At 69.0% G+C, this 57,059-nt stretch carries 50 protein-coding genes, 1 tRNA gene and 2 pseudogenes (2 of these 53 only partly in view); 26 read left to right on the top strand and 27 right to left on the bottom strand.

The features are described from left to right. On the top strand, positions 1-18 hold the 3' end of the coding sequence (locus ACZ562_RS06465) for an HAD family hydrolase (RefSeq protein WP_471174495.1). It extends 786 nt beyond the left edge of the window; the window shows 18 of its 804 coding nt (coding positions 787-804); the start codon falls outside the window, past its left edge; it ends in the stop codon at positions 16-18. Positions 19-57: 39 nt separating this feature from the next. Here the strand turns inward: ACZ562_RS06465 and ACZ562_RS06460 are convergent. The 6 genes from ACZ562_RS06460 to ACZ562_RS06435 all read right to left on the bottom strand — a co-directional run bounded on the left by ACZ562_RS06460 (position 58) and on the right by ACZ562_RS06435 (position 4,271). Beyond that, a tRNA-Ser gene (locus ACZ562_RS06460) sits at positions 58-142 on the bottom strand. A gap of 264 nt (positions 143-406) precedes the next feature. Next, a complete protein-coding gene (locus tag ACZ562_RS06455) occupies positions 407-646 on the bottom strand; it encodes an SGM_3592 family protein (RefSeq protein WP_471174493.1) in 240 nt (79 codons plus the stop codon). 108 nt (positions 647-754) lie between these two features. After that, positions 755-1,474 carry an ABC transporter permease subunit gene (locus tag ACZ562_RS06450; protein WP_471174492.1) on the bottom strand — a complete coding sequence of 240 codons (720 nt, stop codon included), beginning with the start codon at positions 1,472-1,474 and terminating at the stop codon, positions 755-757. Between the two features lie 10 nt (positions 1,475-1,484). Next, positions 1,485-2,396 (bottom strand): ABC transporter ATP-binding protein, encoded by a 912-nt coding sequence (locus ACZ562_RS06445; RefSeq protein ID WP_471174491.1) that lies wholly within the window; start codon positions 2,394-2,396, stop codon positions 1,485-1,487. Further along, positions 2,393-3,310 carry an ABC transporter permease gene (locus ACZ562_RS06440; RefSeq protein ID WP_471174490.1) on the bottom strand — a complete coding sequence of 306 codons (918 nt, stop codon included), beginning with the start codon at positions 3,308-3,310 and terminating at the stop codon, positions 2,393-2,395. Before ACZ562_RS06440 ends, ACZ562_RS06445 begins: the two co-directional genes overlap by 4 nt. After that, positions 3,300-4,271 carry an ABC transporter ATP-binding protein gene (locus ACZ562_RS06435; protein WP_471174803.1) on the bottom strand — a complete coding sequence of 324 codons (972 nt, stop codon included), beginning with the start codon at positions 4,269-4,271 and terminating at the stop codon, positions 3,300-3,302. The genes ACZ562_RS06440 and ACZ562_RS06435 overlap by 11 nt, the downstream gene beginning before the upstream one ends. Positions 4,272-4,679: 408 nt before the next feature. On the opposite strand from ACZ562_RS06435, the pseudogene ACZ562_RS06430 reads away from it, so the two are divergent. From ACZ562_RS06430 to ACZ562_RS06410, 5 genes and pseudogenes are all read left to right on the top strand, one after another. Then, positions 4,680-5,077: pseudogene (locus ACZ562_RS06430) on the top strand (SDR family NAD(P)-dependent oxidoreductase); the annotation flags it as partial. A gap of 272 nt (positions 5,078-5,349) precedes the next feature. After that, positions 5,350-5,898, top strand: coding sequence for an RNA 2'-phosphotransferase (locus ACZ562_RS06425; RefSeq protein WP_471174489.1), 549 nt, complete (start codon positions 5,350-5,352; stop codon positions 5,896-5,898). Positions 5,899-5,923: 25 nt separating this feature from the next. Then, positions 5,924-6,368: pseudogene (locus tag ACZ562_RS06420) on the top strand (hypothetical protein). Between the two features lie 52 nt (positions 6,369-6,420). Continuing rightward, complete coding sequence (locus ACZ562_RS06415; RefSeq protein ID WP_471174488.1) at positions 6,421-7,323, top strand: LLM class flavin-dependent oxidoreductase; 903 nt, start codon at positions 6,421-6,423, stop codon at positions 7,321-7,323. Positions 7,324-7,399: 76 nt separating this feature from the next. After that, positions 7,400-8,287 (top strand): HAD hydrolase family protein, encoded by an 888-nt coding sequence (locus tag ACZ562_RS06410; protein ID WP_471174487.1) that lies wholly within the window; start codon positions 7,400-7,402, stop codon positions 8,285-8,287. Between the two features lie 17 nt (positions 8,288-8,304). Here ACZ562_RS06410 and ACZ562_RS06405 read toward each other — a convergent pair whose 3' ends face one another. From ACZ562_RS06405 to hisC, 5 genes are all read right to left on the bottom strand, one after another. Further along, positions 8,305-9,375, bottom strand: a complete 1,071-nt coding sequence (locus ACZ562_RS06405) for a M23 family metallopeptidase (RefSeq protein ID WP_471174486.1) — start codon at positions 9,373-9,375, stop codon at positions 8,305-8,307. A 158-nt stretch (positions 9,376-9,533) separates the two neighbouring features. Beyond that, positions 9,534-13,052: a thiol reductant ABC exporter subunit CydD gene (cydD, locus tag ACZ562_RS06400; protein WP_471174485.1), complete on the bottom strand. Its 3,519-nt coding sequence runs from the start codon at positions 13,050-13,052 to the stop codon at positions 9,534-9,536. 12 nt (positions 13,053-13,064) lie between these two features. Next, positions 13,065-14,069 carry a cytochrome d ubiquinol oxidase subunit II gene (cydB, locus tag ACZ562_RS06395; protein WP_471174484.1) on the bottom strand — a complete coding sequence of 335 codons (1,005 nt, stop codon included), beginning with the start codon at positions 14,067-14,069 and terminating at the stop codon, positions 13,065-13,067. Between the two features lie 20 nt (positions 14,070-14,089). Continuing rightward, positions 14,090-15,598, bottom strand: coding sequence for a cytochrome ubiquinol oxidase subunit I (locus tag ACZ562_RS06390; protein WP_471174483.1), 1,509 nt, complete (start codon positions 15,596-15,598; stop codon positions 14,090-14,092). A gap of 231 nt (positions 15,599-15,829) precedes the next feature. Then, a complete protein-coding gene (gene hisC, locus ACZ562_RS06385; RefSeq protein ID WP_471174482.1) occupies positions 15,830-16,909 on the bottom strand; it encodes a histidinol-phosphate transaminase in 1,080 nt (359 codons plus the stop codon). Between the two features lie 440 nt (positions 16,910-17,349). Here hisC and ACZ562_RS06380 point away from each other — a divergent pair, with 440 nt between their 5' ends. From ACZ562_RS06380 to ACZ562_RS06370, 3 genes are all read left to right on the top strand, one after another. Beyond that, positions 17,350-18,462 (top strand): LacI family DNA-binding transcriptional regulator, encoded by a 1,113-nt coding sequence (locus tag ACZ562_RS06380; protein WP_471174481.1) that lies wholly within the window; start codon positions 17,350-17,352, stop codon positions 18,460-18,462. Positions 18,463-18,647: 185 nt separating this feature from the next. Further along, complete coding sequence (locus tag ACZ562_RS06375) at positions 18,648-19,745, top strand: metallophosphoesterase (RefSeq protein WP_471174480.1); 1,098 nt, start codon at positions 18,648-18,650, stop codon at positions 19,743-19,745. A gap of 193 nt (positions 19,746-19,938) precedes the next feature. After that, the gene (locus ACZ562_RS06370) at positions 19,939-20,805 is read left to right on the top strand and encodes a hypothetical protein (protein WP_471174479.1); all 867 of its coding nucleotides are present in this window, start codon (positions 19,939-19,941) and stop codon (positions 20,803-20,805) included. Positions 20,806-21,013: 208 nt separating this feature from the next. Here ACZ562_RS06370 and thiC read toward each other — a convergent pair whose 3' ends face one another. Then, positions 21,014-22,828 (bottom strand): phosphomethylpyrimidine synthase ThiC, encoded by a 1,815-nt coding sequence (thiC, locus tag ACZ562_RS06365; protein ID WP_471174478.1) that lies wholly within the window; start codon positions 22,826-22,828, stop codon positions 21,014-21,016. Between the two features lie 254 nt (positions 22,829-23,082). Between thiC and ACZ562_RS06360 the strand changes: the two genes are divergently transcribed. Beyond that, complete coding sequence (locus ACZ562_RS06360; protein ID WP_471174477.1) at positions 23,083-24,567, top strand: YibE/F family protein; 1,485 nt, start codon at positions 23,083-23,085, stop codon at positions 24,565-24,567. A 179-nt stretch (positions 24,568-24,746) separates the two neighbouring features. Here ACZ562_RS06360 and ACZ562_RS06355 read toward each other — a convergent pair whose 3' ends face one another. From ACZ562_RS06355 to ACZ562_RS06340, 4 genes are all read right to left on the bottom strand, one after another. Next, entirely contained in the window at positions 24,747-25,184 is a 438-nt protein-coding gene (locus ACZ562_RS06355) for an SsgA family sporulation/cell division regulator (protein ID WP_471174476.1), read from the bottom strand. Between the two features lie 98 nt (positions 25,185-25,282). Further along, complete coding sequence (locus ACZ562_RS06350; protein ID WP_471174801.1) at positions 25,283-26,017, bottom strand: IclR family transcriptional regulator; 735 nt, start codon at positions 26,015-26,017, stop codon at positions 25,283-25,285. Positions 26,018-26,398: 381 nt separating this feature from the next. Continuing rightward, positions 26,399-26,611, bottom strand: a complete 213-nt coding sequence (locus ACZ562_RS06345; RefSeq protein WP_471174475.1) for a DUF5326 family protein — start codon at positions 26,609-26,611, stop codon at positions 26,399-26,401. A gap of 158 nt (positions 26,612-26,769) precedes the next feature. After that, positions 26,770-27,087, bottom strand: coding sequence for a cupin domain-containing protein (locus ACZ562_RS06340; protein ID WP_471174799.1), 318 nt, complete (start codon positions 27,085-27,087; stop codon positions 26,770-26,772). A 58-nt stretch (positions 27,088-27,145) separates the two neighbouring features. Here ACZ562_RS06340 and ACZ562_RS06335 point away from each other — a divergent pair, with 58 nt between their 5' ends. The 5 genes from ACZ562_RS06335 to ACZ562_RS06315 all read left to right on the top strand — a co-directional run bounded on the left by ACZ562_RS06335 (position 27,146) and on the right by ACZ562_RS06315 (position 30,907). Continuing rightward, positions 27,146-27,523: a phage holin family protein gene (locus ACZ562_RS06335; protein WP_471174474.1), complete on the top strand. Its 378-nt coding sequence runs from the start codon at positions 27,146-27,148 to the stop codon at positions 27,521-27,523. 7 nt (positions 27,524-27,530) lie between these two features. Continuing rightward, on the top strand, positions 27,531-28,022 hold the full coding sequence (locus ACZ562_RS06330; RefSeq protein WP_471174473.1) for a low molecular weight protein-tyrosine-phosphatase: 492 nt from the start codon (positions 27,531-27,533) through the stop codon (positions 28,020-28,022). Further along, positions 28,019-29,173 carry a cystathionine gamma-lyase gene (locus ACZ562_RS06325; protein WP_471174472.1) on the top strand — a complete coding sequence of 385 codons (1,155 nt, stop codon included), beginning with the start codon at positions 28,019-28,021 and terminating at the stop codon, positions 29,171-29,173. Before ACZ562_RS06330 ends, ACZ562_RS06325 begins: the two co-directional genes overlap by 4 nt. 233 nt (positions 29,174-29,406) lie before the next feature. After that, positions 29,407-30,312 carry a LysR family transcriptional regulator gene (locus ACZ562_RS06320; RefSeq protein ID WP_471174471.1) on the top strand — a complete coding sequence of 302 codons (906 nt, stop codon included), beginning with the start codon at positions 29,407-29,409 and terminating at the stop codon, positions 30,310-30,312. A 112-nt stretch (positions 30,313-30,424) separates the two neighbouring features. Continuing rightward, on the top strand, positions 30,425-30,907 hold the full coding sequence (locus ACZ562_RS06315) for an NUDIX domain-containing protein (protein WP_471174470.1): 483 nt from the start codon (positions 30,425-30,427) through the stop codon (positions 30,905-30,907). Between the two features lie 12 nt (positions 30,908-30,919). On the opposite strand, the gene ACZ562_RS06310 is transcribed toward ACZ562_RS06315, so the two are convergent. Further along, positions 30,920-32,365, bottom strand: coding sequence for a globin domain-containing protein (locus ACZ562_RS06310; RefSeq protein ID WP_471174469.1), 1,446 nt, complete (start codon positions 32,363-32,365; stop codon positions 30,920-30,922). Positions 32,366-32,748: 383 nt separating this feature from the next. Beyond that, complete coding sequence (locus ACZ562_RS06305) at positions 32,749-33,381, bottom strand: HAD family hydrolase (RefSeq protein WP_471174468.1); 633 nt, start codon at positions 33,379-33,381, stop codon at positions 32,749-32,751. 295 nt (positions 33,382-33,676) lie between these two features. On the opposite strand from ACZ562_RS06305, the gene ACZ562_RS06300 reads away from it, so the two are divergent. After that, the gene (locus ACZ562_RS06300; protein WP_471174467.1) at positions 33,677-34,543 is read left to right on the top strand and encodes a GNAT family N-acetyltransferase; all 867 of its coding nucleotides are present in this window, start codon (positions 33,677-33,679) and stop codon (positions 34,541-34,543) included. A 165-nt stretch (positions 34,544-34,708) separates the two neighbouring features. Here the strand turns inward: ACZ562_RS06300 and ACZ562_RS06295 are convergent, their stop codons facing one another. Beyond that, complete coding sequence (locus ACZ562_RS06295) at positions 34,709-36,094, bottom strand: serine hydrolase domain-containing protein (RefSeq protein ID WP_471174466.1); 1,386 nt, start codon at positions 36,092-36,094, stop codon at positions 34,709-34,711. Between the two features lie 61 nt (positions 36,095-36,155). After that, positions 36,156-37,634 (bottom strand): replicative DNA helicase, encoded by a 1,479-nt coding sequence (gene dnaB / locus ACZ562_RS06290; protein ID WP_471174465.1) that lies wholly within the window; start codon positions 37,632-37,634, stop codon positions 36,156-36,158. Between the two features lie 461 nt (positions 37,635-38,095). Between dnaB and ACZ562_RS06285 the strand changes: the two genes are divergently transcribed. Continuing rightward, positions 38,096-39,433 (top strand): MATE family efflux transporter, encoded by a 1,338-nt coding sequence (locus tag ACZ562_RS06285; RefSeq protein ID WP_471174464.1) that lies wholly within the window; start codon positions 38,096-38,098, stop codon positions 39,431-39,433. A 148-nt stretch (positions 39,434-39,581) separates the two neighbouring features. Here the strand turns inward: ACZ562_RS06285 and rplI are convergent, their stop codons facing one another. The 4 genes from rplI to rpsF all read right to left on the bottom strand — a co-directional run bounded on the left by rplI (position 39,582) and on the right by rpsF (position 41,285). Beyond that, positions 39,582-40,028, bottom strand: coding sequence for a 50S ribosomal protein L9 (rplI, locus tag ACZ562_RS06280; RefSeq protein WP_471174463.1), 447 nt, complete (start codon positions 40,026-40,028; stop codon positions 39,582-39,584). A gap of 18 nt (positions 40,029-40,046) precedes the next feature. Next, a complete protein-coding gene (gene rpsR / locus ACZ562_RS06275) occupies positions 40,047-40,283 on the bottom strand; it encodes a 30S ribosomal protein S18 (protein ID WP_003949403.1) in 237 nt (78 codons plus the stop codon). 46 nt (positions 40,284-40,329) lie between these two features. Beyond that, complete coding sequence (locus ACZ562_RS06270) at positions 40,330-40,917, bottom strand: single-stranded DNA-binding protein (RefSeq protein ID WP_471174462.1); 588 nt, start codon at positions 40,915-40,917, stop codon at positions 40,330-40,332. 77 nt (positions 40,918-40,994) lie between these two features. Then, positions 40,995-41,285: a 30S ribosomal protein S6 gene (rpsF, locus tag ACZ562_RS06265; RefSeq protein ID WP_004950685.1), complete on the bottom strand. Its 291-nt coding sequence runs from the start codon at positions 41,283-41,285 to the stop codon at positions 40,995-40,997. 264 nt (positions 41,286-41,549) lie between these two features. Here rpsF and ACZ562_RS06260 point away from each other — a divergent pair, with 264 nt between their 5' ends. The 3 genes from ACZ562_RS06260 (at position 41,550) to ACZ562_RS06250 (ending at position 44,289) form a co-directional block, all read left to right on the top strand. Then, entirely contained in the window at positions 41,550-41,864 is a 315-nt protein-coding gene (locus ACZ562_RS06260; RefSeq protein WP_471174461.1) for a hypothetical protein, read from the top strand. Between the two features lie 179 nt (positions 41,865-42,043). Further along, on the top strand, positions 42,044-43,165 hold the full coding sequence (gene femX / locus ACZ562_RS06255) for a peptidoglycan bridge formation glycyltransferase FemX (protein ID WP_471174460.1): 1,122 nt from the start codon (positions 42,044-42,046) through the stop codon (positions 43,163-43,165). Between the two features lie 92 nt (positions 43,166-43,257). Next, positions 43,258-44,289 (top strand): alanine racemase, encoded by a 1,032-nt coding sequence (locus ACZ562_RS06250; RefSeq protein WP_471174459.1) that lies wholly within the window; start codon positions 43,258-43,260, stop codon positions 44,287-44,289. Between the two features lie 129 nt (positions 44,290-44,418). On the opposite strand, the gene ACZ562_RS06245 is transcribed toward ACZ562_RS06250, so the two are convergent. Next, positions 44,419-45,918, bottom strand: a complete 1,500-nt coding sequence (locus ACZ562_RS06245; protein WP_471174458.1) for a glycosyltransferase family 87 protein — start codon at positions 45,916-45,918, stop codon at positions 44,419-44,421. A 108-nt stretch (positions 45,919-46,026) separates the two neighbouring features. Then, the gene (locus ACZ562_RS06240; protein ID WP_471174457.1) at positions 46,027-48,675 is read right to left on the bottom strand and encodes a transglycosylase domain-containing protein; all 2,649 of its coding nucleotides are present in this window, start codon (positions 48,673-48,675) and stop codon (positions 46,027-46,029) included. 373 nt (positions 48,676-49,048) lie between these two features. On the opposite strand from ACZ562_RS06240, the gene ACZ562_RS06235 reads away from it, so the two are divergent. The 4 genes from ACZ562_RS06235 to ACZ562_RS06220 all read left to right on the top strand — a co-directional run bounded on the left by ACZ562_RS06235 (position 49,049) and on the right by ACZ562_RS06220 (position 52,807). Beyond that, the gene (locus ACZ562_RS06235) at positions 49,049-49,729 is read left to right on the top strand and encodes a PadR family transcriptional regulator (protein ID WP_471174456.1); all 681 of its coding nucleotides are present in this window, start codon (positions 49,049-49,051) and stop codon (positions 49,727-49,729) included. 44 nt (positions 49,730-49,773) lie between these two features. Then, a complete protein-coding gene (locus ACZ562_RS06230) occupies positions 49,774-50,856 on the top strand; it encodes an inositol-3-phosphate synthase (RefSeq protein WP_471174455.1) in 1,083 nt (360 codons plus the stop codon). A gap of 84 nt (positions 50,857-50,940) precedes the next feature. Next, a complete protein-coding gene (locus ACZ562_RS06225) occupies positions 50,941-52,203 on the top strand; it encodes an MFS transporter (protein ID WP_471174454.1) in 1,263 nt (420 codons plus the stop codon). A 124-nt stretch (positions 52,204-52,327) separates the two neighbouring features. After that, a complete protein-coding gene (locus ACZ562_RS06220; protein WP_471174453.1) occupies positions 52,328-52,807 on the top strand; it encodes an LppU/SCO3897 family protein in 480 nt (159 codons plus the stop codon). 102 nt (positions 52,808-52,909) lie between these two features. On the opposite strand, the gene ACZ562_RS06215 is transcribed toward ACZ562_RS06220, so the two are convergent. Further along, positions 52,910-54,352: a CCA tRNA nucleotidyltransferase gene (locus ACZ562_RS06215; protein ID WP_471174452.1), complete on the bottom strand. Its 1,443-nt coding sequence runs from the start codon at positions 54,350-54,352 to the stop codon at positions 52,910-52,912. A gap of 266 nt (positions 54,353-54,618) precedes the next feature. Here ACZ562_RS06215 and ACZ562_RS06210 point away from each other — a divergent pair, with 266 nt between their 5' ends. Both ACZ562_RS06210 and murJ read left to right on the top strand, forming a co-directional pair. Next, complete coding sequence (locus ACZ562_RS06210) at positions 54,619-57,006, top strand: DUF6049 family protein (RefSeq protein WP_471174451.1); 2,388 nt, start codon at positions 54,619-54,621, stop codon at positions 57,004-57,006. Between the two features lie 44 nt (positions 57,007-57,050). Further along, positions 57,051-57,059 carry the beginning of a murein biosynthesis integral membrane protein MurJ gene (gene murJ / locus ACZ562_RS06205; RefSeq protein WP_471174450.1) on the top strand. Its footprint extends 2,235 nt past the window's final position, so only the first 9 of its 2,244 coding nucleotides appear in the window; its start codon is at positions 57,051-57,053; its stop codon lies beyond the right edge, outside the window.

Raw genomic sequence — 57,059 nt, 5'->3', positions numbered from 1 at the left:
GAGCGGTTGCTGGGCTGAGCGCCGAAGTTCCCGCTCGGCGGGGACGCTTCGGTCTTGCGGAGGATGCACGGATCGAACGTGCGCGGGGAGAACCCCGACCGCGGCTTAGCAAGCCGGTGCCTTACCACTCGGCCAATCCTCCGGGAAGGCGGCCCACGCGAACTGATTCGCGTGCTCGAAGCGGCCGCCCGGGCAGCTCCCCGTGCGGGGCGGGCTCGACGGAGGGGTAACTACTCCGGAGTCCGCCGCGGGCTGCCCTGAAGGGAGCTCGGCGTACTGTCGTGCAGGGACATCGCCCAGCTCCTCTCCCCGAACGTGGGCGCCGGTGCGATCCGGCGTCGTGGACACAACCACTGTGCCTGTACGACGAGTTGGCCGCCACTGATTTACGGGCGGCCGCACGTCGCTAACGGCGGCGCCACCTGCGCCGACGCGCCTTGCTGAAGAACCACCCGGCGGGCGGCTCGTCGGAACGCCACGGCTGCGGTACGGGCTCCTCGGCACGCCAGCGCGCGGCGAGCATCCGGGCCCGCGCGGACGGCTCGGCGGTCTCGGCGGACCGGACGAAGTCCTCGTCCAGGACGAGTTCGTCCCACACGTCCCCGGTCCGCCCGCGACCGTCGCTCTCCGGTATCTCGCCTGCCATCCCCGTTCCTCTCAGCCGTGTGTCCCCGTGCGTCCTCGTGCGTCCTCGTGCATCCCGACTGCCCAGTGTGGCCGGACAGAGGTGAAGCCCCCGTCAAGATCCGGCCGCTTACTCCTCGCCCGCCAGCGTCAGCGACCGCAGCTTCTGCCCGGCGTACCAGGTGGCCAGCACGGTGACCGCGGCCAGCAGGACCGTCGCGGTCGTCAGCCCGACGTCCGAGGTCACCAGGTCACCGCCCGCGACCTTGTGGGCGACGGCCAGCGACCACTGCTGGACGCTCAGCGTGCGCGCCCCCGGCACCAAGGAGCCGAACAGGGCTTCCCAGACGAGTGCGTAGACCAGCCCGAAGACCACCGCGTGCCGGGACACCGTGCCCAGCAGGAGGAAGAGCGCCGCGTACGCGATGGAGGAGACCAGCGCCGCCACCGTGTAGGCGACGGCGATCTGCTGGCCGTTGCCGTTGAGGATGAACCCGGCGATCAGCGTCGGCAACGCCGAGAACACCATCGTCACGCCGATCGCGACGATCAGTTTGGTGAAGATGATCGTCGGCCGCTTCAGCGGCTTGGAGAGCAGGTACACCACGGAGCCGTCGTCGATCTCCGGTCCGATCGCGCCCGTGCCTGCGATGACGCCGATGATCGGCACCATCGTGGCGAGCGCCAGCCCGCCCAGCAGGTCCGACGCCGTCTGGTCGTCGGCTCCGGCCAGGCCGCGCACCACCACGGCGATGGCGATCAGCAACAGGGGCAGCGCGCCCAGGATGAGGGCCCGGCGACGGCCGAGCAGGGCCCGGTAGGTGAGCCGGGCGACTGTGGGGTCGTACATCTTCGGCCTCCTACGCGGCGACGAGATACGAGAAGACGGACTCGAGGGACTCGTCGGACGGCGAGACCGTGAGCAGCCGGATGCCGTGGTCCTTGGCGACCCTCGGCAGCAGGGCCGTGAAACGGCCGAAGTCGACGGCCTGGATGCGCAGCGCGCCCTCCGCCAGGTCGACTTCGATGCCGGAGGTCGACGGGTCGGCGATCAGCGCGGCCGCGAGCGCGCGGTCGTCGCTGGAGCGCACCAGGTAGCGGTGCGGACGGTCGGTCATCAGGCGGCGGATTCTGCGGAAGTCGCCGCTGGCCGCGTGCCTGCCCGCGACAACGACCTCGATGTGCCGGGCGAGTTGCTCGACCTCTTCGAGGATGTGGGACGAGAACAGCACCGTGCGGCCCTCGTCTCCCATGCGTCGCAGCAGATCCATGAGCTGCATGCGCTGACGCGGGTCCATGCCGTTGAAGGGCTCGTCGAGCAGCAGCAGCGACGGGGCGTGGACCAGCGCGGACGCCATCTTCACACGCTGCCGCATACCCTTGGAGTAGGTGGCGATCTTCCGGTCCTGCGCGTACTCCATCTCGACCGTGGCCAGTGCCTTCTGGGCGGCCTTGGCGCCCAGACCGTGCAACTCGGCGTTGGCGACGACGAATTCGCGTCCGGTGAGGAAGTCGTACATCGCCTCACGCTCGGGGACGATGCCGATGTGTCTGTAGATGTTCTCGTTGCGCCACACCTGCTGCCCGTCGAGGGTGACGGTGCCGGTGGAGGGGGCGAGGAAGCCGCCCATCATGTTGATGAGGGTGGACTTTCCGGCGCCGTTGGGGCCGAGGAGGCCGGTGACGCCGGGGCCGATCGTCATGGTGATGTCGTTGACGGCGACCACGTTGCCGAACCAGCGCGATACGTGGTCGATGTTGAGCGTGGTCACAGTCCGACCTTTCGGTAGCGGCGCATCAGGAGTCCGTATGCGGCGGCGATGAGGCCCAGGGTGACGAGGACGTACACCGCTCCCTCACCGTTCGTGGGTCCGACGCCGCCGGGGAACGCCGAGCTCGCGCCGAGGAACGCGGACTGCACCCCGTCGATGAGCGTGACGGGCGAGAACAGGCCGATCCAGGCGATGGCTCCGGCGCTGCCCTGCGCATCGGCGATGGCCTGCAGCGTGGAGACCGCCCCGTAGGAGATGGTCAGTACGGCGATCACGGCCGCGATACCGAAGCCGCGGCGCGGCGTGACCGACGCTATGACCAGGCCGAGGCCGGCGAAGAGCAGTGAGAGCAGTGCCACGGAGACGAGTCCCTGCGCGAATCCCTCGGTCTGGCCGGCGAAGTCGAGCTTGGCCAGCAGTGCGCCCACATAGAGCACGAGCAGCGGAGCGGCCGTGAGGACGAACATCGCCGAGGCCAGCGCCGCGTACTTGGCGCGCACGTAGTCGGCGGTCTCGATGGGCCGCGAGAAGTACAGCGGTACGGTCTTGAAGCGCAGGTCCCGCGAGACGGACTGGGGGGCCTGCGAGGCGACGTACAGGCTGATGACGGCCTGCATGACGATCGCGTAGCGCGTGTAGTCGAGGGGGAGTTCCTTCGCCTTGGTGGCGACGGCGACGGCGACCATGATGGCGGCGGGCACGCACATCACCACGAACAGCAGCATCGGCAGCACCTTGGACTTCACCGAGCGGCCGAGGCCGTAGGCGCCGCGCAGGGACTGCGAGTACAGCGAGCGGGTGGCGTAGGAGCGGCCCAGGCGCGGGCCGTCGTAGCCGCGGTAGCCGATGTCGTGGATGCGGGTCTGATCGCCCGACGGTGAGACCGGTGTGTGCAGGGGCTGCTCAACCGCCATGGCCGACCGCCTCCTTCCGCTGCTGCTCGTCGCTGTCCTTGAAGACCTCCGAGATGTGGTGCCGGCGCTGCTCCATGCGGACCAGGCCCAGTCCGAGGTCGGCGACCACGTCACGTACGACGTCGTAGGTCTCCTCGCCCTGCGCGGTGAGCAGCAGGATGTGGCCGGCGCCGGGCAGGCCGCCGCCGTCGTGCACCTCGATCCCGCGCGCGTGGAGCGCGTCGCGCGCCGCGCGGGTGCCGTCCGGGTGCGCGTCGGTGTCGGTGACCTCGATCGCGAGGGTCGTGGTGGTTTGGGTGAAGTCGGTGGTGGAGCTGGAGCGCAGGAGCTTGCCGCCGTCGATGACGACGACGTGGTCGCAGGTGCGCTCCAGTTCGCCGAGCAGGTGCGAGGTGACGAGGACCGAGATGCCGAAGTCGGTGTGGATGCGGCGGATCAGGCCGAGCATCTCGTCGCGGCCGACCGGGTCGAGGCCGTTGGTCGGTTCGTCCAGGAAGACCAGCTGCGGGTCGTGGACGAGGGCCTGGGCGAGCTTCACGCGCTGCTTCATGCCGGTCGAGTAGCCGCCGATGGGGCGGTAGCGCTCCTCGTACAGGCCGACGTGGCGCAGCGTGTCCGCGGTGCGCTCGCGCGCGGCGGTCGGCGGGAGGCCGGACATGCGGGCCATGTGGACGACGAACTCGGTGGCCGAGACGTCGGGCGGCAGGCAGTCGTGTTCCGGCATGTAGCCGACCCGCTCGCGGATGGCGCGGCCCGACGACGGGGCGGCGACATCGAGTCCGAGCACTTCGGCGCGGCCCTCGGTGGCGGGGGACAGACCCAGCAGGATCTTGATCAGTGTGGACTTGCCGGCTCCGTTGGCTCCGACGAGTCCGGTCACACCGGGCCCGACGTCCACGGAGAGCCGGTCAAGCGCGGTCACCCGGGGGAACCGCTTGCTCAGGCTTTCGGTCGCGATCACAGTCACATCCACGACGGTAGTGACGCGGACCACTCCCGTCGTCAGACCGGAGAGCCGTCTCGGAGTCAGACTCCAGGCGTACGGGTCCCTAAGGGTCCCCCTGAGGTCGAACAAAGGCCCCTGATTTTCCACACCGGCATGGTTTTCCACAGCCGGGGCCGTCCTGTTGACGCATCCTCCAACAACTGCCACTTCGCCACTGTCAGGTTACGGACAAGTAGCTTGATCGTTGCGGACAGTGAGGGCGGTGGCATGAGGGAGCGCTGGGTGCGGACCGGCGGGGTCGAGCTGTGCGTGGCCGAGCCGGGAGACCCGGCACAGCCGACGGTCCTGCTCGTGCACGGTTACCCGGACAGCAAGGAGGTGTGGTCGGAGGTGGCCGCACGGCTGGTGGACCGCTTTCACGTCGGCGGACGGATGGCCGAGCGCGGGCAGGGGGGCCACATCGTCAACATCGCGGCGGCGGCGTACCAGCCGTCCAAGTCACTGTCCGCCTACAGCACTTCCAAGGCGGCCGACTGATGCTGAGCGAGTGCCTGCGCGCCGAACTCGCGGGCCGGGGAATCGGTATGAAGGCGATATGCCCCGGAATTGTCGACCCCGGAATCACCTCAGCCACACGCTTCGCGGGCGTCGACGCGGAGGAGGAGAAGCGGCGCCGGAAGCGGGCCACGCGGCTGAGCCCGCTGCGCAACTGCGGTCCGGAAAAGGTCGCTTACGTGATTCTGCGAGCCGTCGCACGGGACGAGACCGTCGCACCGGTCACACCCGAGACCCACGGCGCCCGCCTCCTGTCCCGTCTGGCGGGCATACGAGTTGGTAGTCGAGACCGCAAATTACCGCTGAACTTCCGGCGGTTCACGACTCGTCACCCAACTTGCGTCCTTGGCACGGACTTTGGACCGTACTGGCTCAAATGACCCTGCAACCAAGCGATGTTGGCGAACGGCCTTGCGCTGCAGGGTGGTTGTCCACAGAACCGCCAATTCCCCCTGTGGATAACAGCACTTGGTTGTGGACCAAACATCGGGAGCAAAATCATTCGCGTGATTCACGTCTCCCCAGGCAGGCTGAGAGGATGGATGAAAGACGCACCGTGAAGGTGTCGAAGTACCTCTCGAAGCATCTGCGTCACCAGCCGGAGCGGATCGGGCTGACGCTGGACGCGGGCGGCTGGGTCGAGATCGACGTACTGATCGCAGCGGCCGCCGCGCACGGATTCCGGTTCACGCGCTACGAGCTGAACCACGTGGTCGCCGCCAACGACAAGCGGCGTTTCGCCGTCGAGGGCACCCGGATCCGCGCCAGCCAGGGCCACACCGTCGAGGTCGACCTCGGGCTCCCCCCGGCGACCCCGCCGCCGTACCTCTACCACGGGACCGTGGCCCGCTCCCTGGACGCGATCCGCGCCGAGGGCCTGCGGCCCATGAACAGACACGACGTGCACCTCTCGGCCGACCGCACCACCGCGACCCGCGTCGGAGCCCGCCGGGGCCGTCCCGTCGTGCTGTCAGTGGACGCGGGCGCCATGCACCGCGACGGGCACGTCTTCCACGTGAGCGCGAACGGCGTGTGGCTGACGAAGGCCGTACCGCCGCAGTACCTGCGGTTTCCCGGGCAGCATTGAGCCTCCGTCCGCCACGATCGGCGGTATGGACCACCTCCCCACCACCGAGGCCGCCGTCACCGCTCTCCGCACGATCGCCGCCGAGTACGCGCGTGAGATCGAGGTCACCCACGACATCGTCGCCGACCGGACGTTCCGCCGCAGCGCCGCGGGCGCCGGCGTCACCACGGACCCGGACGGTTGCCTGCCCCACGAGGCGTACGTCGGGTTCGGCGGCCTGCCCCGGGTGAGCGTGCGGCTCTGCCCGGAGGACGACGCTCTGATCACCGTCGAGGGCATCGAGTGCCCCTACAGCCCGCGGCGACGTGCCGGCCTTCCTGCGCTCCGTCTTCGGCGGCCTCGCACACGTCAGGGCCCGCCGCTTCCCGCCCGGCTACTTCCTGATGGTGCCGCTGCCCGGCGACCGTCTGCACAAGGAGTCCATGGCGATGGTCGGCCTCGGCCCGTGGCTGAGCGGCCGCGTGCGATGACCGCCGGTGACCGTTTCACGTGAAACCCGTTCGGCCGCATACGCTCGAACCCATGAGTCTGCGTCTGAGCACCGTGATCCTCCCCCACCGCCGCTGGCACGAGGGAGGTCGTGCGGCATGGCAGCGTGCGGAGCAGCTCGGCTTCCACGCCGCCTTCACGTACGACCACCTGTCCTGGCGCAGCTTCCGGGACGGTCCGTGGTTCGGTGCCGTGCCGACGCTGACCGCCGCGGCGGCCGTCACCGACCGGCTGCGCCTGGGCACCCTGGTGACTTCGCCGAACTTCCGCCACCCGGTGACCCTCGCCAAGGAACTCATCTCCCTCGACGACATCTCCGGGGGCCGGGTCACGCTCGGCGTCGGCGCGGGCGGCACCGGCTTCGACGCCACCGCGCTCGGCCAGGAGCCGTGGACCCCCCGCGAGCGTGCCGACCGGTTCGGGGAGTTCGTCCCGCTGCTGGACCGGTTGCTGACCGAGGATTCCGTGTCATACGAGGGCGACTACTACTCGGCGCACGAGGCGCGCAACATCCCGGGCTGTGTGCAGCGCCCCCGGCTGCCCTTCGCGGTGGCCGCGACCGGGCCGCGCGGGCTTGGGATCGCCGCGCGGTACGGACAGGCATGGGTGACCACGGGCGACCCCAAGCTGTACGAGAAGGGCACTCCTGAACAGTCGATTCAAGCCATTCGCGGACAGGCCGACAGGCTGGCCGACGCGTGCGCCGAGATCGGCCGGGACGTGACCGGGCTCGACAAGATCCTGCTCACCGGTTTCACCCCGGACCGCGGCCGGCCGCTGCAGTCACTCGACGCGTTCGTGGACTTCGCGGGACGGCACCGGGAACTGGGCTTCACCGAGATCGTGGTCCACTGGCCCGTCCCCGACTCCGACTTCGCCGCGGACGAGAAGGTCTTCGAGCAGATCGCCATGGAGGTACCCGCGCAACTGGGCTGAGTCGGCGAAGCTCGAGGCTGCCGGTGAGGGCGGTAACCACTCACCTGTGCGGACTCCTGCACGGTCGTGCGGGCATATGCGGGAGAATGGCCGGGTGACCTCAGCGACTCGACAGCCCGAGACCCCGGCCGCCACCGTCCCGCCCCGGCTGATCGCCACCGATCTCGACGGCACTCTGCTGCGCGACGACAAGTCGGTCTCCCCGCGCACGGTCGCCGCCCTCGCCGCCGCCGAGGAGGCGGGTATCGAGGTCTTCTTCGTCACCGGCCGCCCGGCCCGCTGGATGGACGTCGTCAGCGAACACGTCCACGGTCACGGCCTGGCGATCTGCGGCAACGGCGCCGCCGTGGTCGACCTGCACGGTGGCCCCGGCACCCACCGGTTCGTGAAAGTGCGGGAGCTCGCGCGGGAGAACGCGCTGGACGCCGTACGGCTGCTGCGCGAGGCCGCGCCGGGCACGGTGTACGCGGTCGAGCAGACGTACGGCTTCTACCAGGAGCCGGACTACCCGAAGCTCCACATGGAGATCCCCGACAGCCTCGCGCCCGCCGAGCGGCTTCTCGCGCCGGACGCGCCCGGCGCCGACGAGCCGGTCCTCAAAATCCTGGCGTACCACCCCCGGATCGACCCGGACGCCTTCCTCACCCTCGCCCGCCTCGCCATCGGCGACCGCGCCAACGTCACCCGCTCCAGCCCCAGCGCCCTGCTGGAGATCAGCGGCCCGGGCGTCTCCAAGGCCAGCACGCTCGCCCTGTCCTGTGCCGAGCGCGGCATCTCCCACGAGGAGGTCGTCGCCTTCGGGGACATGCCGAACGACGTCGAGATGCTGACCTGGGCGGGCCGGTCGTACGCGATGGGCAACGCGCACCCGGATGTGCTCGCCGCCGCGTCGGGGAGGACGGTCGCCAACAACGAGGACGGCGTGGCGGTCGTGATCGAGCGGATGCTGGCGGAGCGGGCGTAGGACCTGTCCGGGGCGCCCTATCCGACCCGCACACCTCGTGCCGTCAGCCAGGGCACCGGGTCGATCGCCGAACCCGATTGTGGCGTGACCCGCACCTCGAAGTGCAGATGCGGGCCGGTGGAGTTGCCGCTCGTGCCCGACTGCCCGATCCACTGTCCGGTGGCGACACGCTCCCCCTGGTCGACGGTGACCGCGGCGAGATGGGCGTACTGGGTGTAGTAGCCGCCTCCGTGCTCGATCACGATCTCGATGCCGAACGGGCCTCCGCAGGACACCTTCACCACCCGGCCCGCCCCCACCGCCCGCACGGGCGTGCCGATCGGCACCGCGAAGTCCTGTCCGGTGTGCCGGTTCGCCCACCGCGAGCCGCCGCTGCCGAACCCCGCGGACAGCTCGTACCCCTCCACCGGCGCGACCCACGCGCGCGTGAGGTCCGACGGCGGCTGGTCCAGCCGGACGGCGCCGCGGCAGGAACCTGCCGCGACGGAGGCGTTCGCCTGGTCCTGCAACTGCCACCGTGCCTCTTCGAGCTTCTGCTCGATCCCCTGCTTCAGCTCGGCGAGTTCGGTGTTCCGCTTGTCCAGCGCCTGCCAGGCCGCCGCGGCCTTCGCCTCGTCGGCGGCGAGCCGTGCCTCGGCCCGGCGGCTCTTGCCGATGGCGTTGTTGACGGCGAGATCCGCCTGCCACACGGCGTGCTGACCGCGCATCAGCTCTTCCGGGTCGTCCGCCAGGATCATCTGCGCGGCGAGCGGCAGACCGCCGCCGTCACGGTACTGGGCGCGCGCGATACGGCCCAGATCCTCGCGCATGACGGCGATCTCCCGCCGCTCGCGGTGGAGGAGTTCCTCGTACCGGTGCGCCCGCGCCCGCTGCGCCTCGGCCTCGCTCCGCCCCGCCTCGTACTGCTGCGTCGCCAGGGCGGCGTCCTCGTAGAGGCGCGCCACCTGACCGCTGAGCCCGGAGTCCGTTCCGGTGCCGCCCGGGGCGCCGTCGCCGTCGCCGGCCGCATCGGCGGGCGGGGTCGCGAGCAGGGCGAGCGCGCACAGCAGCGCTGGAACGAGCAGCGGATGGCGGCGAAGTGATCGCATGTCAGCGATCGTGGCCCGTGCCGAGGTTCGCGGTCCTGTTCAAGTCGTACGGTTGGGGGAACCGTTGGTGCGGACGGGTCACGCGCAAGCCTGGCAGGCCGTTTCCCGCGCGGCGAGTCCGGCCGCAGGACGCCCGCTTCCGTACCGCTGGGCCCTGTCTAGCGCGCCCCCGCCGGCTGCTCCGACTCCGCCTCCCGCTCCACCATCGTCCGCAGAGGCCCCTCCACGGCGGCCAGCTCCTCGTAGGAGCCCCGCTGCACCACCCGCCCCTCGTCCAGCACGACCACCTCGTCGACCGCCGCAAGTCCGGCCAGCCGGTGGGTGATGAGCAGCGTCGTGCGGCCCTCGGTGGCGGCCAGCAGATCGGCGGTGAGCGCGTCGGCCGTCGGCAGGTCGAGATGTTCGGCGGGCTCGTCGAGCACAAGGACGGGAAAGTCCGCGAGCAGCGCACGGGCCAGCGCCAGCCGCTGCCGCTGTCCGCCCGACAGCCGCGCCCCGTACTCGCCGACCAGGGTGTCGAGCCCGTCGGGCAGCCCGTCGGCCCAGTCGAGCAGCCGGGCCCGCGCGAGCGCGTCGCGCACCTCGCCCTCGGTGGCGTCCTTCTTGGCGAGGAGGAGGTTCTCACGCACCGAGCTGTCGAAGAGGTGCGCGTCCTGCGCGCACAGCCCCACGAGCCGCCGTACGTCGTCGCCGTCCAGCGCGTACGCGTCCACGCCGTCCAGCGTGTACGAGCCCGCGTCCGCGTCCAGGAAGCGCAGCAGTACCTGCGCCAGCGTCGTCTTGCCGGAGCCGGAGGGCCCGACGACGGCGGTTCGTCGGCCTTCCTCCAGGGTGAGGTCGAGTCCGGCCAGGGCGTCCCGGTCCTGCCCTGAGTGGCGGGCGGCCAGGCCTTTGACGACGAGCGGGAACGGCGACGCGGGCGCCGGCTGCGGCTGCTCCGGCTCCCTTACGGGTTCGGGGGCGTCCAGCACCTCGAACACGCGCTCGGCGCTTCTGCGCACCCGCTGCCGGTACTGAACGGCCGACGGCAGCCCGAGGACGGCTTCGAACGCGGCCAGCGGGGTGAGAACGACGACGGCCATGGCCACGCCGCCCAGCCGCCCGGCGGCGACCGCCTGGGCACCGAGGAGGGCGGTGGCGGCGACGGTCAGGCCCGACAGCAGCGCGGTGAGCCCGTCGCCGAGCGCGGTGGCGGTGGCGGCACGCGAGGCGATCCGGGTGAGGGTGCCGTCGGCCCGCCGCGCCTGTGCGGTGCGTGCGGGCAGGGCGCCGGCGACGGCCAGCTCGGCGGTGCCTGTGAGCAGGTCGGTCACGCGCGTTGCCAGCACTCCTCGGGCGGGGGCCAGCCTGCGCTCCGCTCGGCGTGCAACGGCACCGGTGACCAGCGGGACTCCGGCCCCGGCCGCCAGCAGCCCGGCCGCGAGCGCGGCGCCGGCCTCCGGCAGCATCCAGGCCGTGAAGGCGACGGACGCGGCGGACACCACGACCGCGGAACCGGCGGGCAGGAGCCAGCGCAGCCAGTAGTCCTGGAGTGCGTCCACGTCGGCGACGAGCCGGGAAAGCAGGTCGCCCCGGCGGGTCCTGCGCAGTCCGGCGGGCGCCAGCCGCTCCAGGCGGCGGTACACGGCGACGCGTGTGTCGGCCAGCATCCGCAGTACGGCGTCGTGCGACACGAGCCGCTCGGCGTACCGGAAGACGGCCCGCCCGATGCCGAAGGCCCGCGTCGCCGTCACGGCCACCATCAGATACAGCACGGGCGGCTGCTGCGAGGCCCGCGAGATGAGCCACCCCGACGTGGCCATGAGGCCGACCGCGCTGCCGAGGGCGAGGCTCCCGAGCAGCAGGGCGAGGGCCAGGCGCCCGCGCCGGGCGCCGGACAGGGCGCGGACGCGGACGAGTACGCCACCGGCGGTGGTCGTGCGGCCCGTCTCCGGTTCAGCAGGGGTGGTGCGGACGGGCCCGACCCGGACGGGCTGGGCCTGCGACCCCTCGGTCCCGGCGGGGACGCGAACACGCGTCTCGGGCTCCGCCGGCCGCACCGCCCCGTCCGGGGCTTCCAGCCGCACCACCCGGTCCGCCACTCGCAGCAGCGCCGGCCGGTGCACCACCAGCAGCACCGTCCGCCCGACGGCCAGCCGTCGTACCGCCTCCACGACCTCCGCCTCGGTGGCCCCGTCGAGCGCGGCCGTCGGCTCGTCGAGGAGCAGCACGGGCCGGTCCGCGAGGAACGCCCGGGCCAGCGCGAGCCGCTGCCGCTGGCCCGCGGACAGCCCGGCCCCGTCCTCGCCGAGCAGGGTGCCGGACCCTTGGGGCAGCGCGTCGACGAACTGCAGAGCCCCCGCGTCCGCGAGCGCCCGCCTTACGTCGGCCTCGTCCGCGTCGGGCCGCGCGAGCCGTACGTTCTCGGTGATCGTCCCTGCGAACAGATGCGGTCGCTGGGGCACCCACGCGATCCGCGAGCGCCACTGCCCGAGATCGATCTCGGCGAGATCCGCTCCCCCCGCCAGGACCCGTCCGGCGCTCGGCCGCACGAACCCCAGAAGCACGTTCAGCAGCGTCGATTTGCCCGCACCGCTGGGCCCGACGAGGGCGACGGTTTCCCCGGGCTCGACGGCGAAGGACACGTCCGACACGGCGTCCCCGGACCGGCCTGGGTAGCTGACCGTGACCCGCTCGAAGGCGAGGGCACCCGGCGGCACGGCGCCGGCCCCCGACGCCGGTACCGGCGTCTCCAGCACCGAGAAGATCTCCTCTGCCGCGGCGAGTCCCTCCGCCGCCGCGTGGTACTGCGCTCCCACCTGGCGCAGCGGCAGGTAGGCCTCCGGCGCCAGGACGAGGATGACCAGGCCGATGTACAGGTCCATCTCACCGTGGACCAGCCGCATCCCGATGGTCACGGCGACCAGGGCCACCGAGAGGGTGGAGAGCAGTTCCAGAGCGAAGGAGGAGATGAAGGCGATCCGCAGGGTGCGCATGGTCGCCTGCCGGTACGCGCCGGTGATCCGCCGGATCGAGTCGGCCTGCGCCTTGGCCCGCCCGAACACCTTCAGGGTCGGCAGGCCCGCGACCACGTCGAGGAAGTGCCCCGACAGCCGGGACAGCAGCCGCCACTGGCGATCCATCCGGGACTGGGTGGCCCATCCGATCAGCACCATGAAGAGCGGAATGAGCGGGAGGGTGCCGACGATGATGGCCGCCGACACCCAGTCCTCGGTCACGATCCGCGCCAGCACCGCCACCGGCACGACCACGGCGAGCCCCAACTGCGGCAGATAGCGCGCGAAGTAGTCGTCGAGGGCGTCCGCTCCCCGCGTTACGAGGGCGACCAGTGATCCCGTCCGTTGCCCGCTCAGCCAGCCGGGGCCGAGCGCCACCGCGCGCTCCAGCAGCCGCCCTCGCAGCTCCGACTTGACCGCCGCACTCGCCCGGTGGGCGGCGAGCTCGGTGAGCCAGGAGACCAGGGCGCGGCCCAGCGCGACGGCCACCAGCAACAGCAGGGGGGTGCGGAGTTCGGAGACCGGCATCCCGTGCTGGAAGGCACCGACCACCACTTCGGCGATGAGCATCGCCTGCGCGATGACCAGCCCCGCACCGACGGCCCCCAGGCCGACGACAGCCACCAGGAAGAGGCGGGTGGCGCGGGCGTATCGCAGGAGTCGCGGATCGATCGGTTTCACGTGAAACACACCTCAGTGCGTGGCATCGGCGATGTGCTGTGTCCCGATCCGCTTGCGGAACACCCAGTAGGTCCAGCCCTGGTAGAGCAGGACGATCGGTGTGGCGACCGCCGCGCACCAGGTCATGATCTTCAGGGTGTACGGGCTCGACGAGGCGTTGGTGACCGTGAGGCTCCAGTTCTCATCGAGCGAGGACGGCATGACGTTCGGGAAGAGCGTCAGGAAGAGCATGGCCACTGCGGCCACGATAGTGACGCCGGACAGTGCGAAGGACCATCCCTCACGCCCGGCCTGGTTCGCCACCAGCGCCGCGACCAGTCCGGCGACGGCCACGACGAGCGCGACCAGGCTCTTGCCGTCACCGCTGTCGATCTGCGTCCACAGCAGGAAGACCAGCGCCGACACGGCGGCGGTGAGACCGACACGCAGCGCCAGTCTCCGCGCCCGCTCCCGGATGTCCCCTACCGTCTTGAGCGCCGTGAACACCGCGCCGTGGAAGGTGAACAGCGTCAGCGTCACCAGCCCGCCGAGAAGGGCGTACGGGTTGAGCAGGTCCCAGAAGGTGCCGACGTACTCCAGGTTCCGGTCGATCTTCACGCCCCGCACGATGTTGCCGAAGGCCACGCCCCACAGGAAGGCCGGGATCAGCGAGGTCCAGAAAATCGCGGTCTCCCAGTTGCGCTGCCACTTCTCCTCGGGCCGCTTCGCCCGGTACTCGAAGGCGACGCCCCGGACGATCAGGCAGACCAGGATGATCAGCAGGGGCAGATAGAAGCCGGAGAAGAGGGTGGCGTACCACTCGGGGAAGGCGGCGAAGGTCGCGCCGCCCGCCGTGAGCAGCCAGACCTCGTTGCCGTCCCAGACCGGACCGATGGTGTTGATCAGCACCCGTTTCTCGGACCGGTCGCGGGCGAGCAGCCTGGTGAGGATGCCGACACCGAAGTCGAACCCCTCCAGGAAGAAGTAGCCGGTCCACAGGACGGCGATGAGGACGAACCAGACGTCGTGAAGTTCCATGACTGTGCAGCTCCCTCGGCCTAGTACGAGAAGGCCATCGGCTTGTCGGCGTCACGGGAGTCGCCGCCGATCTTCGTGGGCGGGTTGAGGTCGGCCTCGGTGAGTTCTGGCGGGCCGGCCTTGACGTACTTCACCAGCAGCTTGACCTCGACGACGGCGAGGACGGCGTACAGGGCGGTGAAGACGATCATCGAGGTGAGGACCTCGCCCTGGGAGACACCGGGGGAGACCGCGTCGCGGGTCTGCAGCACGCCGTAGACGACCCACGGCTGGCGGCCCATCTCGGTGAAGATCCAGCCCCAGGAGTTGGCGATCAGCGGGAAGGCCAGGGTCCAGACGGCCAGGAGCCAGTACAGCCTGGTGAGCTTGGGGTTGAGCGCCTTGTTCCTGAAGAGGACCAGATGCGGCACCTCGTCGTCGCCGACCCTCAGGTGCTGCGACAGCATGAACTTCTTGCGCGTGAGCCACAGGCCGGCCACGCCGATGGCGAGGGACGCCATGCCGAAGCCGATCATCCAGCGGAAGCCCCAGTAGGCGACGGGGATGTTGGGCCGGTAGTCACCGGGTCCGAACCGCTCCTGCTCGGCCTTGTTGACGTCGTTGATGCCGGGCACGTACGAGCTGAAGTCGTCCTTGGCGAGGAAGGACAGCAGGCCCGGGACCTCTATGGCGACCTTGTTGTGCCCCTTGTCGACGTCCCCGTAGGCGAAGACCGAGAAGGGCGCGGGCGCCTCACCGTCCCACAGCGCCTCGGCGGCGGCCATCTTCATCGGCTGCTGCTCGAACATGATCTTGCCGAGAACGTCGCCGCTCACGGCGGTGAGCAGGCCGCCGACGGCGACGGTGACCAGACCGAGCCGCAGCGAGGTCTTCATCTCACGGATGTGCTTCCTGCGGAGCAGGTGATAGGCGGAGATGCCGACCATGAAGGCACCACCGGTGAGAAACGCGGCGGACAGGGTGTGGAAGACCTGGGCGAGCGTGGTGTTCTGCGTCAGCACCAGCCAGAAGTCGGTGAGCTCGGCCCGCCCCTTGGCCTCATTGATCTTGTAACCCACCGGGTGCTGCATCCACGAGTTCGCCGCGAGGATGAAGTACGCCGACAGGATCGTGCCGATCGAGACCATCCAGATGCAGGCGAGATGGATCCTCTTCGGCAGCCTGTCCCAGCCGAAGATCCACAGGCCGATGAAGGTGGACTCGAAGAAGAACGCGATCAGGGCCTCGAAGGCGAGTGGGGCTCCGAAGATGTCCCCGACGAAGCGGGAGTAGTCCGACCAGTTCATGCCGAACTGGAACTCCTGCACGATGCCGGTGACCACCCCCATCGCGATGTTGATCAGGAAAAGCTTGCCCCAGAACTTGGTCGCCCTGAGGTACTTCTCCTTCTCCGTGCGCACCCAGGCGGTCTGCAGCCCGGCCGTGAGGGCGGCGAGCGAGATCGTCAGGGGGACGAACAGGAAGTGGTAGACGGTGGTGATCCCGAACTGCCATCGCGCCAGGGTCTCCGGCGCCAAAGCCAATTCCACGTCGTCAGTCTCCTTACATCGCCGTGTCCACGGCTGGATTTTGTCCCTTGTGTCACACGCAACAAGGGAGCAACCAGGACACGCTTGTGAACGCGTTCACATTCACAAGCAATTATGACGCATGCCCGTTCGAGACCTGAAAGGCGGGGGGTCCCGTAGCGCGACCCACCCGCCTCACCAGGCATGAACCTGTTCACGATGCCACCGACGGCGACGCCGGCCAGAGGCCGGTCAGAGCTCCTTGCGGAACCCTTCCGCCACCTTCAGGAAGATGTCGTTCGCCTCGTTCTCCCCGACCGTGACCCGCACACCCTCGCCCGGGAACGGCCGCACCACCACGCCCGCCTGGTCACACGCCGCCGCGAAGGCCACGGTGTGCTCCCCCAGCCGCAGCCACACGAAGTTGGCCTGCGTCTCGGGCACCGTCCAGCCCTGGGCACGCAACGTGTCGACCACCCGGTTGCGCTCGCACACCAGCGAGCCGACCCGGCCGAGCAGTTCGTCCTCGGCACGCAGAGAGGCGATGGCCGCATCCTGGGCCAGCTGGCTCACCCCGAAGGGCACCGCTGTCTTGCGCAGGGCGGCTGCGACCGGCTCGTGGGCGATCGCGAACCCGACCCGCAGGCCGGCGAGGCCGTACGCCTTGGAGAACGTGCGCAGGACGCAGACGTTCGGCCGGTCCCGGTACAGCGTCACGCCGTCCGGCACCTCCGCGTCGCGGACGAACTCGCGGTACGCCTCGTCCAGCACCACCAGCACGTCCCCGGGCACCCGGTCGAGGAACCGCTCCAGCTCGGCCCGCCGGACGGCCGTCCCCGTCGGGTTGTTGGGGTTGCATACGAAGATCAGCCGGGTCCGGTCGGTGATGGCGTCCGCCATGGCGTCCAGGTCGTGCACATCGCCCGGCGTCAGCGGCACCTGCACCGAGGCCGCGCCGCTGATCTGCGTGATGATCGGGTACGCCTCGAACGACCGCCAGGCGTAGATCACCTCGTCTCCGGGTCCGGAGGTCGCCTGCACCAGCTGCTGGGCGACACCGACCGAGCCGGTCCCGGTCGCCAAGTGGGACAGGGGCACCCCGAAACGCTCGGACAGCTCGTTCATGAGGCCCGTGCAGGCCATGTCCGGGTAGCGGTTGAACGACGAGGCGGTGGCCGTCACGGTCTCCATCACGCCCGGCAGCGGCGGATAGGGATTCTCGTTGGAGGACAGCTTGTACGCGACCGGGCCGCCCGCCACGGCCGGCTTGCCCGGCTTGTAGGTGGGGATACCCTCCAGCTCGGCACGCAGCTTGGGGCTCGTCTCGCTCACCGCAGTCCTCCTCGCGACCACCGGCGGGACCGTCCCACCACCGGCTTCCAATGCTCCTCACCTTATGAGGATTCGGCTCCGCTGCGTACAGGTGGGGAGCGGCCTCCTTCCCGGCGGGGCTCGGACCTCATCCATCACATCCGCACCAGGGGCATCACCGCGCGAAGGCATACGAATCGGGGGGCGCGGCCACATATATCTACGCGCCGGTGGCTCGCGCCGTGGCGCGCATCCCTCGTGAAGGTGAGTTGAGACCTCTTCGAGACATCGGGGACTTGGCAGGCCGGTGCACGCCGTCAAGTCACGTCCTGCCATTGGATCGCTCAACTCCCTTGCTTTCCAAGGAGTTTGATACCTATCGACCATGCAGAAACGTGCCTGTCAATGCGTGCATATGCGTCCGCCCTACCCCACCGGATGAGCCCTACTATCGGCTCGCCATGACAGCAGCAGGGAAGCAACAGGTGAGCCGCGCGGAAACCTCACGCCGAGGCAGCCGGCCGGGCCGGGCGGGCATCAGGGACGTGGCCGCCGCCGCCGGAGTCTCCATCACGACCGTCTCCGACGCTCTCAACGGCAAGGGCCGGCTTCCGGACGCCACCCGACGCCACGTCCGCGAAGTCGCCGACCGGCTCGGTTACCGCCCCTCGGCCGCCGCACGCACACTCCGTACCGGCAAGTCCGGGCTGATCGGCCTGACCGTGACGACGTACGGGGATGAACCTTTCACCTTCACCGAGTTCGCGTACTTCGCCGAGATGGCACGGGCCGCCACCTCCGCCGCGCTCGCCCGCGGCTACGCCCTCGTCATCCTCCCAGCGACCTCGCGCCACGACGTGTGGTCGAACGTCGCCCTCGACGGGACCGTGGTCATCGACCCGTCCGACCAGGACCCCGTCGTCAGCGAACTGGTCCGCCAGGGGTTACCGGTCGTCTCCGACGGCCGCCCGGCCGGCGCGCTCCCGGTCACCGCCTGGGTCGACAACGACCACGAAGCCGCCGTACTCGGCATCCTCGACCACCTGGCCGACGCCGGCGCCCGCCGTATCGGCCTGCTGACCGGGACCACGACGGACACGTACACCCATCTGTCGACCACCGCGTACCTGCGCTGGTGCGAGCGCGTGGGCCAGGATCCTGTTTACGAGGCCTATCCGGCGCACGATCCGTGCGCGGGCGCCGTCGCCGCCGACCGGCTCCTCGCCCGTCCCGACCGGCCCGACGCCGTCTACGGCCTGTTCGACCCGAACGGCACCGACCTGCTCGCCGCCGCCCGCCGCTACGGGCTGCGCGTCCCGGACGACCTGCTGCTGGTGTGCTGCAGCGAGTCCACCGTGTACGCCAACACCGAACCGCCCATCACCACGCTGTCCCTGAAGCCGCGCCGCATCGGCACCGCGGTGGTCCAGCTCCTCATCGACGCCATCGAGGGGGTCGAATCGGACCAACCGGTCGAGCAGGTGATACCGACCGAGCTGATCGTGCGCACCTCGTCCCAGCGACGTTCGCCGCGCACAACCGTCAGCCCGCCGCGGTCGCCCGAGAAGGGGTAGGGCACGGCCGCCCGCGTGGCGGCAGAAGCCCTGCCCAATCGGGGCGAAAGCGGCGGTGAAGTGGAGTCCCGCTCCGATTCACCACCCCTGGGTCATCACATGTCGCTATCCGCATTCCTATGATGGGCCCACGACACCGCGGGCCGCTGCGACCAGGCAGTCCGATGCGGTGCAGATGCGGCGCGATGGTGGAGGGGTCGATGACTCAGGGGGCCGGTCAGGGACCCGAGGTGGAGCGGACGGCGACGTTGCGCGACTTCCGGGTACCGGCATACGTCCACGAGACCGGGCCGTACCCGCAGAGCGCGCATGCCGACGAGGCCGTCAGACCCGTAGAGGAGCCGGTGGACCATCCGGAGGGGTACACGCCCACGCAGCGCGATCTCCCCGTCATCAACCGTGGTGACACGCTGCAGGTGACGATCGACCCGGCGTCCGCGCCGGCCCCGCAGCCGGCCGCGGGCCCCGGCCCTCTGTACGTCGTCGGCGACGTGCACGGCTACCTCGACGAACTGGTGGCCGCCCTGCAGGACAAGGGCCTCATCGACTCCGCGGGGAACTGGTGCGCGGGCACCGCCCGGCTGTGGTTCCTCGGCGACTTCACCGATCGCGGACCCGACGGCATCGGCGTCATCGACCTCGTGATGCGGCTGTCCGCCGAGGCCGCCGCGGCCGGCGGCTACTGCAAGGCCCTCATGGGCAACCACGAGCTGCTGCTGCTCGGCGCAAAGCGGTTCGGCGACACGCCCGTCAACTCCGGCGCGGGTACCGCCACCTTCCAGGCGGCCTGGCTGCTCAACGGCGGCCAGAAGACCGACATGGACCGGCTGCAGGACCACCACCTCCAGTGGATGGCCCGCCTCGACGCCGTCGAGGCGGTCGACGGCCACCTGCTCGTCCACTCGGACACCACCGCCTACCTCGACTACGGCGACTCGATCGAGGCGGTCAACGACACGGTCCGCGAGACCCTCACGCGCAATGACGCGGACGAGGTGTGGGACCTGTTCCGCAAGTTCACCAAGCGCTTCTCCTTCCGCGACGAAGGCGGAGCCGACGCCGTGCGCTCTCTGCTGGACACGTACGGCGGCACCCGCATCGTGCACGGTCACAGCCCCATTCCCTACCTCCTGGGCGAAGTCGGCTCCGAGGACGGCGAGGACACCGGCGACCCCGTGGTCGAGGGACCGCACGTGTACGCCGACGGACTCGCCATCGCGATGGACGGCGGGGTGACCATGGCCGGAAAGCTGCTGGTCCAGCAACTTCCCCTGGATATCTGAACGTTCACGGGGCAGGCACCACACGTGGCGGAGTGACCGGCGACGGCGCGGGCCGGGGGCCAATTTCTGCAAACCCCCTGTCACCGCCGGCCGTCGCCGCTCTACCATCGGCTTATCCGTAGCAGGCTCCCCTCCGTTTCTGCCCGACGGCTCGTCGCCATGCCGAGTCCCAAGCCCTACGGAGCATCGGGGGATGCACATGAACAGCGTTCCGCAGCACCTGTTGAGTGAGGACCGCCAGGAATACGAGCGGATCCTCGATGAGGCGCTGCGCTCCGCACCAAACCGCCCGGAACTGGCCGCTGTCGGACAGCGGCTCAACCCCGAACAACTGCGCACCATGGCGCTCAACGCCACCGCACTCATCACGGCGGCCGCGGCGACCGAGTACCAGCACTACGTGAAGGTCCGCGAGGAACTGCGCCAGCCGGCGCCGGCCACCCCTTCGACCGTTCGCGACACCGGCTCCTCGGAGCCGGGCGCGGGCGCGATGGGGCTTGCCACCACCATGGGGGAGGTCGCCGAGACCGCCGGCGCGGGCGCCGTCGCCGTCGTCGCGGTGCTGGCCCCCGTCCTCGCCGGAACCGCCGCGGCGATCTTCCTGCTCGTGGGCTACATCCTGAGGATGCTGGACCCCGAGCGGGCCTTCGCGCAGACCATGCTCACCACCGGCTGGGTGTTCGGCGCCATGACCGCGGCCGCGATCCTCGTCGCCGCCGTCGGGCTGCTGCTCACGGCCCTGCGCAACCGGCCCTCGCTCGCCACCGGCCCGTACGGCGAGATGAGCGAGGAGGTGGCCCGGGCCAGGGAAGCCTGGCGCGAGGCCCTTCTGGAGCGCGGCATCCTGCCCTTCCTGCGGGAGGCACTGGCCGGCCCCGGCACCGCCGCCCTGCGCCGTACGGCACCGCAGGCGCCGCCCAGCCGCATCCCGCACCTCGGCTATGACCGCCCGGGCTTCACCAGCCCCGACGACGGTCCGGCCCCGGGCCCGCGTCCGAGCTTTTCGAGCCCGGACTACACCAGCCCGGACTTCGGAGGACCGGAACACCAGCCGGAGTAGCCCCTCGGCTTGCGCCCCGTCCCGGCGAGCGCAAGCCGAACTCCCGGTCGCCGACCCGGGAGCCGCCGTGTTCACGGCGGATGTCCTGGGAGATCTTCATGCTGCAGAGCCCGGGTTCCCCGGTGGCGCCGTCACCACGGGCGGTGCCGGTGCCAGTTCTGCCAGTTGCCGGTGAGGGGCAGGTCTGCGGATCTGCCCCTCAGGCATGTCAGTCCGCCAGGGGGAGGTACACCCGGTTGCCGCTGGCCGCGAACTCCTTCGACTTCTGGAGCATCCCCTCGGCGATCTCCTCGTTCGAGGCACCTTCAGCAGCCGCACCGCCGAACCGCTCTGTGATGCTTTGACTGATCTTCATGCTGCAGAACTTCGGGCCGCACATCGAGCAGAAGTGAGCCGTCTTGGCGGGTTCGGCGGGCAGGGTCTCGTCGTGGAACTCACGTGCCGTGTCCGGGTCGAGGGCGAGGTTGAACTGGTCCTCCCACCGGAACTCGAAGCGGGCGTCGGACAGCGCGTCGTCCCACTCTTGTGCACCGGGGTGCCCCTTGGCGAGGTCGGCCGCGTGGGCGGCGATCTTGTAGGTGATGACGCCGGTCTTGACGTCGTCGCGGTTGGGCAGACCCAAGTGCTCCTTGGGTGTGACGTAGCAGAGCATGGCCGTGCCCCACCAGGCGATCATCGCGGCACCGATGCCGGACGTGATGTGGTCGTACGCGGGCGCGACGTCCGTCGTCAGCGGGCCGAGCGTATAGAACGGAGCTTCATCACAGATCTCCTGCTGAAGGTCGATGTTCTCCTTGATCTTGTGCATCGGGACATGGCCCGGGCCCTCGATCATGGTCTGAACATTGAAACGCTTCGCGATCCGGTTGAGTTCCCCGAGCGTGCGCAACTCCGCGAACTGCGCCGCGTCGTTGGCGTCCGCGATCGAGCCCGGCCTGAGGCCGTCGCCCAGCGAGTAGGTGACGTCGTAGGCGGCGAGAATCTCGCAGAGTTCCTCGAAGTTCTCGTACAGGAAGCTCTCCTTGTGGTGCGCGAGGCACCACGCGGCCATGATCGAGCCGCCGCGGGAGACGATGCCGGTCTTGCGGTTGGCGGTGAGCGGCACGTACGGCAGGCGCACGCCCGCGTGGACCGTCATGTAGTCCACGCCCTGCTCGGCCTGCTCGATGACCGTGTCCTTGTAGATCTCCCAGGTGAGCTCCTCGGCGCGGCCGTCGACCTTCTCCAACGCCTGATAGAGCGGCACGGTGCCGATCGGCACGGGGGAGTTGCGCAGCACCCATTCGCGAGTGGTGTGGATGTTGCGGCCGGTGGAGAGGTCCATGACCGTGTCGGCGCCCCACCGGGTCGCCCAGGTCATCTTCTCGACCTCTTCCTCGATGGAGGAAGTGACCGCCGAATTGCCGATGTTGGCGTTGACCTTCACCAGGAACCGCTTGCCGATGATCATCGGCTCGATCTCCGGGTGGTTGACGTTGGCCGGGAGCACCGCGCGGCCCGCCGCGATCTCCTCGCGTACCACCTCGGGCGCGACGCTCTCCCGGATGGCCACGTACTCCATCTCCGGCGTGATCTCGCCCTGTCGCGCGTACGCGAGTTGCGTGACCGCCTTGCCGTCGCGGCCGCGGCGGGGCTGGCGCGGGCGGCCCGGGAAGACCGCGTCGAGGTTGCGCAGGCCGCCTCGCGGAGAGGTGTGCTTGATGCCGTCGTCCTCGGGGCGGACCGGACGGCCCGTGTACTCCTCGGTGTCGCCGCGGGCGATGATCCAGTTCTCCCGTAGCGGCGGCAGCCCCCTGCGGACGTCCGTGTCCAGGAGGGGATCGGTATACGGGCCCGAGGTGTCGTACAGCGTGACCGACTGCCCGTTGGTGAGATGCACCTGGCGGACCGGCACCCGTAGATCGGGGCGTGAGCCCTCGACGTACGCCTTGTGCCAGCCAATGGACTTCCCGGCATCCCCGCTCGTCGATCCGTTGGACGGAATCTGCGTGGAGGCAGGCGTGCGTGCGTCCTGGTTGGTCATGAGACCTACTCCCTACGCCGGCATTACCCGGTAACAGGTTCGGCGGTCGACGCAGCGGTTTCCGTCCGGCGACGTTTCGTGTGAAACATCACTCGCTTCCGTCGATGTTTCATGTGAAACATCGACGGGACGGAGGTCAGCGCCCTCTCAGCCCGGTGCTCCGAGCTCCCGCGTGTGCAAAGGTTGCCCCCACGCTAGCGTCATTTGTGGCGCGGTGAACAGTGGGCCCCTCACGTTCTTGCGATGATCGGTCGGTGACCACGATGCATCAGCCCCCGTACCCGCCGCCCGGGCCACCCCGCAGGCCCGGAGCCGGGAGTACCGGCGGTTTCGGCGATGGCCATGCTTACGACGACGGGCACGGCCAGGAACCGGGAGCCGACGGCGGTCACGAACCCGGATCGGGAGACGGACACGGACCGGGCTCGGGCGCAGGTCATGGTCATGGTCATGGTCACGGCCATGGGCCGGCCGCGCCCGTATCCAAGCACCTGCGCAAGGTCATCGCAGCGATCCTCATCCCGTTCGCCGCGGCGGTGGTGGTCGGCCTCGTGGTGCTGTGGCCCGGCGGCGCCCCGCCGCACGAGCGCACCGGCGTCGGCTTCGACCGGCAGACCCAGCAGGCCACGGTCACCGAGGTCGTCAGTGTGAGCTGCAAGTCGGTGAACGCCTCGGGGGACACGCCGACCGGCGACACGTCCACCGCCGAGGGCTCGTCCGCCGAGCAGCAGGCGAACGGCACGTGCAAGACGGCCACCATCCGGGTCGACACCGGCGAGGACAAGGGCCGCACGTTCACGGAGATCGTCCAGCCCGACCAGTCACGGCAGTTGCACGAGGGCGAGAAGGTCTTGGTCGCCTACGAGCCCTCCGCGCCCAAGGATCTGCAGTACTCGGTCACTGACGTGAACCGCAGGATCCCGATGACCGTGCTCGCCGGTATCTTCGCGCTCGCCGTCGTGCTGGTGGGCCGGATGCGTGGCGTCATGGCGCTGGTGGCGCTGGCCGTCAGCTTCCTGGTGCTGACCTTCTTCATCCTGCCCGCGATCCTGCAGGGCTCGAATCCGCTGGTCGTGGCGGTGGTCGGGTCGAGCGCCATCATGCTGATCGCCCTCTACATGTGCCACGGACTGTCGGCGCGTACGTCGGTGGCGGTGCTCGGCACGCTGATCTCACTGGTACTGATCGGCGTTCTCGGCTCGGTGTTCATCGACTGGGCCTCGCTCACCGGCAACACGGACGACAACACCGGGCTGATCCACGGCCTGTATCCGTCGATCGACATGAGCGGTCTGCTGCTCGCCGGCATCATCATCGGCTCGCTCGGTGTCCTCGACGATGTGACGGTCACGCAGACGTCGGCGGTCTGGGAACTGCACGAGGCCAATCCGACGCTGGGCCCGCGCGGACTGTACCGGGCGGCCATCCGCATCGGCCGCGACCACATCGCGTCCGTCGTCAACACGCTCGTCCTCGCGTACGCGGGCGCCGCGCTGCCGCTGCTGCTGCTCTTCTCCATCGCCCAGAGCAGCGTGGGGACGGTCGCCAACAGCGAACTCGTCGCGCAGGAGATCGTGCGCACGCTCGTCGGCTCGATCGGTCTGGTCGCCTCGGTGCCCGTGACGACGTTGCTCGCGGCCGTGATGGTCTCGGCCGACCGGCCGGGCCAGGAGACGGTGTCTGCCGAGCCTCACCCGGCGCCGGCGCGCGGCAGCAGGGGCCGGCGGCGCAAGCGCTGAGGCGGTGACGCCGCAAACCGGATCACGCCCCTGCCTGGTTTCGCGACCAGCCGCCCGCCCCCGCCTCGTTCCGCTGCCACCCGACCGGCTCTGCTCGATCCCGCACAGCCGCCTGAGCAGAAGCGTTACTGCGCAGTCCCGCCGGGAAGCCTTCCACCAACCGCCCTGCCCGTAAGACCTCAGCCCGCGCTCTGCTCCTCCGCCAGGATGCGGTCTAGTGCCTCGTCGAGGTGGGCGTCGAAGTCGCCCAGCGCCCCTTCCTGGCCCAGCGGCACCAGCTTGTCGGTGCGGTCGAGGAAGGCGATGAGTGGCGCGGTCGACGAGCGGAACAACGCGTGGTCGCCACCTACCTGAAGCCGGATCAGGACGTCGCTCAGGGATTCGGGATCGGCGGGCGAGACCCGCACGTCTCCCTCCCCGCACGGCCGGCCCACTCCGTCGATCAGCAGTTCGCGACCGAAGGCCCAGGTGACCGGGGCGTCGCCGGGCAGATGGAAGGTCAGCCGGACGGCATAGGGATCACCGGTCTCGTACCGCAGTTCCACCGGGATGCGGAAGGAGAGCTCCTCGGAGACGAGAAAGCTCATCATGACCTCTGCCTGTACGGACTCGCGCATCGCCTACCCCGTCATTTGCCGTCGACTGGCCGGGAATGAATCTCTGACTCTGAGGGCATCTTGCTGAACGTACACGGCAGATCACAAGGAGTGAGTTTTCAGATACTGATAGAGATCGCGAGCGACCCGAGGAACCTGCCGATCTCCTGCTGCAACTGGTGCGCCGCGGGGAGCAGATGCGCGGCGTGGTGAGCAGGCAGGGAGATGGCCATCGTGGCGGCCGTGGTGCCCACCGTGATCGGGATGGCCGCACACACCGTCCCCAGCGCGTACTCCTGACGCTCGGTCACCGGTTCCCTTCGCGGCGTCCGCTCCAGACGCCGGAGCAGGATGTGGTTGTCGCGCACCGTGTACGGGGTGAGCGACTGCACCGGGTAGCGGTCGAGGTGATCGCGGCGGGCGTCCTCGTCCAGCTGGGCCAGCAGGCACTGCCCGATGGCGTGCGCGTGTCCGGTCTCACGGAAGTCGGCCCATTCCTCGACGGCCGGATTGCCCGGTGTGTCCGAGACACACATGATTTCGATCTCGCCGTCGCGGTACATCGCGTAGTAGACGGGCACACCGATCGCGTCGCGCCAGTGCGCGAGGGTGTCGGCCACCGTGCTGCGACGTTTCTGCTGGGCTCCGCTGCTGCCCAGTCGCTCGGCCGCCTCGCCGAGGAAGAACAAGCCCTTCTCGCGCCGCAGATAGCCCTCGTGCACGAGGGTGCGCAGCAGGTGGTACGCCGTGGGGAGGGCCAGGCCCGTCTCACGGGCCAGTTGTTTGGCGGGGGCTCCGTGTTCGTGCTCGGCGACGCATTCCAGGAGGCGCATCGCCCGCTGGACGGACCCGATGAGTGTGGCCGGGTTCGGTTGCCCGGACGGTGCCGTCGGGTGCCGCTGGACCGGCGGTGGCGTTGGGTGCGGCCGTGCGGGTTGCTCGGGGGGCCGCAGGCGGGTCCCCGGGGAGGGGACGGCGGACCGGGCCGTTGCGAGGGGTGCCTGGGTTTCCGTGGGTGCGGTGTCAACGGTGGCCAAGGGTCACTCCCGAAGCGCGAGGGGGCAGTCCGTGCGGGGGGGACACGGGAGGGGGTGTACGCCGCTCGCGGGGTTGTCCCCGCGTCGAATTCCGGACTCTAGCCGCGCTCCACCGCTGGCAGACGGCCCGTCCGGAAAACTTCCCTCGCCCGAGGGAACCGGTGATTCCTGTTACCGGTCACCGGTTGCCCGGGGTGCTCACCAGTCGCTGCGCGACGAGGAGCTCGACGTGAACTTCCGTACGACGTAGACCAGTCCGCCCAGCAGCGCGACGAAGACCAGCACCTTGAAGAGCAGGCCGATGACGAAGCCGACGACGCTCGCTATCAGCCCGCCGAACACGACGAGAGCGATGACCGGCACCGCGACCCACTTCACCCACCACGGCAGTCCCGCGAAGATCTCTCGCATCGCCCTCGCCCTTACCTCTCCGCCCGTCGCTGTGCCGGGTCCGCTCGATCCTGCTTGATGTCCTGCACTCGATGCTAGGGCGGCAAGGGGGCCGGACGGGGGCCTCGCATCCCTTGTCCTCCCCTGACCGATCCCCTAGGGAACCCTGAGGCGGCAGGTCAGCTCTCGGGCGGAGAGAACACCACCAGGACCCTCAGGTCCTCGCTGATGTGGTGGAACTTGTGGGCGACGCCGGCCGGTACGTAGACCACGCTGCCGCGTGCCACCTCGGTGGTCTCCAGGCCGACGGTGATCGCAGCGCGGCCGCTGACGACGAAGTACACCTCGTCCTGGTTGTGCGGCTGCTGCGGGTCGTGCTGGCCCGCGTTGAGTGCGTACAGGCCGACCGACATGTTCCGCTCCCGCAGGAACTGAAGGTAGGCACCCTCGTTGGCGGCGCGCTCCGCCTCCAGCTCGTCCAACCGGAATGCCTTCATCGACTTCGTCCGCCCTCGCCCATACTCGTAACCGATCTCTTCTGCCACGATCAGACACATGAAGAATTTCGTAGTCAAGACGCTCGCCAACGCGGGCGCTGTCGCGGTCGCCGTATGGCTGCTCGACAAGATCACCCTGACCGGTGACAGCACGGGCAAGAAAGTCGGCACGCTGATACTGGTCGCGCTGGTTTTCGGCCTGGTGAACTTCCTGGTCAAGCCGATCGTGCAGGTGCTGACCTTTCCCCTGTTCATCCTGACGCTCGGCCTGATCACCCTGGTGGTCAACGCCCTGATGCTGCTGCTCACCTCGTGGCTGGCCGACAAGCTCGACCTGAGCTTCCACGTCGAGGGCTTCTGGACCGCCGTGGTCGGCGGCCTGATCATCTCCATCGTTTCCTGGGCGCTCAACGTCGTCCTGCCCGACGGGGACTGAGCCCGCCATGACCTACCGCGTCTGCTTCGTCTGCACCGGCAACATCTGCCGCTCGCCGATGGCCGAGTCCGTCTTCCGCACCCGCGTTCAGGAGGCCGGGCTCGACGGCCTGGTCGAGGTCGACAGCGCGGGCACGGGCGGCTGGCACGAGGGCGACGGCGCCGACCCGCGCACCGTCGCGGTCCTTGAGGACAACGGCTACGAGTGCACCCACACGGCCCGGCAGTTCCAGGCGTCCTGGTTCTCCCGGCTGGACCTCGTCGTCGCCCTCGACGCCGGCCATCTCAAGGCGCTGCGCCGCCTCGCGCCCGGCGGACACGACGCGGAAAAGATCCGGCTTCTTCGCTCCTACGACTCCGCCGCCGGTGACGATCTCGGCGTACCCGACCCGTACTACGGGGGCATGGACGGCTTCGAGGAGTGCCTTGCGATGGTGGAGGCGGCGAGCGGGGGGCTGCTCGCCGCGGTACGAGAGCGCCTGGAGGGACGAGCGGCATGAGCGGTACGGATACGCCTGGGCTGTCCGCCGGCAGTGGTGAGGGCACGCGCGCGGTGCGGGCCGGGCTGCCCGAGCCGGTCAAGCACGCGCCGCCCCTGCCCGGGCCGGTGTTCGCCGCCCACTTCCATCTGCCGGGCGACCCCACGGGCCCGTACACCTACGGCCGCGACGAGAACCCGACCTGGACCCTGCTGGAGCGCGCCGTCGGCGAGCTCGAGGCTCCCGGGCGGGACGGCACCGAGACGCTCGTGTTCGCCTCGGGCATGGCCGCCGTCTCGTCCGTGCTCTTCTCACAGCTGCGCGCCGGGGACACGGTCGTCCTGCCCAGCGACGGCTACCAGGTGCTTCCCCTGGTGCGCGCCCAGCTGGAGGCGTACGGCATCGAGGTGCGCACCGCGCCGACCGGCGGCGACGCCCAGCTCGACGTCCTCGACGGCGCGAAACTGCTGTGGATCGAGAGCCCCTCGAATCCCGGCCTGGACGTGTGCGACATCCGCAGGCTCGTCGAGGCGGCACACGCGCGTGGCGCTCTGGTGGCCGTCGACAACACGCTCGCGACGCCACTCGGACAGCGCCCGCTGGAGCTCGGCGCCGACTTCTCGGTGGCCAGCGGCACCAAGCAGCTCACGGGGCACGGCGACATCCTCCTGGGCTACGTGGCGGGCCGCGACGCCGCGACCATGGCTGCCGTACGCCGCTGGCGGAAGATCGTCGGGGCCGTTCCGGGGCCCATGGAGGCATGGCTCGCGCACCGTTCGATCGCCACGCTCCACCTGCGCGTCGACCGGCAGAACACGAGCGCCCTCGCCCTCGCCGAGGCCCTGCGGGAGCTGCCTGAGGTGACCGGGCTGCGGTACCCGGGGCTGCCGGCCGACCCCTCGCACAAGATCGCCTCGCAGCAGATGCGCCGCTACGGGTGCGTGGTTTCCTTCACGCTGCCCACGCGCGCGCGTGCCGACCGTTTTCTCGAGGCACTGCGGCTCGTGGACGACGCGACCAGCTTCGGCGGAGTGCGCTCCACAGCCGAACGCCGTGGCCGCTGGGGCGGAGACGCGGTGCCGGAGGGCTTCATCCGCTTCTCGGTCGGAGCCGAGGATCCCGAGGACCTGGTGGCTGATGTGCTGCGTGCGCTGGAGGAGTCGGCGGACTGACGGCTTTGCGCTGCGCCGGTGGGTCTCGGGCTACGCACAACGGACGGTCCGAGCCTCCCCCCTCGTGGCTCGGACCGTCCCCGGTTCCGCGCGCGAAGAACCGCGCGACCAAGGCTAGTTGACTCTGTGTCAGTGTCCAATCACCGTAGCGACAGAGACCTATCGACTTATTTATAGTTGGGCGCGGGCCGGGGGCCGCACGTAGGGCAGGCAAGGGGAGGGGAGGGCGTGCGATGGATCTGGCCTTACTGCGCACGTTCGTGACCGTGCACCGGGCTGGTTCCTTCACCCGCGCCGCCGCGCTGCTCGGACTCTCCCAGCCGGCCGTCACCTCGCAGATCCGCACCTTGGAGCGGCAATTGGGCCGCCCTCTGTTCCTGCGGCAGGCCCGCGGAGTGACACCGACGACCATCGGCGACGAACTCGCCCACAAGGCGGCGCCGCATCTCGACGCGCTGGTGGAGATCGCCGAGAGCGGACTCGACGACGAGTCCTCCTTACGGACACTGCATCTCGCCGGCCCTCCTGAATTCACCGCCGAGCGGGCGCTGCCCGCGCTCACGGAGCTGACCGGCGAGGACGGACGGGGCTTCGCCCTGCGTGCCTCCTTCGGAAACGCCGAGGAAGCCCTGGAGGGACTCGCCGCCGGACATCAAGATCTGGCAATCAGTACGGCCCGACCCCGCGGTGCTCTGCTCACGGCGACGCCGCTCTGCGACGAGGAGCACCTCCTCGTCGCCGCCCCCCGCTGGGCCGGGCAGATCGGCCCCGGTGCACCCCGCCGCAAGGGGGCGCTCGCACTCGAGAACGTCCCCTTGGTCGAGGTGCACGAGTCGCTGCCCTTCGTCTCCCGCTACTGGGCCTCCGTCTTCGACTCCCGGCCGGCCGCTCCGGGCACCGTCATCGTGCCCGACCTGCGCGCGGTCCTCGCCTGCGCGGTCGCGGGCGCAGGCCTGGCGGTGCTGCCCCGCTATCTGTGCGGGGCCGCCCTGGAGCGCGGCGAGGTCCTCGCCCTGCACGATCCCGCGGTGCCGCCGCTGCGGACGTACTTCCTGGTGGTCCGCACGGGCACGCTGGCGATGCCGCACATCGCGCGTGCCCATGAGTGGCTGCTGCGCGCGGCCGTCGAGTGGTGCTGAGAGCTGCACCAGGGGAGATCGAGGTGCTGGGCCGCGCGGACATCACGCCATGAGCTCGATCGGTGACATTTCGCGATGTTTCACGTGGAACGAGCCGGGCCACATTTCTCCCATGACCGTCCGACCCGTGGTCAAGCGCACCGCCCGTGCCGTCCTGCTGGACGGCGACGACCTGATCCTGATCAAACGCACCAAGCCCGGTGTGGATCCCTACTGGGTCACCCCCGGCGGCGGGGTCGAGCCCGACGACACGACCGTTGTGCACGCCCTGCACCGCGAGGTCTATGAGGAACTCGGCGCCAAGATCACCGACGTGGTGCCGTGCTTCGTGGACACCGTCGAGCACATCGGCGAGGACGCAGGCGCGACCGGTGTGAAGGTTCAGCACTTTTTCGTCTGCCGCCTCGAGTCCATGGATACGTCCCTGCGGCACGGTCCCGAAGTGGACGAGCCCACCGGTGAGTACGAGATCGTGCGGGTGCCGTTCACCAGGGTCGGCATCGCCTCCGTCCATCTCGTCCCGCTTTCGCTGCGGCACTACCTGGACGGGAACATCGAGGGCGTACGCGCCATGCACGCCCCGGACCTGGGCTGAGACCGCGCGGAGTCAGGTGACGGCGACGAGCTCCTCCACCGAGTCATGGCGTATGCGTTCCGTCGGGATGCCGATGTCCCGCAGAGCGTCCACTCCGCTGCGGATCATTCCGGGCGGGCCCGAAATATAGGCGTCGTACTCGTTCCACGGCCCGTAAGCGCGGATGGCGTCGGGGAGCTGGAGATGCGCCTGCTGGTCGACGACCGCGCGGACCGACAGCCACGGATGGGACTGCTGGAGCCTGAGCATGGTGTCGATGTCGTACAGGTCGTGGCCGGTGCGGGCGCCGTAGAAGACCTCGACCGGGCGCCGCTCTCCGTGCTCGGCGACGTCCTCGACCAGCGCCTTGATGGGGGCTATGCCGGTGCCGCCGCCCAGACAGAGCAGTCCGCTGTCGGTGCTGTGGTCGACGGTCATCGAACCGGCGGGCGGGCCGAGCCGGATGATGTCGCCGGGCCGGGCACGGTGCACCAGGGCGTTGGAGACCCAGCCCGCTGGGACGGCCTTGACATGGAACGACAGCAGACCGTCGGAGCGGGGGACGGAGGCGAAGGAGTAGTGCCGCCAGATCCGCGGCCACCAGGGCGTCTCCACGCTGGCGTACTGTCCGGCGAGGAAGGGGTACGGCTGGTCGGGCCGGACGGTCACGACCGCTACATCCCGGGTTCTCAGGTCGTGCGCCACGATCTCCGCGTGCCACCAGGCCGGCGCACGCAGCTCGTCAGCGGCCGCCGCATCGATCATCACCTGCGAGATCGTCGTGTACGCCCGGACCCAGGCCGCCTCCGTGTCCGCGCTCCAGATGCCGCCCGCGTACTTGCTGAGCGCGCCGATGAGGCACTCACCGACCGCCGGGTAGTGCTCTGGCCGAGTGCCGTACTTGCGGTGGCCGCGGCCGAGGTTCTGCAGGTAGTCGACGAGCACCGCCGTGTTGTCGATGTGCTCGGCCGCGGTGAGCAGCGCCTTCAGGAGCCGGTCCCGCTGGGTGTCCATGGCGGCGGGGAACAGCGAGCGCAGATCGGGGTGGCGCACAAAGAGCAGTGCGTAGAAGTACGACGCGACCTTGTCGGCCACCGGGGCGATCTCGGCCATGGTCCCGCGGATGAGGACGGCGTCCGGGGAGGCGCTCTCGGGCGGTTTCGCGGACAGCTTCTCGTGGGGAAGGCGAGCGGGCCGCTGCGGCTCGGGCGGGAAGGGCGGGGCCGACGGGGCGGACCGGACGGTCACTCTCTCGTCGCTCTGCGGTGCCTCGTGGTCCGGAGGGGTCGTCCCGCCAGCCGTGCTCCTACTCGCCGGGCGCATGGCGGCCAGGCGGCTGCCCTCGGTCGTCTCCTGTTCGCTGTCCGGAGTCATCGCCGGCTGCTGACGCGGGCTGAACCAGCCGCCCCCGCCGCCGGACGTGCCGTTGTCGGCCGACCTGGTGGTCGGAGCGTCCATGGTGTGCCTCGCCTCGAACATCTGTCGGTCGGTCTGCGCACTTCGTCGGTCGGAAGTTGCCTGCTTCCCCCGCAGACGGCTTGTATTCACGTTCGGTGCCGCGGCCGAAGCGGCCACACTCAACCCGGATTTCGCTCCCTCACGGACAAGTAAGGCGAGCGTGTGACATTGGCCGCAGTACTCTCACGGCAGCATCCCACTCGCCCTGGACGTCCCGCCGCATAACCGGAAATGCGGGTCTTCGATCTCTCCGTCCCGTTAGGCTGCATTGCCCGTTCTCGGCCCACAGGGGATGCGCACTCCTGCCTCGGCGAACCGGAGTCGACCATACCGGCCACCGCTCCGCGCACAAGTCCCCCTCCTCCGCCATGATTGAGGAGAGGGACGAACCATCAATTCCTTAACTACCGGGCGCCCCGCACCAATTCATAGGCTTCCCACAGATCCCTGCCCACGTAGGTGTGGGTGGCGATGCCGGACAGATGGCGGTCCGCATTGACGGCGACAGAGATCGGAACCGCACCGAAGAGGTCCTTGTCCGACAGCGAGTCGCCATAGGCAATGCAGTCGGCCCGGTTCACCCCGAACTCCGCGCAGAGCCGGTCGGCGATCAGCACCTTGGCCGCTGCGCTGAGGACGCCGGCCGGATCCACCGGCTCAGTGAAGGGAACGGCCGGAAAGCGAGAGCCGTGCGCCGCATGCGCACCCCAACCGGTCAGCCGTTCCACGAAGAAGGACGGAGAAAGCGACACGACAGCGCAGTAGTCGCCGTCCTGCCTGATCTCCGTCCAGACTTCACGGATACGGGCCAGCCACGGCGCGCCCTCGAAAGCCGCCGCCACATGCGCCTCGGTGAGATCCGTCCAGAGCTCACGTGCTCGTCTCGCGTACTCGGGCGGCCCTATCAGCCCCGCCGACACCGCCTGGTCGAGCGCCACGGCCTCGGCTTCAAGTCCGAGCTGCCGCGAGATTTCCACGGGCGCGGTGGTTCCGTGCAGCAACGTGCCGTCGAGGTCGAAGAGATGAAGTCTCGCCATGCGTGTGAGGTTAGTGGGACCTGCTGTCAGCTCCTCCATGAGATCGCCGGTCTCTCACCGTTCGCCTAGGTCCCGTCGTCACATTCCCGTCGTCCGCCTGGAGGGCGGACCCCGCGGCGAGAGCGCGTGCATGGCGTCGCGGGGCAGGCGGGATGTGACGACAGGGACCAGTTTCACGTGAAACACCTGGGGCTTGTTCGTGCGCTGTGCGGTTTGCCACGACATGGCCAAAAGCTCGTACGTCACCCCGGAAAGAGGTGGACGCCGAAGTGGCCCGTCAGACAGCCTCACCTGCGTGCCGATTGCTTCCCTCGCCGCTCTGCCCATCCGCCGTCTGACGCTTCGCGATCTCACCGCCTGCGCCGACTTGTCCGAGAACCGGGGGTGGCCACGTGAAGAGCGCAAGTGGGGCCTCCTCCTCGCGGCAGGGAAGGGCTACGGCATCGCCGACCCCGACGGCGGACTCGTCGGTGCCTGCGTCGTCACCGAGTACGGGCCGCAGGACCGCCCTGATCTCGGGGCCATCGGGATGGTGCTCGTCGCCGAACGGTATGCCCGCAGGGGCGTCGGGCGACGACTGATGCGTCACATCGTCTCGGCGATGGGCACGACACCACTGACCCTCCATGCGACGCCATATGGGCGCCCGCTCTACGAAGAGCTCGGCTTCAAGGTCACTGGACAGGCCGAGATGCTGCATGGCCGTTTCAAAGCCTGCGGGCCGGCGTCCGAGGTCGCCACGCGTTCGGCTACTGCCGAAGACCTCACCCCGATCCTCCGGCTCGACGAGGAGGTGTTCGGCGCCGACCGCACGCACATGATCACCCGCCTGCCCGCATTCGCCGACCAGTTGCGTGTCGCCGAGGAGGGCGGCCGGATCATCGGTTACGCGGCCGCCTGGCCCAACGTGAACACCCATGTCGTGGGGCCGCTGATCGCCCGCGACACGAAGACGGCCGAGGCACTTTTCGCCTCTCTCGCCGCCCACACCAACCGCCCGTTGCGCACCGACATCGATGTACGGCACGAAGAGCTGCTGGCGTGGGCGAAAGAGCGCGGCCTGGAATCCGTCGCTTTCAACGCGGTCATGACGTACGGCATCACGGAGCTGCCCGGGGACTGGAGCCGACGGTTCGCTCCGCTGACGGTGGCGGCGGGCTGAGACGCTCCTGTACGACGCCGTAGTGCTCAGCGATCGTGACGGCTGCGAGAGCCTTGCGCGCAGTGAGCGTGCAGAGCGCGAGCACGACGGCCAGAGCGCCCAGGGTGACTGGTCATCATCGGCGCGATGTAGGTGATCAACAGGGTGCCCAGCGTCCAGCGACAACTAACCGATGCCGCGCCACCCGTCGGGATCCACCCCGCCCGGGACGGATGCGCCCTCGTCGTACGGCTGACGCGTGAAGACGAACGACCCGAGGTCCAGATGGTCCACGGACCCGTCCGGGCGCCGTACGGCCTTCAGGAGCTCTCCCGCGAAATAGCCCTCCAGCCCGGTCCACGTACCGTCACCGTTCGCCCGGAAGCGGGAGCGGCGGCCGCCGCCGGACAGAGGCTCCATCGAGACGAGACCGTCGGCCGTCAGCCGCAGGGCGAAGCCGTGGGTACCCCAGTACCACTGTCCTGCCAGCTCCAGTACGGACGGATCGGCTTCGGGCAGCGGCCTCCAAGGCTCGGGGATGCGTGGCTCGGCCTCTGCCACGATGCGTACGAGGTCCGCGCCCACGGTGGACAGCATCGGGCCCGAGGTGCAGTTGGCCAGCACCACCGCCGCGACGTCGTCCGCGACGCTGATGGTGAGGTTCGCCAGGAAGCCGGGCAGCGAACCGGAGTGGCCCACGAGCAGTCGGCCGTCGCGGTGCTGGATCTGCAGTCCGAGTCCGTAGGCGGCACCGTCCGCGACATCCGCGGCCTCGGCCGGCGCCGCGGGCGCCCGCATCTCCCGTACGGTCTGCGCGCTCAGCACCCGGTCGTCCCCCTGCGTCAGAAAGACGGCAAACCGGGCCAAGTCACCACTGGTCGACCACAGTTGTCCGGCCGGAGCCATCCGGCCGAGGTCCTCGGAGGGCTCCGGCAGCATGACATCGGCCCAGGGGTGCACCGCCCAGCCGCCCGCATGGGGCGCCTGCGGGCGCACGCTCGTACGGTCGAGGCCCAGGGGTTCGAGCACTTCATGCCGCAGGACCTCTCCCCACGGAGCCCCGCGCAGCTTCTCGACAAGCGCACCGAGGAGCGTGTACCCGGGGTTCGAGTAATGGAAGCGGCGGCCGACCGGATGCACGAAGGGCTGCTCACCCAGTACGTCGGTGAGTTCGGGGCGCAGGGACCCAGAGGTCCGCTCCCACCACGGCGCAGGCGACTCGGCCGCCAACCCGCTCGTGTGCGCGAGCAATTCGGCGACGGTGGCCTCCCCCGCGCCGGTGCCCGGCACATGCTTCTCCAATGGATCACCGAGATCGAGCACACCCTCGTCACGCAGGCGCAGCACAAGAACGGCGGTGAACGTCTTGGTGATCGAGCCGATCCGGTACTGCACGTTCTCGTCCGGCCCGTGCCCGTCCACCGAGGTCCGCGCGCCATGCCACACAGCACGGCCACCCCTTACGACCGCGGCGACCATCGACGGTGTGCGCCCTTCGGACTGGGCCACGGCGATCCGGTGCAGCAGCGCCCGCCGGGTGCTGGGAAGCAGTTCTTCCTGGGGTGTCGTCATTCCCCCAGTCCACCCCTCGGAGCATGCGGGAGTCGAGTTCATTTACGCCGGGACGGCCGGCTCAGGTCTGCGCCATGTCCACGAACCGCGAGTAGTGGCCCTGGAAGGCGACCGTGATCGTCGCCGTCGGGCCGTTTCGGTGCTTGGCCACGATCAGGTCGGCCTCACCGGCGCGCGGCGACTCCTTCTCGTAGGCGTCCTCGCGGTGGAGCAGGATGACCATGTCGGCGTCCTGCTCGATCGAACCGGACTCACGCAGGTCGGAGACCATCGGCTTCTTGTCCGTACGCTGCTCCGGACCACGGTTGAGCTGGGAGAGCGCGATGACCGGGACCTCCAGCTCCTTCGCCAGCAGCTTGAGGTTACGGGACATGTCCGAGACCTCCTGCTGACGGTTCTCGGCACGCTTGGAGCCTCCGGACTGCATCAGCTGGAGATAGTCGATGACGACGAGCCTGATGTCATTGCGCTGTTTGAGGCGGCGGCACTTGGCACGGATCTCCATCATCGACAGGTTCGGAGAGTCGTCGATGAAGAGCGGGGCGGCCGAGACGTCCGGCATCCTGCGGGCCAGGCGCGTCCAGTCCTCGTCGGTCATCGTGCCGGACCGCATGTGGTGCAGGGCGACGCGGGCTTCGGCGGACAGCAGGCGCATCGCGATCTCGTTGCGGCCCATTTCGAGGGAGAAGATGACGCTGGGCAGGTTGTTCTTGATCGACGCCGCCCGGGCGAAGTCCAGCGCGAGCGTCGACTTGCCCATCGCGGGACGCGCGGCGATGACGATCATCTGGCCCGGGTGCAGGCCGTTGGTGAGCGAGTCGAAGTCGGTGAAGCCCGTGGGAACACCGGTCATTTCCCCGCTGCGGGAGCCGATCGCCTCGATCTCGTCGAGCGCGCCCTCCATGATGTCGCCGAGCGGCAGATAGTCCTCGCTGGTGCGCTGCTCGGTGACCGCGTAGATCTCGGCCTGGGCCCGGTTGACGATCTCGTCGACGTCGTCGTCTGCCGCGTACCCCATCTGCGTGATGCGGGTGCCGGCCTCGACCAGACGGCGCAGGACCGCACGCTCGTGGACGATCTCCGCGTAGTACTCGGCGTTCGCCGCCGTGGGCACCGTCTGGACGAGGGTGTGCAGATACGACGCACCGCCGACCTTGTTGATCTCGCCGCGTTTGGTGAGCTCGGCGGCGATCGTGATGGGGTCGGCTGGCTCGCCTTTGGCGTAGACGTCGAGAATCGCCTGGTAGATCGTCTCGTGCGCCGGCTTGTAGAAGTCGTGGCCCTTGAGGACCTCGACGACGTCGGCGATGGCGTCCTTGGACAGGAGCATGCCGCCGAGCACGGACTGCTCGGCATCGAGGTCCTGCGGTGGCACGCGCTCGAAGGAGGAACCGCCGCCGTCCCAGGAGCCGTTCTCCCGGCCGCGTTCGTGCTGCTCGTCACGACCTCGGCCACCGTCGCTGCGGCGGCGGGAGGAGGGCAGACGATCACTGGGACCGCTGTCGGCCCAGGGGTCGTCCAAGGGCTCGGAAATGCTCACCGAGCCACCTCCTCCCGTCCGACCTGGCGGACCTCGCCGTGCCCCTCTTTTCTACGGCACGCCACTGACAAATGAGAGGCCCAACTCCGGTTCTGGCACGTCTGTTTTGTGACGTTTCCCAAGCCGGTCGGACACAGTGGGCGCCGCACCACGGTAGGCCCGCGGGCACCGTCAGCCAATCTGGTTATCCACAGGCCATGTGGACGACGGCCCGGATGCTGTGGAGAACTCCGCAAAACCTGTGCACGACACGGTGGACAGGCCTGTGAACAAGCCCTCGCCTCCTTGAAGCAACCCTCCCTGACCTGCATCTTTCCCATCCACCGGCTGTGCAGAAGAAAAACTTTCCCAGCCGGACCAAGATCGCTTCGAACAGGGCGCGGCAACACGCGCCCGCCGACGGAAGGTAAGGGGCATAACTCAATTGCATCTCTTACCTGTGGACGATTAGATTGGTGGCCATGACACTGGCTCCCGCGACCCCCAGGGCCGAACGGCGACAGCACGACCGCGAGATAGTCGCCCTGGCCGTCCCGGCCTTCGGCGCGCTCGTCGCCGAGCCCCTCTTCGTCATGGTCGACAGCGCGATCGTGGGCCATCTCGGCACGGCTCAACTCGCCGGGCTCGGCGTCGCGTCGGCCCTCCTCACGACAGCTGTCAGTGTCTTCGTCTTCCTTGCCTACGCCACCACCGCAGCCGTCGCCCGTCGCGTCGGGGCCGGCGACCACGGGGCCGCCATCCGCCAAGGCATGGACGGCATCTGGCTGGCACTGCTGCTCGGCGCCACGGTCATCGTCGTCGTCCTGCCCACCGCACCGGCGCTCGTGGAGCTCTTCGGTGCCTCGGACACGGCCGCCCCGTACGCGACCACCTATCTGCGGATCTCGGCAATCGGCATCCCGGCCATGCTCGTCGTGCTGGCCGCGACCGGTGTTCTGCGTGGACTGCAGGACACAAAGACCCCCCTCTATGTCGCCGTCGGAGGCTTCGTCGCCAACGGCGCCCTCAACGCAGGCCTCGTCTACGGTGCCGGCCTCGGCATCGCGGGCTCCGCCTGGGGCACCGTCATCGCACAGTGGGGCATGGCCGCCGTGTATCTCGCGGTGGTCGTTCGCGGAGCTCGCAAGCACGGCGCCTCGCTGCGCCCCGACGCGGCCGGGATCAGGGCTTCCGCCCAGGCCGGCGTACCGCTTCTGGTGCGCACGCTGTCACTGCGGGCGATCCTCATGATTGCCACCGCCGTCGCGGCCCGCCTCGGCGACTCCGACATCGCGGCGCACCAGATCATCCTGTCGCTGTGGAGCCTGCTCGCCTTCGCACTCGACGCCATCGCCATCGCCGGGCAGGCCATCATCGGGCGCTATCTCGGTGCCGACGATCCCCAAGGTGCCCGCGCCGCCTGCCGCCGCATGGTGGAGTGGGGCATCGCAGCCGGTGTCGTACTCGCCCTCCTCGTGGTGATCAGCAGGCCGCTCTTCCTGCCGCTGTTCACCAGTGACAGCGTCGTCAAGGACACGGCACTGCCCGCCCTGGTCATGGTGGCGCTCTCCCAGCCGATCTGCGGAGTGGTCTTCGTCCTGGACGGAGTCCTGATGGGAGCCGGCGACGGACCGTACCTCGCCTGGGCGATGGTGCTCACCCTGGCGGTCTTCGCTCCCGTGGCACTGCTCCTCCCCGCACTCGGCGGCGGCCTCACGGCACTCTGGGGGGCGATGACGCTGATGATGACGGTACGCATGCTGACGCTCTGGTTGCGCGCCCGCTCGGGCCGGTGGATCGTCACCGGCGCAACACGCTGACCGTTTCACGTGGAACCACCGTTTCACATTCGGCGTTTCAGGTGGACCGGCGTTTCACGTCCTGTGTTTCACGTGAAACACAGGAAGAAGGGGCCGCACCCCAGCGGGTGCGGCCCCTTCTCTCAGCTGTTCAAGCCGAGCGCAGCGATCAGGCCGCGACGACCTCGATGTTGACCTTGGCGGCAACCTCGGGGTGCAGACGCACGGACGTCTCGTGGGCGCCCAGGGTCTTGATCGGAGCGGCCAGCTCGATGCGGCGCTTGTCGACCTCGGGGCCACCGGAAGCCTTGATCGCGGAAGCGATGTCGGCCGGGGTGACGGAACCGAAGAGACGACCGGCGTCGCCGGAACGAACAGCCAGACGGACCTTGACGCCCTCGAGCTGGGCCTTCACAGCGTTGGCCTGCTCGATGGTCTGGATCTCGTGGATCTTGCGAGCACGACGGATCTGCTCGACGTCCTTCTCGCCGCCCTTGGTCCAGCGGATCGCGAACTTCCGCGGGATCAGGTAGTTGCGAGCGTAACCGTCCTTGACGTCGACGACTTCGCCCGCGGCACCGAGGCCGGAGACCTCGTGGGTGAGGATGATCTTCATTAGTCGGTCACCCTTCCCTTAGCGCGCGGTGGAGGTGTAGGGCAGCAGCGCCATCTCACGGCTGTTCTTGACAGCCGTGGCGACGTCACGCTGGTGCTGCGTGCAGTTGCCGGTCACGCGGCGGGCACGGATCTTGCCGCGGTCGGAAATGAACTTCCGCAGCATGTTCGTGTCCTTGTAGTCCACGTACGTGACCTTGTCCTTGCAGAAAGCGCAGACCTTCTTCTTCGGCTTGCGCACAGGCGGCTTCGCCATGGTGTTTCTCCTGTGTGATCAAGAAGTTGGGGTACGAGCCGGCCCCTTAGAAGGGGGGCTCGTCCGAGTAGCCGCCACCGCTGGCGCCGGAGTTTCCACCCCAGCCGCCGCCGCCACCGCCGCCCTGGTTGCCACCGGCGGGAGCGCCGGTCGCCCACGGGTCGTCGGCGGGAGCAGCGCCGCCGCCCTGCTGGCCGCCACCGGGGCCGCCGCCCCAGCCGCTGCCACCCTGGCCGCCACCGCCGCTGTAACCGCCCTGGCCACCGCGACCGGCGGTCTTGGTGACCTTGGCCGTGGCGTTGCGCAGGCTGGCGCCGACTTCCTCGACGTCCAGCTCATAGACCGTGCGCTTGACGCCCTCACGGTCCTCGTAGGACCGCTGCTTCAGTCGGCCCTGCACGATGACGCGCATGCCTCGCTGGAGCGACTCCGCGACGTTCTCCGCCGCCTGACGCCAGACCGAGCAGGTCAGGAACAGGCTCTCGCCGTCCTTCCACTCGTTCGTCTGACGGTCGAAGGTGCGGGGCGTTGACGCGACGCGGAACTTCGCGACCGCCGCACCGGAGGGGGTGAAGCGCAGCTCGGGGTCGTCGACAAGATTGCCGACGACCGTGATGACGGTCTCGCCTGCCATGGGGGAACCTCTCGGCGGGTTTGCTGCTGGCTGCTTGTGCTGCTACTCGAATCCCGGGATCAGCTGAGCGGGAGAGCTCAGTGGGTCTCGGGGCGGAGGACCTTGGTCCGGAGGACCGACTCGTTCAGGTTCATCTGGCGGTCGAGCTCCTTGACGACCGCAGGCTCGGCCTGCAGGTCGATGACCGAGTAGATGCCCTCGGGCTTCTTCTTGATCTCGTACGCGAGACGACGACGGCCCCAGGTGTCGACCTTCTCCACCTTTCCGTTGCCCTCACGGACGACGGAGAGGAAGTTCTCGATCAGCGGGGAGACAGCGCGCTCCTCGAGATCGGGGTCGAGGATGACCATCACCTCGTAGTGACGCATGTGGAACCCACCTCCTTTGGACTCAGCGGCCACGGTCGTTCCGTGGCAGGAGGGTTGTGATGCGTACGCAACGGTATCGGCCACCACTGACAATCGGGGGCTCCTCGGGGGATCCCCTGCCGTGACGTGGGCAGACACCGGTGCAGACGGTACAGAGTACCTGCACACCGGCTTCCGGTTGAAATCCGCCCTCGGGGGCCGTCAATCTGTACCCATCGGGTGTGTATGGCGCTACGATGCGCTGCCTTCCGCAGGAGGTGCCCTATGGCACAAGCAATGCGACCCAATACCGCCGGAGGCCTTTTCGCCACGGACGGCCGGCCCCACCCCCTCCAGGACGCCCTGCTCGCGGTGACCCTGGTGCTCGGAGTGACGGCCTTCGTCACGGCGATGTTCGACAGCCTGCACCTGGTCAGTTCATGGACCGGCCTGGTGGGCATCCTCACCGGTGCGTACGGCCAGTGGATCTCGGTGACGACGCGCGAGCGCTTCGGGCTCATCCTGGGCCTCGGCGCCTCCGCGATCGGCTTCTTCCTCGGCATGGCGCACGGCGGCCTCTTCGGCGGGGTCTTCGACTGACGCCTCGGACACCGTCCCCAGAACACCGCATAAGGCATCACTGAACGCCCCGGCGTCCAACAGGCCGGGGCGATGATGCAGCACGCCCAGTCGGGGCGCTCGCAAGGCGCAGTAGGCTTCGGCGCGAGAGCCGGAGCCCCTGTACCCATGGGGACACACCAGCCCGAGGAGCGCCCCGAATGAGCCTGACCCTGAGGACCATCAGTCGCGAGCAGCATCTGGCCTACATCCAGAGCCTGCCGGCGGCGAGTCACATGCAGGTTCCGGCCTGGGCGGATGTCAAGGCGGAGTGGCGCTCCGAGAGCCTCGGCTGGTTCGACGGCCGTACCGGCGAGATGGTCGGTGCGGGCCTCGTCCTCTACCGGCAGCTGCCCAAGATCAAGCGCTATCTCGCCTATCTTCCCGAGGGCCCGGTCATCAACTGGTTCGCGCCAAATCTGAGCGACTGGCTGGAACCGATGCTCGCGCACCTCAAGCAGCAGGGCGCCTTCTCGGTGAAGATGGGCCCGCCGGTGATCATCCGGCGCTGGGACGCCGGCTCCATCAAGCAGGGCATCCAGAACCCGGACGTGAAGCGCCTGCGTGACATCGAGGCCGACTTCATCGAGCCGCGCGCCTTCGAGGTCGCCGACAAGCTGCGCCGGATGGGCTGGCAGCAGGGTGAGGACGGCGGCGCCGGCTTCGGCGACGTACAGCCCCGCTACGTTTTCCAGGTGCCGCTGGCCAACCGGTCCCTGGAAGAGGTCCACAAGAACTTCAACCAGCTCTGGCGCCGCAACATCAAGAAGGCCGAGAAGGCCGGCGTCGAGGTCGTCCAGGGCGGTTACCAGGACCTCGCGGAATGGCAGCGGCTGTACGAGATCACGGCCGTGCGCGACCACTTCCGGCCCCGCCCGCTGTCGTACTTCCAGCGTATGTGGACGGCCCTCAACACCGAGGACCCCAACCGCATGCGGCTGTACTTCGCGCGCCACAACGGCGTGAACCTGTCGGCCGCGACGATGCTGATCGTCGGCGGGCACGTCTGGTACTCCTACGGCGCCTCCGACAACATCGGCCGTGAGGTCCGGCCCTCGAACGCGATGCAGTGGCGGATGCTGCGCGACGCCTACGCGCTCGGCGCGACCGTCTACGACCTGCGCGGCATCTCCGACTCGCTGGACGAGACCGACCACCTCTTCGGCCTGATCCAGTTCAAGGTGGGCACGGGCGGCCAGGCTGCCGAATACCTCGGCGAGTGGGACTTCCCGCTGAACAAGCTGCTCCACAAGGCGCTCGACATCTACATGTCGCGCCGCTGATCCCGCGTTCTTTGCTCCGATGCCTTCGACAACATCGACAGCTCCCATACCTCTGATACACCGCAGCCACGAGAAAGGTTCCAGGTCCGGCCATGGCGCTCACGCTCTACGTCGACACCGCGCGCTGGCGGGCGCACCACAAGCACGTGCAGGAGCAGTTCCCGGGGCTCGTCCCGGTCTGCAAGGGCAACGGCTACGGCTTCGGGCACGAGCGGCTGGCGGAGGAGGCCACCCGGCTGGGCTCGGACGTTCTCGCCGTCGGCACGACCTATGAAGCCGCACGCATCAAGGACTGGTTCGGCGGCGACCTGCTGGTGCTGACGCCGTACCGGCGCGGCGAGGAGCCCGTGCCGCTGCCGGACCGGGTCATCCGCTCGGTCTCGTCGGTGGACGGCGTGTACGGCCTCGTGGGTGCCCGGGTGGTCATCGAGGTGATGTCGTCGATGAAGCGGCACGGCATCAGCGAGCAGGAACTGCCGCAGCTGCACGCCGCCATAGAGAACGTCCGTCTCGAGGGCTTCGCGATCCACCTGCCGCTGGACCGTACCGACGGCTCGGACGCCGTCGAGGAGGTCATCGGCTGGATGGACCGGCTGCGCGCCGCCCGGCTGCCGCTGCACACGATGTTCGTCAGCCACCTCAAGGCCGACGATCTGGCGCGGCTGCAGCAGCAGTTCCCGCAGACCCGCTTCCGGGCCCGCATCGGCACACGGCTGTGGCTGGGGGACCACGATGCCACCGAGTACCGCGGGGCCGTTCTGGACGTCACGTGCGTCGCCAAGGGCGACCGCTTCGGCTACCGGCAGCAGAAGGCGGCCTCCGACGGCTTCCTCGTGGTCGTGGCGGGCGGTACCTCGCACGGGGTGGGTCTGGAGGCCCCCAAGGCGCTGCACGGCGTCATGCCGCGTGCCAAGGGCGTCGCGCGCGCCGGTCTCGCCACGGTGAACCGGAACCTTTCTCCGTTCGTCTGGGGCGGCAAGCAGCGCTGGTTCGCCGAACCCCCGCACATGCAGGTCTCGATCCTGTTCGTGCCGGCGGACGCCCCGGAGCCGAAGGTCGGCGAGGAGCTGGTGGCCCATCTGCGGCACACCACCACGCAGTTCGACCGGCTCGTCGACCGCTGAGCGGTCTGGAGACAGCCGAAAGGCCGTACACGGGAGGGTCCGTGTACGGCCTTTCGCATCCCTTGTCCACACAGTGTTCGCTCACAGCGAACAGGGTGCCGGATCGGGTGAAGCCCGCCTGGCGGCCTGTCAGACCGAACTGTCGGCGGCGTCCCGGCTGCCCCACTCCACCGGCTGTCCCCCGAAGTGAGCGGCGTGCCGCGGCGGATGGGCGGCGGGGCCGAGGGCGAAGACGTCCTCGGCGCCGTCGAGGACACCGCCCGAGGGGTCGTCGTCGCCGGCCCGGCGCACCACGTCCCGCTCCGGCATGAGGATGTCGCGCACGACGACCGCGCACAGGTACAGCGTCCCGAGCAGGTGCAGGGCGATGGCCCAGTGGTAGCCGTCCTGCGGCAGGCCTTTGTGGGCGTCCCCGCTGGTCGTGTACGCGAGGTACATCCAGATCCCGAGGAAGTACGCCACTTCGCACGCCTGCCAGATCAGGAAGTCCCGCCACTTCGGGCGGGCCAGCGCGGCCAGGGGGACCAGCCACAGGACGTACTGCGGCGAGTAGACCTTGTTGGTGAGGATGAACGCGGCGACGATCAGGAAGGCGAGCTGAGCGAACCGCGGCCTGCGCGGCGCCGTCAGCGTGAGCACCGCGATTCCCACGGCGCACAGCAGGACCAGCAGCGTGGCGAGGAAGTTGACCGTGTCGGTGCTGAGCGGGTTCTTCGAGTTCTGGGCCATGATGAGCCAGAAGGACCCGAAGTCGACGCCCCGCTCCTGGCTGAAGGTGTAGAACTTCGACCAGCCGTCGAAGGCGAAGAGCATCACCGGCAGGTTCACGACCAGCCATGCGACAGCCGCACCTCCCAGAGCCGTTCCGAAGTCCCGCCACTTGCCGACCCGCCAGCACAGCACGAACAGCGGGCCGAGCAGGAAGACGGGATAGAGCTTGGCGGCGGTGGCGAGCCCCAGCAGGACGCCGAAGGCGAGGGACCGGCCCCGCGACCACATCACCATCGCGGCGGCCGTCAGGGCCACGGCCAGCAGGTCCCAGTTGATGGTCGCGGTCAGTGCGAAGGCCGGCGCCACGGCGACCAGCAGACCGTCCCAGGGCCGCCGGGCGTGCGTCCGCGCCACGCACACGGCGATGACGGCCGCGCACACCATCAGCATCCCGGCGTTGACCATCCAGTACCACTGCTCCTGGTCCTGGATGGTGCCGCTGCCCGGAGTGAACCAGGAGGCCACCTCCATGAACACACCGGTCAGTACCGGGTATTCGAGGTATTGCATGTCACCGGGCAGCTTGTCGAAGTACGGAACGAGTCCGTCGGCGAAGCCGCGCCCCTGGTAGAGGTGCGGGATGTCCGAGTAGCACGCGTGCGTGTACTGCGAGCTCGCGCCGAAGAACCAGGCGCCGTCGTAGCACGGCGCCTTCTGTACCAGGCCCAGGGCGAACACGCCGATCGCCACGATCACGATGACCCGCACGGGAGTCCACCACGAGGTCCCGAGCAGGGCGCGCCGGCCGATGGGGCCACCGATCAGCTCGCTGCCGTTCGCGGCGACCTCGTCCTCCTTGGTCGGCCGCACGGGGTCCGTCTCGTGCGCGCTCTCTTGCGTCGATTCAGCACTGGGCATGCCGCACATCCTGCCGTACGTGTCCAGGAATACGCCGAGGGCCGCCGCACCCTGTGGATGCGGCGGCCCCTGTTTCACGTGAAACAGCCTCGACGGGCGATATGGCGACTAGCCGGTCGAGCCCCCGAAGAGTCCGCCGTTGCCATTGCCTCTGGTGTTGCCGTTCCCGGACGACTCCGTGGCCGAGACCGAGGGCGAGGAGGTCACGCCCCCATCGGTCCCTCCGGAGGAATCGTCGCACTGCCAGCCGAACCTGCAGGACTCGCTCGCGGAGGGCGACGGGGAGGTCGGCGTCTCGCTCGGCGTGGGGGTCGGGGTGGGACTGGCCTCCTGGGTCTCACTGAACGTGGGAGTCGGAGTCGGAGTCGGAACGTCGTTGACGACCGTACCAATGGGCTCCGGGGCCGGGAACGGCTCCGGAGCCTCCCCTTTCAGCGCCTGCTCCATGTAGTCGTGCCAGATCTGGGCCGGGAACGACGCACCGTGGATCTTCTTCTGGCCACCCGTTCCGTACATCTCCAGGAACGTGCGGTTCTTCTTGGTCTCATCGTCGTCGTACCGGAACATGCTGATCGAGGTGGACAGCTGCGGCGTGTAGCCGACGAACCAGGCGGACTTGTTGCCGTCGGTGGTACCGGTCTTTCCGGCCACGTCACGGCCGGTCAGCTGGGCGTTGGTACCCGTGCCCTTCTCGACCACGGTTTTGAGGATGTCGGTGACGTTGTCGGCGACCTTCGACTCGAAGGCCTGCACGGTCCGGGTCGTGTGGCTGTAGACCGTGCCGTCCTTGCTCGTGACCTTCGCGACGGAGAACGGATCGCGCTGCTCACCGCTGGCCGCGAACGTGGCGTACGCGCCTGCCATGCGGATCGCGCTGGGGGCCGAGGTACCGATGGAGAAGGACGGGAAGCCGGTTCCGGCGAGGCTGTCGGGCTTGATGCCCGCGGCGACGGCTGACTCCTTCACCTTGTCCAGACCGACGTCCATGCCGAGCTGCACGAAGGCGGAGTTCACCGACTCCCTCATCGCCTCGCGGAGGTCGATCTGGTAGTTCGGCGGGCTGCCGTACGACTGATTGCCGTCGTTGGTCTGCAGCCACTCCTCGCCCTTCTCGTTCCTCCAGACGTTCCCCTGGTAGTCCTCGATCTTGAGCTTGTTCTTGCCGCTGTACAGGCTCTTCGGAGAGACGACGGTGCGCTCGTCCTGGGCCTGTGAGGCGGGACCCTCGGGATCCCGTACACCCCACTTCATCGCCGCCGCGACGACGAACGCCTTCATCGTCGAACCGATCTGGACACCGGTGTAGTCGGAGTTGTTGGTGAAGTGCTTGGTCGCGTCCTCACCGCCGTAGACGGCCCTGATGGCCCCGGTCGCCGGATCCACCGAAGCCCCGCCGAACTGGACGTGGGTGTCCGTGTCCGGGCGCTTCTTCGGATCGATGTTCGCCTTCCGAACCTTCGTGACGGCTTCCTCGAGCTCGTTGACCTTCTTCTTGTCGAAGGTCGTGTAGATCGAGTACCCGCCCTGCTGCAGGTCGTCCGCCGTGATGTTCGTGTTGTTGATCAGATAGCCCTTGGCGAGGTCGACGAGGTAGCCGATCTGCCCGCTCAGCGCGGTGTTCGAGCGCGGGTTCTTCCAGTCGGGGAGGTCCGTGTACTTGGCCCGCACCGAGGGGCTCAGATGCCCGTACTCGACCATCTTGTCGAGCGTGTCCTGCATCTGGATCTTGGCACGCCTGGCGTTCGCGGTGGCAGTCGCGGCCGAGTCGACGTTCGTCGCGCCCGCCGGGTCGTAGTACGTGGCGCCCTTGAGCATGGCCGCTAGGAAGGCGCATTCACCGGGGTCCAGGTTGACGGCGTCCTTGTTGAAGTAGGCGCGCGCGGCCGCCTGGAGCCCGTAGGCGTTGCGGCCGTAGTACGCGGAGTTCAGGTAGCCGGCCATGATCTCGTACTTCGAGACCGTGGCGTTCACCTTTATGGAGATGAAGATCTCCTGGAACTTCCGCGAGAAGGTCTGGGACTGGTCGTCCAGCCGCGCGTTCTTGACGTACTGCTGGGTGATGGTGGAACCGCCCTGCGTATCACCGCCCCTGGCCATGTTGAACACGGCGCGGGCGATGCCCTTGGGGTCGATGCCCCGGTCGGTCTCGAAGGTCTTGTTCTCCTGCGAGATGACGGCGTACCGCATGGCCGTGGGGATGGACGCGTAGTTGATGATCTGGCGGTTCGTCTCACCACCGGTGGCCACCATCTGGGTGCCGTCGGACCAGTAGTAGACGTTGTTCTGCGCCTCCGCGGTCTCCTGGATGTTGGGCACGCTCACCATGGCGTACCCGATACCCGCGACCCCGACCAGGGTCCCGATGAAGCCGAGGAACAGGCCCGTCACGAGCTTCCACGACGGCACCCACCGCGCCAGGCCGTACTTGCCCGCGCGCGGGTAGTCGATGAACCGCTTCTTCGTGGGCGGCGCCGAGCGCCCCCTGCCTCGCCCGGGGCCGCGGCGGCCGGCGGGCTCGGCTGCTCTGCGGCGGCCGCCGCCGCTTCTCTGCGCTGCCCGCCGCGCCTCGGCGCGGCCGCCGTACGAAGGCTCTTCACCTCCCCGGCCGTAAGCATCCGACCCATACGAGTCGGAAGGAGACCCGGTGGCGCCTCGCGGTGCCGCACGGCGGCCGGAGGACGGTCCGGACTGGCCGCGTCGGGCCGCGGCACGTCCGCCTCCCTGCGGCGGCTGCGGTTTGCGACGGTGCTCGCTCATCGAACGATTACTCCTCGGGCAGGCGCACCCTTGCGCGCCTGGAAACGGCGGCTGGTTTCCGGTCCCCCCGAAGTACGGATGTGGTCGGTTCCGCATTCACCCGTACTGCACCGGGGACGAGGACGTCCCCAAACGTCACTCGGTTCCCGGTGATGTGCATGGCGCCCAGACTACGCACCGGCAAAACCCGCCTAGCCCCGAAGTCCACACCAAATCGGACAATTCACTTCCGAAGAATCGGTGATGTGATCCCGTTCACCGTCTCCTGTCTTGCCGCATCCGGAAGGCCGTTCTATCGTCTTGATGTATCGAGTCGATACATCAGCTCGGCATAGAGACCTGACGGCACGTCCGCGGCAGAGAGGAGGCGACGATGAGCCGGCGTTCCGGGATCCTCGAGTTCGCCGTACTCGGCCTGCTCCGCGAGTCCCCGATGCACGGCTATGAGCTGCGCAAACGACTCAATACGTCACTGGGTGTGTTCCGTGCGTTCAGCTACGGGACGCTGTACCCCTGCCTCAAGACGCTGGTCGCCAACGGCTGGTTGATCGAAGAGACGGGGAACACTCACGAGGACGCCCTCGCGGCACCACTCGCGGGACGTCGCGCCAAAATCGTGTATCGGTTGACGGCGGAAGGAAAAGAACACTTCGAGGAGCTGCTCTCGCAGACGGGCCCCGACGCGTACGAGGACGAGCACTTCGCCGCTCGCTTCGCCTTCTTCGGGCAGACGTCACGCGACGTACGCATGCGTGTGCTGGAGGGCCGACGCAGCCGGCTGGAGGAGCGCCTGGAGAAGATGCGCGCCTCCCTGGCGCGCACCCGGGAGCGCCTCGACGACTACACGCTTGAGCTTCAGCGTCACGGGATGGAGTCCGTGGAGCGCGAAGTGCGCTGGCTGAACGAGCTCATCGAGAGCGAGCGGGCGGGCCGGGACCTGAAGGGGCCCGCCCACGGAGAAACCGCTCGCGACACCACAGAGGGAGCGCCGGGCGTCCTGCCCCGGACCGGGGACACCCCCCGGCCGGATACGCCCGGCGACACCGCCACGTGAGGTCCCTGCCAGGGCCTCACCCGTACACACAGGGAGCAACCGGAATGGGTTCGGTTCGCGTAGCCATCGTCGGTGTGGGCAACTGCGCCGCGTCGCTGGTTCAGGGAGTCGAGTACTACAAGGACGCCGACGCGGCGTCCAAGGTCCCCGGCCTGATGCACGTCCAGTTCGGCGACTACCACGTCCGTGACGTGGAGTTCGTCGCCGCCTTCGACGTCGACGCGAAGAAGGTCGGCCTCGACCTTGCGGACGCCATCGGTGCCTCCGAGAACAACACCATCAAGATCTGCGACGTGCCGAACTCCGGCGTGACCGTCCAGCGCGGCCACACCCTCGACGGCCTGGGCAAGTACTACCGTCAGACGATCGAGGAGTCCGCCGAGGCCCCGGTCGACATCGTCCAGGTCCTCAAGGACAAGCAGGTCGACGTCCTGGTCTGCTACCTGCCCGTCGGCTCCGAGGACGCGGCGAAGTTCTACGCCCAGTGCGCCATCGACGCCAAGGTCGCCTTCGTCAACGCCCTTCCGGTCTTCATCGCCGGCACCAAGGAGTGGGCCGACAAGTTCACCGAGGCGGGCGTCCCGATCGTCGGCGACGACATCAAGTCCCAGGTCGGCGCCACCATCACGCACCGCGTCATGGCGAAGCTGTTCGAGGACCGCGGCGTCATCCTGGACCGCACGATGCAGCTGAACGTCGGCGGCAACATGGACTTCAAGAACATGCTCGAGCGCGAGCGCCTGGAGTCCAAGAAGATCTCCAAGACGCAGGCAGTCACCTCCCAGATCCCCGACCGGGACCTCGGCGAGAACAACGTCCACATCGGCCCGTCCGACTACGTCGCCTGGCTCGACGACCGCAAGTGGGCGTACGTCCGCCTCGAGGGCCGCGCCTTCGGTGACGTCCCGCTGAACCTGGAGTACAAGCTCGAGGTCTGGGACTCCCCGAACTCCGCCGGTGTCATCATCGACGCCGTGCGTGCCGCGAAGATCGCCAAGGACCGCGGCATCGGCGGCCCGATCCTCTCGGCGTCCTCGTACTTCATGAAGTCCCCGCCGGTCCAGTACTTCGACGACGAGGCCCGCGAGAACGTCGAGAAGTTCATCAAGGGCGAGGTCGAGCGCTAGCGAGACCAGGCTCCCCCAGTGGGCTGTTGAGGGTCCCCGAGGCATTGCGCCCGGGGACCCTTCGCGTATGTGAGGCTGTGCCCCATGTCCGTCGTGCGTGATCTGCGCGTCCTGCTCCGCTTCCGGAACTTCCGACGCCTGCTCGCCGTTCGCCTGCTGTCCCAGGGCGCCGACGGCGTCTACCAGGTCGCGCTCGCCGCCTACGTCGTCTTCTCACCGGAGAAGGAAACCTCAGCCGCCGCGATCGCGTCCGCCATGGCGGTCCTGCTGCTCCCGTACTCGCTGGTGGGCCCCTTCGCCGGCGTCCTGCTGGACCGCTGGCGGCGCCGTCAGGTCTTGCTGTACGGCAACCTGCTGCGCGCCCTGCTGGCGTCGGCGACGGCCGTCCTGATGATCAGCCACGCCCCCGACTGGCTCTTCTACGTCTCCGCCCTGTCCGTCACCGCCGTCAACCGGTTCGTCCTGGCGGGGCTGTCCGCAGCGCTGCCGCGCGTGGTCGACGACGAGCGCCTCGTGATCGCCAACTCCCTTTCTCCGACCGCCGGGACGCTCGCCGCGACGGTGGGCGGCGGTCTCGCCTTCCTCGTACGGCTGGTGGTCGCGGACTCCGACGCCGCCGTGGTGCTGCTGGGCTCCGCCCTGTACCTGTGCGCGACGCTCGCCTCACTGCGCATCGCACCGGAACTGCTGGGGCCCGACCACGAGTTGGTGCAGCCGCAGCTCGGGACGGCTCTCGTCGGCGCCTCTCGCGACCTGGCGGCGGGGCTACGCCATCTTGCCGAGCCGTCCCGCCGGGAGGCCGCGTGGGCGCTCGCCGCGATGACCCTGATGCGGTTCTGCTACGGCGCCCTGACGGTCATGCTGCTGATGCTCTGCCGGTACGCCCTGTCCTCGGACCCGGACGACGGACTGCGCCTGCTGGGGCTGGCGTTGGGCACCTCCGGCGCCGGATTCTTCGCGGCGGCCGTGGTGACGCCATGGGCGGCCGGCCGACTGGGGCCCGGCCGCTGGATCGTCGTGTGTGCCGGGGCGGCCGCGGTCCTGGAGCCCGCCCTCGGTCTCCCGTTCGCCATCGGGCCCTTGCTGGCCGCGGCGTTCGTCCTGGGTCTGACCACGCAGGGCGCGAAGATCTCGACGGACACACTCGTGCAGGCCTCGGTCGACGACGGCTTCCGTGGCCGGATCTTCTCCGTTTACGACGTGCTCTTCAACGTCGCCTTCGTCGCCGCGGCCGCGGTTGCCGCCGTCATGCTGCCACCGGACGGCCGCTCGGTTCCGCTGGTGGTCACAATCGCCGTTATCTACGGAGCAGTTGCTGGCGTTATGGCCCGCTTTGAGAGCCAGTAAGTGTCACATCAATGCCACAGAGCCACTCTGGACTACAGAGTTGTCACAGGGGACCGGTAACTTACGTGCGTCTTATCTCGCACCATGTTCGCGTCACGCGCCTATGTTCTAGGGGGATCCCCAAGTGACCACTCCGCCGCCCCAGGGCCAGAACCCCTTCGCTCAGGGTCAGCAGCCCGTCGGCCAGCCCCAGGGGCAGGCCCCGTACCCGCCTCAGCCTGGGTTCCCCCAGCAGGCCGCGGCTCCGTACGCGCCGGTCCCGCCGGAGCAGCCTCGCCGCAAGTTCAGCTTCAAGACGATCAAGAACATCGTCATCGTCGTGGCCGTCGTCGTCATGGCTGTGGTCGGCTACATAGCCAGCCAGGACGACGCCGATCACGCCAACGTGGGCGACTGCCTGAAGTCCGCGTCCTCGTCCTCGGACCGCATGGAGGTTGTGGACTGCAGCTCCTCGGACGCCGAGGCCAAGGTCCTCAAGAAGATCAAGGGCCACTACTCGGAGATCACGGCCGAGACCGAGTGCCGCAAGGTCGACGGCGCCACCGGTTTCTACGCCGAGACGGGTGACGGGGAAGAGTTCCTGCTGTGCCTGACGGACGCCTGATCTGGCCTCCCCATGCGCCGAGGGGCGGTGTTTCACGTGAAACACCGCCCCTCGGCGCGTCTCGGGTCATGTTTCACGTGAAACATGACCCGCGTCACAGCCTCAGCTCTGCTCGGCCCACCACTCCTTGAGGGCCGCCACCGCCTCATCGTGCTCCATCGGCCCGTTTTCCAGACGCAGCTCCAGCATGTGCTTGTATGCCCGCCCGACGGCCGGGCCGGGCCCGACACCGAGGATCTCCATGATCTGGTTGCCGTCGAGGTCCGGGCGGATCGCGTCCAGCTCCTCCTGCTCCTGGAGCTGGGCGATCCGCTCCTCCAGACCGTCGTAGGCACGCGACAGCGTGGCCGCCTTGCGCTTGTTGCGGGTGGTGCAGTCCGAGCGGGTCAGCTTGTGGAGACGGGCGAGAAGCGGGCCCGCGTCACGGACGTAGCGGCGAACAGCCGAGTCCGTCCACTCCCCGGTTCCGTAACCGTGGAAGCGCAGGTGAAGTTCGACAAGACGGGAAACGTCCTTCACCAGCTCGTTGGAGTACTTCAGAGCTGTCATGCGCTTCTTTGTCATCTTCGCCCCGACCATCTCGTGGTGGTGGAACGAGACCCGGCCGTCCTTCTCGAAGCGACGCGTACGCGGCTTGCCGATGTCGTGCAGCAGCGCGGCCAGGCGGAGGGTCAGGTCGGGCCCGTCCTCCTCCAGTGCGATCGCCTGCTCCAGGACGATCAGCGTGTGCTCGTAGACATCCTTGTGCCGGTGGTGCTCGTCGCTCTCCAGACGCAGGGCCGGCAGCTCGGGCAGCACATGATCGGCGAGTCCGGTGTCGACCAGCAGCGCCAGCCCCTTGCGCGGACAGGCGGAGAGGATCAGCTTGTTCAGCTCGTCCCGCACCCGCTCGGCCGAGACGATCTCGAGACGCCCGGCCATGTCCCTCATCGCCGCGACGACGTCCGGAGCCACCTCGAAGTCGAGCTGGGCGGCGAAGCGCGCGGCCCGCATCATCCGCAGCGGATCGTCGGAGAAGGACCCCTCGGGAGTGCCCGGCGTGCGCAGTACGCGCGCCGCGAGGTCGTCGAGTCCTCCGTGCGGGTCGATGAACTCCTTCTCCGGGAGCGCGACGGCCATCGCGTTCACGGTGAAGTCACGCCGGACGAGGTCCTCCTCGATGGAGTGGCCGTACGACACGTCGGGCTTGCGTGAGGTGCGGTCGTAGGCCTCGGACCGATAGGTGGTCACTTCGACCTGGTAGCCGTCCTTCTGTGCGCCGACGGTCCCGAAGGCGATCCCGACCTCCCACACCGCGTCCGCCCATGGCCGCACGATCTTGAGCACGTCCTCGGGGCGGGCGTCGGTCGTGAAGTCGAGGTCGTTGCCGAGCCGGCCGAGCAGCGCATCCCGGACCGAGCCGCCGACCAGCGCGAGGGAGAACCCGGCCTCCTGGAAGCGGCGGGCGAGGTCGTCGGCGACAGGGGCGACCCGCAGCAGTTCGATCACCGCGCGGTGCTGCACCTGACTCAGGGCACTGGGGGTTTCTTCGTTGGCGTTCGGCACAACAGAAGAGGGTACGTGGCCCGGGCGGCCGTAAGCGCCTCCATTAAAACGTGCACATCCACGCGCGGATATGTCTGTCCATACCCGCACAAGCGCCGCCCTGGAGGTGCAGGAAGGCGCTTCGCTTTATACATGTACATAAGGGATAGCTCGCTGCGCTTTCCCGATCTTGCGGAGCAGTCCGCGGCACTTCCCCTCCGCGGGCATCGTTACCATGCGTGGACGCACATCCCGACGACCACTGACGACGAGGGACGGACGAACGCGTGGCCGAGGCGGCAGACTTCCAGGGGACGAGTCCCTCACCTGCCCGCCGGTGGCTGCGGCGCACCGGAGCACTCCTGGCCGGCGCGCCCCTGCTGGCCGGCCTGTTCCAGCTGCCCCCCGCCCCCTCCGCACAAGCCGTGGAGCAGGCCTCCCCGAAGGCCGCCACCAGCTCGGGCACCGTGGACGTCAACCTCGACACCCTCAGCCCCGGTGTCCCCACGGACGGCGACACGCTGACCGTGTCCGGCACGGTGACCAACAACGGAAAGCAGCCGGTCACGGACGCCCACGTGGGACTGCGTGTGGGAACCCAGCTGACCACCCGCTCCTCCGTCGACGACGCATCCCGGAACAGCACGGACGTCCAGGCCGCCACCGGCGCAGAGGTCGGCGGCAAGTACGTGGAGGAGTTCTCCAAACTCACTCCGGGCGTCGCACAGCACTTCTCGATCTCCGTGCCGGTCGACAAGCTCGACCTCGGCGACGACGGGGTCTACCAGTTCGCCGTCTCCCTGTCCGGGCAGACATCCGCCCAGCCGTGGGACCAGGTGCTGGGCATCCAGCGGACGTTCCTGCCGTGGCAGCCGGACGAGGCGGACACAAAGACGAAGACGACGTATCTGTGGCCGCTCGTCTCCACCGTCCACATGACGGCGCAGACCGGATCGAACGAGCAGCAGACGCCGGTCTTCCTCAACGACGACCTCGCCGAGGACATCTCGCCGGGCGGGCGCCTGGACCAGCTCCTGTCGCTGGGCAAGGGCCTGGACGTCACCTGGGTGATCGACCCGGACCTGCTCGCGTCCGTCGACGCGATGACACGCAGCTACGAGATTCAGGGCGAGGACGGCACCACCACCGCGGGCACCCACCAGGCGCTCGCCAAGCAGTGGCTCGCCGAGCTGCAGAACGCGGTGGCGGACAAGGAGGTCGTCGCCCTCCCCTTCGCCGACCCGGACCTGGCCTCCCTCGCCCACAACGGCACGAGCGTCACCGGCTCGCTGAGCCATCTCAAGGAGGCCACCGACGTCGTCGCCAACACCGTGGAGCCGATCCTCCACGTGAAACCGGCCACCGACTTCGCCTGGCCCGTGGACGGAGCCGTCGACCCGTCGATCGTCAAGGTCGCCACCTCTGCCGGCGCCGACAAGGTGATAGCCCGCAGCGACAGCCTGGAGGAGACCGGCGGCCTGCCGTACACGCCCTCCGCGCCCCGCCCCATCGGCGGCGGCACCACGGCGGTCGTCGCGGACGCCAGGATGTCGGTGGCTTTCCAGGGCGACCTGACGAGGGCCTCCGCCTCCACGCTCGCCGTGCAGCGTTTCCTGGCCCAGAGCCTGGCCCTCGATGTCCAGACGAACAAGCAGCGCAGCATCGTCGTCGCCCCGCAGCGCATGCCGTCGGCCCGCCAGGCACAGGCGATGGCGGAGGCGATCACGGCGCTCCAGGGCGGAAACTGGTCCGAGTCCCAGGACCTCACGGCAGCCGCCAAGGCCAAGCCGGACCCCGGGGCCACGACGAAGGTTCCGTCGAAGTCCGCGTACCCGTCCTCACTGCGCAAGCAGGAGCTGCGGCGGGCGGCCTTCCAGCAGATCGCGAGCACGCAGGACAAGCTCGACAACTTCAAGGTGATCCTCAGCGACGAGTCCCGGGTGGTGACCCCCTTCGGGCGGGCCATGAACCGTGAGATGTCCTCGTCCTGGCGCGGTCGTGCCACCGAGGCGGCCGGCTATCGCGACGGTGTGAAGCGGTATCTCGACAGCCTGACCGACCAGGTCAAGCTGATCGACAAGTCCCCGACCAAGCTCTCCGGCCGCAGCGCCACCATCCCGGTGACCGTGCAGAACAATCTGGTCCAGGGCGTCGAGCACCTGGTGCTGCGGCTCAAATCGACCAGCCCGCGCCTCGAGATCGGCGGCGATGCCTACGAGGATCAGCCGGTCACGGTCTCCGGCGGGCACAGCCAGACAGTGAAGTTCACCACGACGGCCAAGGCCAACGGCCAGGCCACGGTGATCGCCCAGCTGTACACGGAGGACGGACAGAAGTACGGCGACGAGGTCAGCTTCGAAGTGAAGGTCACCGAGTTCACAGCCACCGTGATGCTGGTGATCGGCGGCGGTTTCCTCCTGCTCGTCCTGGCCGGCTTCCGTATGTACACGCAGCGCAAGCGCGCTGCCGCCCGCGAGGCCGAGGCAGACGGTCCTGACGAGTCGGACGAAGCCATGGCAGGCCCGGAGAACCCCGAGGGCCCCGATGACCGTCTCAAGGAGGAGTCGGGCACCCGGCCCGGGGCAGACGAGCCGGAGCAGCCGAGTGACCCGACAGCTGACACCCCAGTGGAAAGCGCAGGCCCGTCCGGCACGGGTGAGAGAGTGGACCGTTGAGGATGGCGTGGCCGGTGGGCCCGGGACGATGAGGTGGGGTAACCATGAACGCG

The sequence above is a fragment of the Streptomyces sp. NPDC040410 genome (assembly GCF_055595715.1).
This window is presented reverse-complemented; position numbering and strand designations above follow the sequence as displayed.

Excerpts from the sequence above, each read along its gene's own strand:
- ACZ562_RS06335 (WP_471174474.1), top strand. The coding sequence starts at position 27,146 with ATGAAGAATTTCGTAGTCAAGACGCTCGCCAACGCGGGCGCTGTCGCG.
- ACZ562_RS06315 (WP_471174470.1), top strand. The coding sequence starts at position 30,425 with ATGACCGTCCGACCCGTGGTCAAGCGCACCGCCCGTGCCGTCCTGCTG.
- ACZ562_RS06455 (WP_471174493.1), bottom strand. The coding sequence starts at position 646 with ATGGCAGGCGAGATACCGGAGAGCGACGGTCGCGGGCGGACCGGGGAC.
- ACZ562_RS06235 (WP_471174456.1), top strand. The coding sequence starts at position 49,049 with ATGAGCCGGCGTTCCGGGATCCTCGAGTTCGCCGTACTCGGCCTGCTC.
- ACZ562_RS06305 (WP_471174468.1), bottom strand. The coding sequence starts at position 33,381 with ATGGCGAGACTTCATCTCTTCGACCTCGACGGCACGTTGCTGCACGGA.
- ACZ562_RS06370 (WP_471174479.1), top strand. The coding sequence starts at position 19,939 with ATGCACATGAACAGCGTTCCGCAGCACCTGTTGAGTGAGGACCGCCAG.
- ACZ562_RS06240 (WP_471174457.1), bottom strand. The coding sequence starts at position 48,675 with ATGAGCGAGCACCGTCGCAAACCGCAGCCGCCGCAGGGAGGCGGACGT.
- ACZ562_RS06450 (WP_471174492.1), bottom strand. The coding sequence starts at position 1,474 with ATGTACGACCCCACAGTCGCCCGGCTCACCTACCGGGCCCTGCTCGGC.
- ACZ562_RS06325 (WP_471174472.1), top strand. The coding sequence starts at position 28,019 with ATGAGCGGTACGGATACGCCTGGGCTGTCCGCCGGCAGTGGTGAGGGC.
- ACZ562_RS06440 (WP_471174490.1), bottom strand. The coding sequence starts at position 3,310 with ATGGCGGTTGAGCAGCCCCTGCACACACCGGTCTCACCGTCGGGCGAT.
- rpsR (WP_003949403.1), bottom strand. The coding sequence starts at position 40,283 with ATGGCGAAGCCGCCTGTGCGCAAGCCGAAGAAGAAGGTCTGCGCTTTC.
- ACZ562_RS06355 (WP_471174476.1), bottom strand. The coding sequence starts at position 25,184 with ATGCGCGAGTCCGTACAGGCAGAGGTCATGATGAGCTTTCTCGTCTCC.
- ACZ562_RS06295 (WP_471174466.1), bottom strand. The coding sequence starts at position 36,094 with ATGACGACACCCCAGGAAGAACTGCTTCCCAGCACCCGGCGGGCGCTG.
- ACZ562_RS06285 (WP_471174464.1), top strand. The coding sequence starts at position 38,096 with ATGACACTGGCTCCCGCGACCCCCAGGGCCGAACGGCGACAGCACGAC.
- ACZ562_RS06330 (WP_471174473.1), top strand. The coding sequence starts at position 27,531 with ATGACCTACCGCGTCTGCTTCGTCTGCACCGGCAACATCTGCCGCTCG.
- ACZ562_RS06405 (WP_471174486.1), bottom strand. The coding sequence starts at position 9,375 with ATGCGATCACTTCGCCGCCATCCGCTGCTCGTTCCAGCGCTGCTGTGC.
- ACZ562_RS06245 (WP_471174458.1), bottom strand. The coding sequence starts at position 45,918 with ATGCCCAGTGCTGAATCGACGCAAGAGAGCGCGCACGAGACGGACCCC.
- ACZ562_RS06320 (WP_471174471.1), top strand. The coding sequence starts at position 29,407 with ATGGATCTGGCCTTACTGCGCACGTTCGTGACCGTGCACCGGGCTGGT.
- ACZ562_RS06345 (WP_471174475.1), bottom strand. The coding sequence starts at position 26,611 with ATGCGAGAGATCTTCGCGGGACTGCCGTGGTGGGTGAAGTGGGTCGCG.
- ACZ562_RS06340 (WP_471174799.1), bottom strand. The coding sequence starts at position 27,087 with ATGAAGGCATTCCGGTTGGACGAGCTGGAGGCGGAGCGCGCCGCCAAC.
- ACZ562_RS06415 (WP_471174488.1), top strand. The coding sequence starts at position 6,421 with ATGAGTCTGCGTCTGAGCACCGTGATCCTCCCCCACCGCCGCTGGCAC.
- cydB (WP_471174484.1), bottom strand. The coding sequence starts at position 14,069 with ATGGAACTTCACGACGTCTGGTTCGTCCTCATCGCCGTCCTGTGGACC.
- ACZ562_RS06270 (WP_471174462.1), bottom strand. The coding sequence starts at position 40,917 with ATGGCAGGCGAGACCGTCATCACGGTCGTCGGCAATCTTGTCGACGAC.
- femX (WP_471174460.1), top strand. The coding sequence starts at position 42,044 with ATGAGCCTGACCCTGAGGACCATCAGTCGCGAGCAGCATCTGGCCTAC.
- ACZ562_RS06225 (WP_471174454.1), top strand. The coding sequence starts at position 50,941 with ATGTCCGTCGTGCGTGATCTGCGCGTCCTGCTCCGCTTCCGGAACTTC.
- ACZ562_RS06425 (WP_471174489.1), top strand. The coding sequence starts at position 5,350 with ATGGATGAAAGACGCACCGTGAAGGTGTCGAAGTACCTCTCGAAGCAT.
- rpsF (WP_004950685.1), bottom strand. The coding sequence starts at position 41,285 with ATGCGTCACTACGAGGTGATGGTCATCCTCGACCCCGATCTCGAGGAG.
- ACZ562_RS06260 (WP_471174461.1), top strand. The coding sequence starts at position 41,550 with ATGGCACAAGCAATGCGACCCAATACCGCCGGAGGCCTTTTCGCCACG.
- ACZ562_RS06310 (WP_471174469.1), bottom strand. The coding sequence starts at position 32,365 with ATGTTCGAGGCGAGGCACACCATGGACGCTCCGACCACCAGGTCGGCC.
- rplI (WP_471174463.1), bottom strand. The coding sequence starts at position 40,028 with ATGAAGATCATCCTCACCCACGAGGTCTCCGGCCTCGGTGCCGCGGGC.
- thiC (WP_471174478.1), bottom strand. The coding sequence starts at position 22,828 with ATGACCAACCAGGACGCACGCACGCCTGCCTCCACGCAGATTCCGTCC.
- ACZ562_RS06375 (WP_471174480.1), top strand. The coding sequence starts at position 18,648 with ATGGTGGAGGGGTCGATGACTCAGGGGGCCGGTCAGGGACCCGAGGTG.
- ACZ562_RS06230 (WP_471174455.1), top strand. The coding sequence starts at position 49,774 with ATGGGTTCGGTTCGCGTAGCCATCGTCGGTGTGGGCAACTGCGCCGCG.
- ACZ562_RS06380 (WP_471174481.1), top strand. The coding sequence starts at position 17,350 with ATGACAGCAGCAGGGAAGCAACAGGTGAGCCGCGCGGAAACCTCACGC.
- ACZ562_RS06410 (WP_471174487.1), top strand. The coding sequence starts at position 7,400 with ATGCGGGAGAATGGCCGGGTGACCTCAGCGACTCGACAGCCCGAGACC.
- ACZ562_RS06250 (WP_471174459.1), top strand. The coding sequence starts at position 43,258 with ATGGCGCTCACGCTCTACGTCGACACCGCGCGCTGGCGGGCGCACCAC.